The sequence below is a fragment of the Candidatus Competibacter denitrificans Run_A_D11 genome, from assembly GCF_001051235.1.
Taxonomy (GTDB): Bacteria; Pseudomonadota; Gammaproteobacteria; order Competibacterales; family Competibacteraceae; genus Competibacter_A; species Competibacter_A denitrificans.
In genome coordinates, this window is record NZ_CBTJ020000076.1 from 1 (window position 1) to 57671 (window position 57671).

The window sequence follows — 57671 nt, forward strand, 5'->3', positions numbered from 1 at the left end:
CATAAATGGGCACAAGCCAAAGCGATCCGTAAGCAAACCCATTGCTCCATTGAAGACCTCTTCCGCTCCCATCAAATATGATCATTGTTATTTTGTTTTGCTATAAACCGTGTTCCACAATACAATGGCGGCCACCACGAGGTTGAGGCCGCTGGCGCGATAGCGCTGGTTCTCGAAGCTCCGGTCGCGTATTTCCCCGAGCCGGTTCAGAAACACGGCGCGGGCCAGCGCGTTTTTGGCCTCGCCCTTGTTCAGACCGATCTGCACGCGGCGGCGCAGTTCGACGTTCTGCATCCAGTCCAGCGCGAACAGCGTGCGCTCGATGCGGCCGAGTTCGCGGAGCGCGACCGCCAGACCGTTCTGGCGGGGATAGCTGCCGAGCTTGCGCAGCATCAGCGAGGCGGGTGCCCTGCTGGATCGACGCCGTTAGCCGCAGGATGTCGTCCCAATGGGCGCGGATGTGCTTCACGTTGATGCTGCCGCCGATCAGTTCGGTGGCGGGCACAATCGGTTTCTACCGCGAGCCCAAGCCCCTGTTGGGCGTGCTGCGCCGCGAAGCGCTGTGGTGGCAGCAGATAGTCCTCGAAGTCTTTGAACTGGCGTGAGCCCTGTACCCAGATATCACCCGAGCGCAGCGCGTTTTTCAACTCGGTCAACACGCACAGCTCATAGAATCGGCGATCCAGTCCGTCAGGCGTCCAGACCAGGTTTTCCCAGCGCTTGCGCACGAATGAGGTAGGTGCATCGTCCGGCACCTGGCGCACCTGGCGAGCGTTCATGTCCTTGAGCACGTCGATACCCGCCAGCAGGTCGAGTGCGGCCGGCGCTGCTTTCATGGACAGCGCCGCCAGCATGGTTGGCGTATAGCGCCGAAGCTGGTTGAAGCTGTCACCGATCAGGGACAAAAAGTCGAAGTTTTCAGGCCGGACCCACTGCTCCGCCTCGGCGATGCTCTGGCTGAACACATCCCAGGACATGATGGCCTCAATGGCTGCAAAGGGATCGCCACCCGACTGTTTGGCATCAAGCAGGGCGCGGCCAATACGCGAGTAAAGGCGCACCTTGTCGTTGATCGCCTTGCCGGACTGCTGGAATTGGTCGGCATGATTGCGCTTGGCCTTGCTGAACACGGAGCCCATGTATCGGTCGTGCAGGTCGATGATGTCGTCGATCAGGGTGGCGCGGGTATCGAGGAGCAACGCTATCAACGCGGCATAGCGCCGAGCCGGCTCCAGGTCGCGAAGATGCTGGGCTGTCATTTGCCCGCCCTCACGGGCGAGTTTCAGCAGGCGGTTCTGGTGGATGGCCTGTTCCAGCCCCGGCGGGAGACTCAGCTCATCAATGGCTTTCAGGCGTTCCAGATGGACCAGCACATGCCTTGGTTTTGGGGCAATGGGTGGCTGGCGTAGCCAAACCAGCCCGCTGTTTTTGGTGCCCTCACGGACTGTCAGCAGCGGGTCTAAGGCCTGCCGGTGCTGAGCCGACAGCGGCGCGATCAGCACCTCGTGCACTTGGCGCGTGCCGCGTGCCAAGGCCTCGCTACACAGGCGGTCAATGACGTCCGCCGTTGGCAGGATGATGCGCTGTTGCCGTAGCCAGTCAACCATGGCCACCGCAAGTACGGGGCCACGATCAGTTTGCCTGGCCAGCTCAGCAAGTGGGTGGGCAAGGCGTCGATAATCAGCAGCGGAAAATACCGTCAGCTGCAACCAAGCCTGCAACTCCACTAGGTGCTCTCGGCGGGTCTGGGCCCGTTGGGCGTATTGCGGCCAAACCGAAGGGCTGATTTGTAATTGCTGGCCGACGATGGCCAGCAACGAAAAGGGAGGCTCCGCGCTAGGCGCCAGGATGAAGCCGGGATAACGCAGGCAACACAGCAGCACGGCGAAACCGAGACGGTTGTGATCGCCACGCCGCCGCCGGATCACAGACAAGTCCAGCGTCGACAACGTGTAGCGCCTAATAATCTCGCCTTCATCTCCCGGGAAGGCAAACAGCTCGGCACGTTCTGCCGGAGTCAGCACACTGCGACGAGGCATGATCGGCACTCTTTGCTTTGTCTATGCGCCGATGGCGGCTGGCTATCACTGGGGCGTGGGCCAGTGATCGTGGAACAAGGGGGCGCTAAACCCTCTCAATAGAATTGTTCTTGCATTTTGATTGTATTACTATCGAAATGTCTATAATTCATGTGATAGAAATGATCATCGGCTACGCGCGCACTTCAACGATTGAGCAGGTCGCCGGGTTTGAGGCCCAGCTAAAGGAGCTCGAAACCGCCCATTGCGAGAAAATCTTCCGCGAACAGGTCTCATCGGTCGCCCATCGCGCCCAGCTTCAGGCCGCACTCGAGTTTGTTCGGCAAGGCGACCTATTGGTGGCGACCAAACTCGACCGGCTGGCTCGCTCGGTAGCAGACCTCATGGCCATCATCCAGGCTTTGGATTCCAAGCAGGTGGGCTTGCGTGTGCTCAACCTGGGCATGGACACGCAAACGCCAACGGGCAAGCTGATGTTGGCGGTGCTGGGTGGGGTTGCTCAGTTTGAGCGGGAAATGATGCTGGAGCGGCAGCGAGAAGGCATCGCCAAGGCTAAAGCTGAGGGGAAGTATCGGGGACGTAAACCAGTTTCTACCGACAAACGCGACCGTGTGCTGCAATTGGCAACCAGCGGCATGACCAAGGTCCAGATGGCGCGTGAGCTACAGATTGGACAAGCAACGGTGTACCGGATTCTGGCAAACACAGCACCAAAACCACGGCAAAACCCTTAGCGTGCTTTAATTTCCGTTTCGTGAGCTGACCCCTTGTTGATGACGCGGTTTTCGTGGTGCACCTTGATGACCAGACCGTCTAAATACAGGATCGGATAGACCGCCTCTAGCGGCCGGCTTTGCCAGGCTTGCACCGTCTCCCACACCGCATCCGTGACCTTCGCCACCAGCGTCGCAGAGACCTCCGCCCCATAGATGTCCTGCAAGGTATCCGCGATGTCGCGGGTCGTCATCCCTTTGGCGTAGAAGGGGTTTGGATGGGAACCTCACCTAAGTCCCCTTTGAGCGTTTTGCCCGAATAGCCATTGCGGCTGTTGCCGCTCCCTCGGCCCACCGCCGCGTGCCGTTCATACCCCAAATGCGCGTCCAGCTCTGCCTTCAGCGCACTCTCTACCGTCAGCTTCAACAACTGCCGACTCAGCGCCGTTAAATCTTGTTCCGTCTTGATGTGCCGGGCGACCTCTACCGCCAGCTTCTTTAACTCCGGTGAAAAGTCCTGGTCTACTTTGCTTAATGGTGTCGTCATCGTCAATGCTCCTGACACGTCAGTGTCCTCGTTTCCTACAGTGGAGCATTTACACAATCGAATTTACAGTCTCCCTCGCAAACCTCTACTCCCCCGCCACCGTCATCCGTTCCAACAGAAGGGAACCGCATTGAATGGCGCCGCGTGAATCCACATCGTTGCCGACGGCGACGATGGTTTGGAACATGCGGTCGAGATTGCCAGCGATGGTGATCTGCTGGACCGGATATTGCGGTTCCCCGTTCTCGACCCAAAAACCCGAAGCACCGCGCGAATAATCGCCAGTTACCAGATTGATGCCGTGACCGAGCAATTCCATCACCCACAGACCCGTTCCCAACTGCCGCAGCAGATCGGCTTGGCCGAACGCGCCAGCTTCGACGATCAGATTATGGACGCCACCGGCATTGCCGGTCGTCACCATCCCCAAGCGGCGCGCGGCATAGCTATCCAGTAGATAACCGCGCAGTTCTCCTTGCGCCACCAGGTCGCGTTCCACGGTGGCCACACCCTCACCATCGAAGGGCGCGCTGGCCAACCCTCTGGGCAGGTGCGGTCGCTCCCGAAGGGTCATGAAATCTGGAAAAACCGCCGTCCCCAGACGATCCAACAGAAACGACGCTTTGCGGTATAACGCGCCACCCCGAATCGCAGCGGTAAAATGTCCGATCAACCCCCGCGCCAATTCTGGAGCGAACAACACCGGTAGCTGTCGGGTATCGATCCGCCGACTCCCCAGCCGGCGCAATGCCCGCTGTGCAGCGGTTCGCCCGACCGTTACCGGCGCTTCCAAGTCATTCTGGGCACGGGCGACCGTGTACCAATGATTACGCTGCATCTCGGCGCCTTCCTGGGCGATCACCGAGCAGCTCAATGAATGGCGACTGGTCGGATAGCCACCACAAAAACCGTGCGAGTTGCCGTAGATCACCAAGCCGACATGGGTGGTTACGCTAGCGCCTTCAGAATTGCGGATGCGTGGATCGTGCGCCAGCGCCGCCGCCTCGCACTCCCCGGCCAACGCGATGGCGTCTTCGGCAGTCAGCGGCCACGGATGATAAAGGTCGAGAGCGGGAACCTGCCGCGCCAACCGCTCTGGATCGGCCAGCCCGGCAAACGGATCGGCGGCGGTGTGATGGGCGATGGCGCAGGCATGACGCACTGTCTCCCGAATCGCTGACGGTCGCCAGTCGGCGGTACTGGCCGACCCGCGACTTTGCCCACGATAAACCGTCACCCCCAAGCCGCGCTGGCGATGATGCTCCAGCGTTTCGACCTCACCCAGGCGAACCGTGACCGACAAGGCAGCACCGAAGTTAACGGCCGCTTCGGCGGCATCGGCACCTTGGGCTTGCGCTTCTGCGAGGATGTCAGCGACCAAGACTTCCAGACTTTCCCGGGCAGGTAACGGGGCAGCAGTGCGAGCGGTGGCTACGGACATAGAGAGGCTACTTTTTTCGGCTGGCCAGCGAATGGAAACGATTGCTCAAGCGTGCGTTCCGCCAACGGTCAAGGCGTCAACCCGCAAGGTCGGTTGGCCGACGCCGACCGGCACGCTTTGGCCGTCCTTACCACAGGTGCCGACCCCGGCATCCAGCCGCAGATCGTTGCCGACCATCGACACCTGAGTCAACACCTCGGGGCCGTTACCAATCAAGGTTGCGCCTTTGACCGGTCGGGTCACGCGGCCATTTTCGATCAGATACGCCTCGCTGGCGGAGAAAACGAATTTGCCCGAGGTAATATCGACCTGACCGCCGCCGAAATTGACCGCATAGAGACCCTTCGCCACCGAAGCGATAATCTCCCCCGGCTCGCTCGCGCCGGCCAACAGGTAGGTATTGGTCATGCGCGGTAGCGGTAGATGGGCATAGGATTCGCGCCGGCCGTTGCCGGTCGAGGCGGTTTTCATCAAGCGGCCGTTGAGCTTGTCCTGCAAATAACCCTTGAGCACGCCGCCCTCGATCAAGGTCGTGCAGCGGGTCGGAGTCCCTTCGTCGTCGATGTTGAGAGAACCACGCCGGTCGGCCAGGGTCCCGTCGTCCACCACGGTGCAGAGCGGTGAGGCCACCCGCTCGCCCATCCGCCCGCTGAAGGCTGAAGTGCCTTTGCGGTTGAAATCCCCTTCCAGACCATGGCCGATGGCTTCGTGCAGGAGGATGCCGGGCCAGCCTGGCCCCAGTACCACGGTCATCGTACCGGCGGGTGCAGGAGCAGCTTCCAGATTAACCAACGCCAGGCGTACCGCTTCCCGCGCATAGCCGAGCGCGCGCTCCTCATCGAGAAACCAGCCATACGCCACCCGGCCACCGCCCCCGGCGCTGCCCTGTTCACGTCGGCCCTGGGCTTCGACGATCACGGTGACGTTCAACCGGACCAGTGGCCGCACATCGCCCGCCAACGTGCCATCACTCCCGGCCACCAGAATCGTATCCTGCGTCCCCGTTAGGCTGACTATAACTTGCGCCACCCGCGCATCCTGGTGGCGGGCTTCGGCATCCACCTGAGCCAGCAGGCGAATTTTCGCTTCAGCGCCCCAGCTTCCCAGCGGATCGAGCGGTTGATAACGCTTGATCCGCTCCGCCGAGCGCCAAACCGACAACTGCCCATCACCACCCTGGCGGGCGATGGCGCGAGCGGCAGTGGCCGCGTCCAGCAAGGCTGCCGGCACGATTTCGTCGGAATAGGCGAAACCGGTTTTTTCGCCGCTTACGGCCCGCACCCCGACGCCTTGATGAATGGCGTGACCGGCCTGTTTGACCTCGCCATCTTCCAGTGACCAGGATTCGGCTTGCCGGAGCTGAAAATACAGATCACCGCTATCGATGGCGTGACCCAGCAGACAACCCAGGGTTTTCTGTAAATCGTCCTCCCCCAAACCGGTGGGCGCGAGCAACTGTTGACGAGCGAGCGCGAGCGTAGCGGCGGCGGTCATGTCAACCTCACGTCGGTCACCCGATGTTCCAGGACCGGAAACTGGCGGCGAATCTGCTTTAGGCGTTCCGCATCAAATTCGCCCAGCACCACGCCCGGTCCCTGCGGCAGGCGACCGAGGATGTCTCCCCAAGGGTCGATGATGAGGCTATCGCCATAAGTCTCCCGGCCATTTGCGTGGCTGCCGCCTTGCGCCGCCGCCACCACATAGCACTGATTTTCGATAGCTCGCGCCCGCAGCAGTGTCTCCCAATGGGCCTTGCCGGTCGCAGCGGTAAAGGCGGCTGGCAGCGCCAAGACCGTCATCCCACCCACCGCCAACGCACGAAATTGCTCCGGGAAACGCACGTCGTAGCACACCGCCAAGCCGAGCGGCCCCAGTGGGGTATCGGCCACCACATACCGTTCACCCGGTTCAATGGTCGCCGATTCGGCGTAACGCTCGGCACTGCCCACCACCTGTACATCAAACAAATGCACTTTGTCGTAGCGGGCAACGGGCCGGCCTGTCGTGTCGAATAAGAGGCAAGCGGCCCGTACCCGATGATCACCACCCACCGCGTGCAGTGGAATCGTGCCGCCGACCAGCCATATGCGGTGCTTGGCGGCTTGTTCGGCCAGAAATGTTTGCAGCGGACCATCCCCAGCCCGTTCGCGCACGGCGACTTTATCGTCTTCACTGCGCCCCATCAGGGTAAAATTTTCTGGGAGAACCGCCAATTGCGCCCCGGCGTCGGCTGCTTGTGCCAACAGCATAGCGGCAGTCGCCAAATTCTCCGCCACGCTGGGACTAGAAACCATTTGAATGGCAGCCATCATCGGCATCGCATGACCTCCTCAATTCTCGCGGGTGACGCCGCCGCCATGCGAGATGAGCGGTTCCGGCAAGTAGTCCAGGACCGGCTGATCCCAAGAGCCTTTCAGGGCATAACGATAGCGGGTGGCTCGCTCAAGTCCCTTTTGCAGCACTCGCTCGGCAACAAACACCGCCGCACCGACCACTGGCCCCCCAGCGATGACGCCCGCGACGGGCAGCGCGGCACCATATCGGGGAACCACTGTGATGATCTGGTCATAGTCACGCGCGCGCAATCCCGCTCGGCCGTGCATTTCGATCCGTGCTGCCGGAGCTTCGATTGAGAGGTTATCGGTATGTGCTTGACTGGCCTGCAAGGTAAAATCGCCGGTGATCCGATCAAACGCCATGCCCGGCTGGAATACATCGCTGAAATCGAAATTGAGCCGTCGGGTCAAGTTCTGGACGTCCAACATCCCGATCATCCGCCCCAGTCCCGGATTGATATCGCGCAGTTGGCCGGGGCCGACAGTCAACTTCAGCGTACCAGCCACCCGATCCAGACTGAAATCAGCGATCTCTCCCTGCCAGGTGAGCGCTAATTCGGCGTGAGTTTCTCCACGGCTGACACCGTTCTCGGCATAGCCGAAGGTTGCCAGGACATCCCCCAGCGCGCGGCTTTCCAAAGTGGCGGCCAATCGGGCGAATTGGCTGCCGCCAACCCAGCGCCATTCGCCGCTGGCGTCGATCTGCTGACTCTCGCCCTTCAAGGCAACTTCGCTGAGCTTAATGCCCCCTACCATCGGCGTAGCGACTAATTTGAATTGGCCGAGCGGCACTTTATCGGTGCGAAAATCCGCCACGGTCAACGTCAGTGGGGGTACGCGACGTGGGTCCGCATCGCTGAAGGGTGCTTTGTCTGCCGTAGAGGCCGCTTTAGGGCCAATATATAATCGCTCCAGAGCGATCCGCACGGGCTGTTCCGGTGTCGGCTCATTCGGTAGCGTTACACTCCCAGCCAACGCCTCACTGTCACAATCGATCCGCATTCCGCCTTCTTGGGGGCTTGCCTGCACATGCACCGCCGCAAAAGAACGCCCACCGATCAGCAATTCATCGATTCGGACATCGACACTGTGCAAGAACTCCCAACCAGTCGTCTCTGCTCGGTTCTTACCCGCTGTCAGCGGCCGTGGTTTGTTGCGTGAACCCGTTGTTTCTTTGAGCGATGACAGGCCGGCGAACGCCAAATTCCAGTGCGGCAAATGCGCAATCACCGATAAACCGGGTCGTTCGGGTAATTTCGCCACACCGGTGTTGATGCGCAATTCGCCACGCTCGAAGCGCGGCTGACGTGGAAAATTGTCAAGCGCCAACAAAGCGCGCGCCGCTGGGCCATACTCCAGCGCCAAGTGAGCGCTTTTCCCTGACGCGACAGGGAACAACCGGGCTTTGAAGGGGCGAGTTTCGGCGGCGGCCTTGCCCAAAGGGGCCGGTAAGCGAACGGCAACGCCGCGCAAATCCGATGTAACTTCCAGGGTGAAGGGTGAACCGCTACGACCCTCACGTTGGGTAGGGACCGCTAGCGCGACCGTCAAGGCAGCCTTGCCGCTGATAGATGGCTCCAGGGCTGCGCCCGCCTCTCCCAGCAGATCTCGCAGCCCTAGACGACCTTGCAATCGCGTGCGCAGTTCGCGGCGCCCTTCCCGGCCGGTCGCCAGCTCCAGGCCGAACCGAATCGGTTCACCACGCCATAACGCCTGCACATTCTCGGCAACCAGGTCATTGTCAGTAAACTTCACGTCGCCGCGCACCCCATCGAAGCCGATATCCCAGGCCGGCAGGCGCACCTTATTGCCCACTAATCCGACAGTGCCATTAATCCGATTGGGGCGCGGGTCCAACGGAATGGCGAGATCCAGGTTAAGCGTGGTGGTGCCGTCAATCTGTAGATCCGGCAACTGCTCGGCCAGGGTGCGGCCCGCTGGGCTGTTCTCAAACGCCTGCCACATGGTGGCCCCCGGCCCCTTGGCGCGGCCTTCAACGGTCACGATGGCATCCGCCAGATCGTCGATCCGTACCACGAGATTTTCCACCACGCTATCGAGCAAGCGTCCCGCTTCCGTCTCTATCCGTAATGCCCGATTTCGGAAGGTGACCGCCAGTTTCCCATCTTCCAGTCGCGGCCAACCCGGTGTGTAATCGACCACTGCATTATCAACGCGAAACCGCGCCTCAAACAGTCCATTCCCGTCATCGAAGGGAAAGCGGGCCGGTACACCGCGCAACACCACATCCCCGGTTATCGAACCGGCGAGCAGTGCCTGATCCAGCCAAGCGACCGCACGGGTGGGCATCAACGCCGCCGGTAGATAGCGCCGCACGCGGGCCACCTGCAAATCCCCATAGCGACCTTTCACTTCAAGCGACGGCTCACCACTCGGCGGAATCGTCACGCTGCCGGTAAAGCGTGCGTTAAAATCTGCGTTGCTCAGCGCCAGACCATCACTCTCCAGACGCAGCTCACTACCGGAGCGGCGCCAAGTCACGGCACCGGCCAGCGTATCAAGCGTCACCGGCCCGCGCAGAACTTTCTCGGTATCGACCCGCAGCCGACGACTATCCAGCTCAAGGCGACCCCCCGTCGGCTCTATCGTCAGCGTACCGCCCACATTATCCAAGCCGGGTAAATCCCGAATCGGTCGCCAACTAAGACCCTTAAAGCGCGTGGTTACGGTGTAATCGGCCGCGTCCGAGCCAGCCTGAAAAGTGATCTCCGGCAGTTCGCCCCGTGGCTCAAGCGGAACCCACCAGGAGCGGGCGGCTTCGTCTAACCAGGGCGCCGCCCAGGCCCATAGATCCTGCACACGCAGCCCGCGCACGTTACCCTGCCAGCCTTGGTCGGTCCTCGCTAACTCGAATGTCGGCCCGGTAACTGCTTGCCCCTTCCCCTCCTTGATCTGGGCATTACCGCGCAATTGCCAGCCATTTTCCGTCTGTTGCCAGCCGAACTGGGCCTCAGTCTGCGGCGACCGCGCCAACGATGCTTTCAACGAAGCAGAACCCGGCTCGGTCGCCATCCTTGCCTCGTCCCATCGCAACGTACCGGTGAATCGGATCGGCTGCCAATCCCGCCAATCACCGCTGAGATCCAAGCTCGCTCGACCGCTAGGCAAGGCGACAGGCCATGGCCACCACGCCAGATTCATCCCGTCCGCTCGCAATTCAAAGGTCCCCCGCTCCCGTTGCGACGCCTCAGCGGCTTCCTCGCGCTCCACCACCAGTCGGAAGCGTTCCCCCAGCGCCGCCGGGAACGCCGCTGTAAAAGCAAAGCGGCGACCGCGTTCCGTCTGTTGCAGATCAAGATAAGGATCAAGGATTTCGAGAGAAGGACCATCAAGCCGGCGCACCGCCAGGCGTTCGCCAACGATTTCCAGTTGCGGCAGAGCGAACAGCCAGCGGGCCATATCGGGTAAATTTTTGGTGCTACCGGTGCCATCACCCTCCCCGAACAGGCGCAAAGCGCCGTCTGGCCCAGTTTCCAGGGTCAACCGCACGCCCTCTAACCGAACGCGACCGAGTACCGGCCGCTGTTGCCATAGGGAGTGCCATAAATCCAAGGCGATGATGGCTTGAGAAAAATGCGCTAGCACCGCATCGCGCTCTGGATCACACAGGCTGATACCCCGGAGTCGCAGGCCCAGCCGCCAACCGTCCCACAGCGCGCTCACGCTATCGATGCGCACCGGCAGGTGTAGATACTCACTGAGCGTTTGCCCCAGCGTATCCCGATAAGTGTCTAAGCGAGGCAGCCACCACCACTGGGCCAGCGCAGCCAGCGACAAAACCAGCAAGATGCAAGCTAAGGTCAACCAACGCAGCCAGCGCAGCAGCCGACGCGGTATGCTTTGCGAATGCCAGATCACATCAGCACCACATCATATTGCTCGCGGGTATAAAGCGTTTCCGCCTGAAATTTGATCGGCAGTCCGATGAACGCTTCGAGTTGCGCCACGCTATTCGACTCCTGGTCTAACATGGCATCGACGACCTCTGGCGCAGCCAGCACCACGAAACGGCGCGGTGCATACTGACGGGCTTCCCGTAACAGCTCGCGAAAGATTTCGTAACAGACTGTTTCAGCGGTCTTGATCGAACCCCGGCCATCGCACAACGGACAAGGTTCGCACAAAATTTGCTCCAAACTTTCGCGGGTGCGCTTGCGGGTCATTTCCACCAAGCCCAGCGGCGAAACCTGGGAAATGTGGCTCTTGGCCCGATCCTTCTCCAGATGCTTCTCCAAGGCTTTCAACACCGCCTGTTGATGCTCCTCGCTAACCATGTCGATGAAATCGAGAATAATGATGCCGCCCAGATTGCGCAGCCGGAGCTGTCGAGCGATGGCCGAGGCAGCCTCCAGATTGGTCTTGAAAATCGTCTCTTCCAGATTGCGATGGCCGACATAGGCGCCGGTATTGACATCAATCGTGGTCATCGCTTCAGTTTGATCGACGATCAGATAACCACCGGATTTGAGAGGAACTTTCTTACCCAGCGCCCGCTGGATTTCCTCCTCAATCCCGTACAGCTCAAAAACCGGTCGCTCACCCGGATAGTGCTCTAAACGTGGAACCATTTCCGGCACGAATTTATCGGCAAATTCCAGCATCCGCTGGCAGGTCTCCCGCGAATCGATACGGACTTTTTCCACACTGTCGCCGACGAAATCGCGCAAGACCCGCAACACCAGCGGCAAATCCTCGTACAAGGTGGCCACCCCGCTGACTTGCGTAATCCGTTCCTGGATAGAACCCCACAGCCGCAGCAAAAACTGCATATCAGCCCGCAACGCCCACGCTTCGATACCCTCGGCGGCGGTGCGCACGATGTAGCCACCGCCGAACTCGGTGCGGAAGAGATTCACCACTTCCTTCAGGCGCTGACGCTCGCGCTCACCATCGATTTTCACCGATACACCAGCGACTTCAGAATCGGCCAGAAACACGAGAAAGCGGGAGGGCAGCGTAATGTGAGTGGTGAGCCTCGCCCCCTTGGTGCCGATGGGGTCTTTGATCACCTGCACCACGACCTCCTGGTTCTCTCGCACCAGGTCGGTAATGGCCGAGGCCCGCTCACCGGTCTCGGTGATACTGTTTTGCCCCAGGATTTCGAGCCGGATATCCGACACATGCAGGAAAGCGGCTCGATCCAAGCCGATATCCACGAAGGCGGCTTCCATACCGGGCAAGACGCGCGCGATACGACCTTTATAAATATTGCCCACCAGGCCGCGCTTACCGGCCCGCTCAATCAGAATTTCCTGCAAAACGCCGTTTTCGACCACAGCCACCCGCGTCTCGCGCGGCGTGGCATTGATCAAAATTTCGTCGCCGGTGCCGCCTTCGGCGCGCGTGCTCATGCGATCCCTATCCCTGCTGGAAGGTTGATGGAGGCCAAAGGAGAATACCGAACTCCTGTAGCAATTCGACGGTTTCAAACAGCGGCAGCCCCATGACGCCCGAATAGCTGCCACGCAACTCCGCGATGAAGGCGGCCGCCCGCCCCTGAATGCCGTAACCGCCGGCTTTATCGGCCGGTTCGCCGCTATCCCAATAGGCCGCTCGTTCCGCCAAGGAGACTTCACGAAACCGGACCTGGCTTGCTTGGACCTTAAACGCATGACGCGTCGGCGTTGCCAGCGCCACCGCGCTCAGCACCGTGTGTTCGCGGCCGGATAACAAAGCCAGCATCGCCAGCCCTTCGTCCCGATCACGGGGCTTGCCGAGTACCGCATTATCCACGACCACCGCCGTATCAGCACCTAACACCGGCCAAAGTGTGCGCCGACCATGCACCTTCGCCACGCCGGCTTGTGCCTTGGCGAGCGCCAGACGCGCGACATAGGCCACCGGGGGTTCCGCAGATAACCCGCTTTCGTCAACCGTAACCGGCAGTACTCGATAGCAGACCTTGATCTGACGGAGCAGTTCGCGGCGACGGGGAGATGCGGAGGCGAGATAAACGCAAGCAGCCGACATATCAGGCGCGATGATACGGGTGGTTATGCAACAAACTCCATGCCCGATACAACTGTTCGGCAATCAGCACCCGCACTAAGGGGTGCGGCAGGGTGAGCCGCGACAGCGACCAATGCCGTTCCGCGCGAGCACGGCAGGGTGCGTCCAAGCCATCGGGACCGCCCACCAACAAGCTCACATCACGGCCGTCCCGTAACCAGCCGGTTAACTGCGCCGCCAGTTCCAGCGTGCTCCATTGCTGGCCGCGTTCGTCCAACGCAACCGGGCAAGAACCGCCCGGAATTGCTGCCAGCAGGCGTTCACCTTCTTCACGAACCGCGCGGCTGATATCAGCCTTCGGTCCCCGCTTGCCGGTAGAAATTTCGACCAAATGCAACGCACACTCAGGCGGCAAGCGTTCTGCGTACTCGGTGTAACCTGCCTTGATCCAGCCCGGCATTCGAGTGCCGACTGCGAGCAAATGAACTTTCATTGGTCCGCGACCCTGCGTCAGCCGCTCGCTCCATGACTGACGTTCGTGCGCTCGCGCAGCGACCAGAGCTTTTCCAGATTGTAGAAATCGCGGGTCTGCGGCAGCATGACGTGAACGATGATATCGTTCAAATCCACCAACACCCATTCGGCTTCGCGCTCGCCCTCGACGCCCAGTGGCTTATTGCCGGTTTGGCTGGCTTTTTCGACCACCTTATCAGCAATCGCTTTGACGTGGCGGGTGGAGGTACCGCTGGCCACCACCATCAGATCGGTGAAGCTGGCGACACCCCGTACATCCATGATTTTGATGTCCTGGGCTTTGATTTCTTCGAGCGCATCAACGACGAGTTTCTGTAAAGCTTCGAGTTGCATGGAATCTGATTTTTCCTCATTGGGGAGTAGGATTAGAAACAACAGGTGACCGGTAGAGTGCGTGGTTGTGGATATGCGTGAGCACCGCTTCCGGCAAGAGATAACGAGCCGATTGGCCGCGCGCCAGCAAAGTACGCACTTGCGTGGCGGAAATCGCTAATTGCGTGACCGGCTGCAACAGGATCGAGCCAGCCGACCGTTCATGCAATGCAAGAGAGTCGTCCAACAGACGTGGCGCTACGAATGCTTCCAACTCGGATGGCAAAACCAGGGACGCACCCGGTCGCTGCATCACCACCAGATGGGCAAGGTCGGTCAACTCCCGCCAGCGGCGCCAAGTGGTCAGTTCCCGAAATGCGTCACTGCCGAGGATCAGGCACAGCGGGACGGTCGTGCCGATTTCCTCGCGTAGCGAAGCCAACGTGTCCACCATGTAAGATGGCCCCGGCCGGCGCAATTCTCGGTCATCCGCCACAAAACCTGCCTGTCCGACCGTCGCCAGCCGCACGAGTTCCAGACGTTGTTCAGCCGTAATCGATGGGGTATCGCGATGGACTGGAATCCGACAGGGAATGAAACGGACCTCGCTCAGCTCTAGCGTTTCCAACAATTCCAGCGCCGGTCGCAAATGGCCGTAATGAATGGGATCGAAAGTGCCTCCGAAAACGCCGACCGGGCGCAACGCTGGAGGCATCAAGTCCACCTGTGAACCGGTGAAAAGCGGATCGCTGGCACGGCAGCGATTTCAGCAACGCAAATGGCCATCACCCAGCACTACGAATTTCAGAGTGGTCAATCCCTCAATCCCGACCGGTCCCCGCGCGTGCAGCTTATCGGTGCTGATGCCGATTTCTGCACCGAGACCATATTCACCGCCATCGGCGAAACGAGTCGAGGCATTGACCATCACCGAACTGGAATCGACTTCGCGCAGAAAGCGCCGCGCTCGACTGTAATCCTCGGTCATGATGGTATCGGTATGCGCAGAGCCGTAGAGCGCAATATGATCTATCGCCGCATTCATATCCTCGACGACTCGGATTGCCAGAATCGGCGCGAGATATTCGACGTACCAATCGTCCTCGGTCGCAACATTCACGTCGGGGATAAGATCGCGGGTCCGTGCGCAGCCGCGCAACTCCACACCAGCCTCCTGATACATCCGGCACAGGACAGGTAAGACGCGCTCGGCGATTCCTTCCGCCACCAGCAGGGTTTCCATCGTGTTGCAGGTGCCGTAGCGCTGGGTTTTGGCGTTAAAAGCCACCGCGATGGCTTTTTCAAGGTTGGCGCGGTCGTCGATATAGACGTGACAGACCCCATCCAGATGCTTGATGACCGGTACTCGCGCCTCACGGCTGATCCGCTCGATCAAGCCTTTGCCGCCGCGCGGCACGATGACATCGACATACTCGGCCATGCGGATCAATTCACCGACGGCGGCACGGTCAGCCGTATCAATCACTTGCACCGCATCAGCCGGTAGCCCGGCGGCGGCCAGGCCCTGCTGGATACAGGCCGCAATCGCACGATTGGAATTGAGCGCCTCAGAACCGCCACGCAGAATGGCGGCATTGCCCGCTTTCAGGCACAACGCGGCAGCATCGGCGGTGACATTCGGCCGCGATTCGTAAATGATACCGATAACGCCCAGCGGCACCCGCATCCGGCCGACCTGGATACCGGACGGCCGGTATTTGAGATCGGTGATTTCACCCACCGGATCGGCCTGAGCAGCGACCTCGCGCAAGCCTTGCGCCATAGCGCGAATGCCTTTGGGCGTCAGTTCCAACCGGTCGAGTAACGCTGGCTCTAAACCGGCCGACCGCCCGGCGCCCATATCCAGTTGATTGGCGGCACGCAAGCTTGCCTCCGCCGCTTCCAACGCATCCGCGATGGCGTGCAAGGCCGTGTCTTTACTGCGCGTTTCGGCACGGCCGACGCTGCGTGCGGCGGCGCGGGCGCGCTGGCCAACCTCAGTCATGTAGCGCGTGATAGCGCTGGAAGTATCCACGTTCGTATTCATCGTTAGGTAACCCAATGGCCGACCCGGCCTACCGCATCGGCGATGATTGCTCAATCTGTTCGGTCAATAACTCCAAACCCGCCAGCCGCAAACCGTTCGTTAGCAACTCACCCCAAGCTGAACCCGGTTTAATACCCTTGATAACCTGGTCGGTTCGGGCGCAATCGCGCAGCAACTGCCGACAATCAGCCAAAGTCAACCGCTGCATGGCTTGCCGAAGCAACGGCTTGCGCTTTTCCCAGATTTTCTGCTCGGCCAGCCCCGCCTCCAACGCCTGCCCTTGGCTGCGCGCGAACGCCATCGTCGCCAACCGACGGACTTCCTGATGCAGCGCCCAGTTGACCAGCACCGGTTCGACCCCTTCCTCGCGCAACCCGTTCAGAATCCGCGTCACCCGGTCGGCCTGTCCGAGCAGGCCAGCATCTACAAAATCATAGATGCTATAGCGGGCGCTGTCGTCAACCGCCGCCAATACGGCTGGTAACGTCAATTGACGATCCTCAGTGAGGAGCAGCAGTTTTTCGATGTCCTGCGCGGCAGCGAGCAGGTTGCCCTCGACTCGTTCGGCCAGCAGCGTGACGGCATCGGCGGTAGGATTCAGACCACGATCCCGCAGCCGCCGCTCGATCCAACCGGGTAATTGCCGTGAATCCAAGGGCATAGCGGCGATAACCACGCCGGCTTGATCCAACGCCGTGAACCAGCGACTTTTCTGGGTATTCCAGTCCAGTTTACCGGCTGTCACCAGCAAGACGGCATCCTCGGCTAGACGGGCGGCATAATCGGCCAAAGCTTTGGCACCCGCATCGCCTGTTTTAGCGTTATCCAGCCGCAATTCCAGCAAGCGCCGGTCGGTGAACAACGAAGGACTAGCGGCCAGGCGAGCTAACACGCCCCACTCGAAGCCGGTTTCCACCGTTAAGCATTGCCGCTCAGCATAGCCCCGCTCGCGCGCGGCAAGGCGAATGGCATCAGCGGCCTCCAGTACCTGCAATGGCTCTTCACCAAACACCAAATACAAGGGCGCCAGGTTTTTGCGCAGATGCCCAGCCAACTGGTCGGGGCGTAACCTCAAGGCTTGACCGCCTGCAAGCGCCGGACGATCTGCCAAGCCAGATCATCAACCATCGTGTCCACCATGGATTCCTGCGCATTTTCGAAGCCAAGTACACGGTTTTCGTCGAACAGCAACATGCGGTTAGCGCTGATACCTTCGGTCGGAATCAGCACCTTGCCATTGACGAGCTTCAACTCGTAAGCGGCGCTATAAGCGACGAAATGCTCACGCTTGATATCGAGCCTATCCGCTGCCACCGTGCGCCGGCCACTACCTTCGTTCAGGATGGTGAGGATAGCCGTCGCCTGGGTGGGATCGGGCGTGATGGTGACACCGCTGCCCGCTAGCGCGAGACGGAGTTTGCGGTTCAGGGCACCCGGTGGCATCCCGATACCCTGCTGGCTCTGGACATAGATCGCACGCAACTCCGGCGGCCATTCCACCTGACCACGCAAGTGGAACCCACAACCTACAACCAACAGAACCGTTACGGTCAAAGCCACTGCCATGAACCGACTCATCACCGTACCCTCAACACACCAGGTTGACCAGCTTGCCGGGGACAATGACGATCTTCCGCACTGGCCGCCCTTCAACGAAACGCTGCACGTTAGGCTCATCTTGCGCGGCTTGTTCGATGGCGGTACGGTCCGCATCGACCGGTACGTCGATCTGGCCGCGCAGCTTGCCGTTGACCTGGACGACCAAGCTGACCAACGAGCGGGCGAGCGCCGTTTCCTCCGGCTTTGGCCACGCGGCGCTCAAGACATCAGCGCCATAGCCTAATTCGCGCCACAAGGTGTGGGTGATGTGCGGGACAATGGGCGATAACAACCGCAATAAGAGGCTCATCCCCTCGCGGCGCACCGTGTTGGCTACTGCCCCATTGCCGTCGATCCGTGCTAGCGCATTCAGCATCTTCATGCCGCCGGACACCACGGTATTGAACTGATGGCGCCCGAAGTCGAACAACGCTTGCCGCAGCGCTTCGTGAATTTCGCGCCGTGCAGTTCGCAGCGATTCATCCAGTACGACGGCATCGACCACACCAGCGGCGCGGATAGCCTCCTGCTGCTCAGCGGCATAGACCCATAGCCGTCGCAAGAAACGGTAGGCACCCGCCACACCGGTATCAGACCATTCCAGCGCCTGTTCCGGCGGGGCAGCAAACATCATGAATAACCGAGCGGTATCCGCGCCGTATTGTTCGATCAAGGTCTGCGGGTCCACGCCGTTCTTGCGGGATTTAGACATGGTGCCGATGCCGCCGTATTCGACCGGCTGGCCATCGGCAACCGCCGTAACCTTCGTCACCCGACCCTGATCGTCGCGGCTCATTTCTACATCGGCAGGCGGATAGTAAGTAATACCGCCTTTTTCACCTTTGCGGAAAAAGATGTGGTTGAGCACCATGCCCTGGGTCAGCAGATTGGCGAATGGCTCGGAAACCCTGGTTAACCCCAGATCACGCATGACCTTGGTCCAGAACCGGGAATACAGCAGATGCAGGATGGCGTGCTCAATCCCACCGATGTATTGGTCCACCGGCATCCAGTAATCGGCCCGCGCGTCCACCATGGCATCAGCGCCGGGTGTCCCGTAACGGAAGAAGTACCAGGATGAATCCACGAAGGTATCCATGGTATCGGTCTCACGCCGGGCCGGCTGGCCGCATTGCGGACAGGCACAGTTGAGAAATTCGGGATATTTGTTAAGCGGGTTGCCGGACCCATCCGGGACCAGATGTTCTGGCAACACCACCGGCAACTGCTCCTCCGGCACCGGCACCGCGCCGCACGCCGCGCAGTGAATGATCGGAATGGGTGTTCCCCAATAGCGCTGCCGAGAAATGCCCCAATCGCGCAACCGCCAAGTGACTTTCTTCTCACCCAAATCGAAGACGTTCAAATCGGACGCGATGGCATCGACGGCTTCATCGAAAACAAGACCGTCGTATTTGCCGGAATTGATACAGACGCCATGCTCGGCGTAGGCATCGCGCCACGGTTCAGGCGTCTCAGCACCGGCGCTGGTGTGGATGACCGGCTTGATCGGCAAGCCGAATTGATGGGCAAAGGCGAAATCGCGTTCGTCGTGGGCGGGAACTGCCATCACCGCACCCTCGCCGTAGCCCATCAGCACGTAATTGGCAACCCACAGCGGCAAGGATTCGTCGGTGAGCGGATGAGTAACGGTCAAACCCGTGGGCATCCCCTTTTTTTCCTGGGTTGCCAGTTCGGCCTCGGTAACGCCGCCGCGTCGGCATTCCTCAATGAAAGCGGCGAGTTCGGGATTGCTTTGCGCGGCGTGTAGCGCCAGCGGATGTTCCGCTGCGACGGCGACATAAGTCGCGCCGAGCAGAGTATCCGCGCGCGTGGTGAACACCCAAAGAATGCCGGATTCGCCCTCATCCCCGGCCTCTTTCCCGGAGGGCGAGGAGGATAACCGGTACGGGAAGCCGATGCGCACTCCGTAGCTCTTACCGATCCAGTTTTTCTGCATCAGCTTGACCTGTTCCGGCCAGCCGGGCAGCTTGTCGAGTTCGGTCAGCAATTCCTCGGCATAGCGGGTGATCGCCATGTAATACATTGGAATCTCGCGTTTCTCGACCAGCGCACCAGTGCGCCAGCCGCGCCCGTCGATCACCTGCTCATTGGCGAGCACGGTCTGATCCACTGGGTCCCAATTCACCACGCCGGTTTTCAGATAGACGACACCTTGTTCCAGCATCCGCAGAAACAGCCATTGATTCCAGCGGTAGTAGTCCGGCTGGCAAGTCGCCAGTTCACGATCCCAGTCCAGGGCGAAACCCAGCGACTGGAGCTGTTTTTTCATGTAGGCGATGTTGTCGTAGGTCCATTGCGCCGGGGCGACGCCGCCCGCCATCGCAGCGTTTTCAGCGGGCAGGCCGAACGCATCCCACCCCATCGGCTGCAACACATTCTTACCCAGCATTCGTTGATAGCGGGTAATGACATCACCGATTGTATAATTGCGAACATGCCCCATGTGGAGCCGTCCACTGGGATAGGGGAACATGCACAGGCAGTAGTATTTCTCGCGCCCTGGCTCTTCGCGCACGGCGAAGGCCCGGTGGTCGTCCCAATAGCGCTGCGCTTCCGCTTCAATAACTTGCGGATTGTAAGACTCGGTGATCACGGCGATTCCCTGGCTTCAAAACGAAGTTTGCTAAGATAACACAACTTGCTTTAGGCTTATCGCAGATTCTGGGCGGTTGCAATGAGCAGGCTCTAACCGGAGTAGTAAGCAACATGGAAGGCACATCGTGTTGACACCGCCTATTTATAATTACCGTATTACCGTGTTGAATGGTCGGACAGCAAAAACCTGAAAATGGACTCTAAAAAATCTTGAGAATTGATATTTCTTCTTTGCCAAAAAATAAGCTTTTATGCTAAAAAGAAAGATTTGGTTCATTCTAGTTGGCGGATCTGCCGCTCTGCTTTACTTAGTTCTTGCTACTCTATTATTTGAATTCCTTAATTTACCAGAATGGTTGGCTAGCGCTATTGCATGGACTCTCTGTATTATTCCTGCTTATTATGGACAAAAAACACTAACTTTCAATTCGCAATCCGATCATAGAACTGCTTTTCCACGATATTTGATTTCCCAAATTATCGCAATAATATTATCTGCTATTCTATCTTTTATCCTAAGCCATTTAACAACTACCCATCATATAGTAATATTCATCACAGTTGTTTTGCTAGTGACTAGTACTAGCTATCTATTTCAATACTTTTGGGTTTTTAATCACGACAAAACATAATCCCATCATTATAATTTATTATCCTTAGACTCACCTGCTATTTAAGGATCAACCTTTTGAGTAACATTTACTCATCGAAAAACATCAAACATAGTGATTCTTTTGCAAACCAAATCTAGTTTATGAGGGAGCACTTCCAAGTGGCTAAAAGAGACTTTTCATACCATATCCAATCTCTAGTTTTTGATTGAATTTCACATTAAAAATCTTTTAATTTTATTGGATATCAAAACTCTCTTAGAGCAATCATTCTTTACACTTTAGATACCACTTTCATACTGAGGAAGATAATTCAGATAATGGTTCAATATGACTTAAAGGCTATAGCTCAAAGATTATTATTACTTAACTCACCTATACTTATATAGGGTTTTTGGGTAGAAAAGCAATCTAACCAATACTTTTTGGGAGTCGGCAAGAAGCCGAAGCAAATAACCATGAATAAAATTGAGCTTTCTATCATTATGCCTTGCCTGAATGAGGCAGAAACAATTGGGCGTTGCATTGAAAAAGCCAAGCACTGGCTTGAACAATCGGGTGTTATAGGAGAAATCATTATTGGTGATAATGGTTCAACCGATGGTTCTCAGGACATTGCAGTGAGTTACGGCGCACGAATTATTGATATTCCACAACGTGGTTATGGTGCTGCGCTTTTTGGCGCAACGATGGCGGCGCAGGGTAAATACATCATTATGGGCGATTCCGATGATAGTTATGATTTCAGCAATCTTTCGCCGTTCCTGGAAAAGCTACAAAGCGGCTATGACCTAGTAATGGGTAATCGCTTCAAAGGTGGTATTCAAGCTGAAGCAATGCCATGGAAAAACCGCTATATCGGCAACCCATTACTAACCGGGATTGGCCGGTTATTATTTAACTCTCAAATAGGCGATTTTCACTGCGGCTTACGCGGGTTTTCTAAGGTTGCTTTTATGCGTATGGATCTACATACGACTGGGATGGAGTATGCCTCAGAAATGGTAATTAAAGCTGCTCTATTAGGGATGCAGATTGCTGAAGTTCCTACCACCTTAAGCAAGGATGGGCGTTCGCGTCCCCCACATCTTCGCCCGTGGCGCGATGGATGGCGTCACTTACGATTTATGCTGCTATTCAGCCCACGTTGGCTGTTTATCTATCCGGGTATAGCTATTTCTTTGCTCGGATTAGTGTTATTTATTTTGTTGCTTAAGGGACCTATTCAGATTAACAAAGTTTATTTTGATATTCATACCATGGTCTTTGCTGGCATAACGACATTAATTGGATATATGTTACTGGTATTTGGTTCAATTACCCGGATTATTGGCATTAGCTTGGGCTTGCTACCACCTAAGCGCATACTGGATTATCTATCAGGAAAACCTATTCTTGAGATAGGTAGCCTACTGGGTGTTATTTCTATGTTAACTGGTTTTTTTTATGGGATAACAGCGATTATCGAGTGGGGCAGCACCCACTTTGGTACGCTTGATCCAACAATAACTATGAGAACGGTCTTGCTTTCAGCCATGAGTATATTATTTGGATTTATTACATTGATTTTCTCAATTATCTTCGGATTTATCACCATACCGACAGATCATGGGAATCCTCCCAACAGAAATAATAATCAGGGCGATTGAATAACTCAGGATAGCTTATAGGTACCATATGAAACGCATAGCCTCGCCCTATCCAATAGTTATAATTTTATTTATCTTAACCAAACTATGGCTAGTTTCAGATCAAGGTTTGGTAGCATTCGCTCATGCAGCCCATGATGACTTACTCTTTGTTCGTTTAGCTAATTACCTAATACAATTAGAGTGGCTAGGGCCTTATGATAATCTTACCTTAATTAAGGGGCCTTTCTATCCTCTGTGGATAGCAACCACCTTCTTAATTGGAATACCTTTGCTGCTATCACAGCATCTGCTTTATATTGCAGCCTGCCTCATCACTGAGCGTGCTTTACAATCCCTTTTTATCGAAAAACCCTGGCGTATTATTATCTTTATTTTCTTGCTGTTTAATCCAGTAACTTTTACTTGGGAAATGACCCGTGTTTTACGGGAAAGTCTTTATCCAGGACTTACTTTATTAATAGTTGCGTCTACTATCCTTCTTTTCACACATCGACATAGACCGACCTCTCAGTCAGCAGGTTGGGCATTGGTCTGTGGCTTGTCGATAGCTGCCTTTTGGCTAACTCGAGAAGAAGGGATCTGGATTCTACCCTTTCTGGTTCCTATCATCCTCTGGATTATAACCGCTCTATTCACGAAGCCCCGAAACTGGTGCACAATTCTCATTGTGGCTATACCGGTCTTAATGCCCTTACTTGCAATCCAAGCTGTTTCTATGATAAATCTGGTACATTATGGGATCTTCACCACGGTGGAACTAAAAACACCAGAACTTAAAGCAGCATATGGGGCACTGACCCGGGTGCGGCCAGTAGAACACAAATCTCAAGTTCCTGTAACCAAAGAGACCCGATTGCGTATTTATCAAGTCAGCCCAGCTTTTTCTGAATTACGTCCTTACTTTGAAAAAGAGGGTTTCTGGACTGTTGAAACCATATTAAAGGATAACAACCCCTCATACTCCAAAGAAATTAAAGGGGGATGGTTTATATGGGCACTACGAGACGCAGTAGCTGAGGCTGGATATTTTAAATCAGGTGCCCAAGCCGCTCAGTTTTTCCAACGATTGGCTGATGAAGTCAATGCCGCTTGCCAAGCACAAAAACTTGATTGTTTGGCTGAACGTGCCAGCTTGATGCCACCCTGGCAATTTGAATACCTGGCGCCCACTATTCAAAACTTCATTTCTGGCCTCCGTATGCTGATAACGTTTTCGGAGATACCCGTAGAACCTTTTATTAGCATGGGACCCAATGATAATTTATTGATGTTCCAAGATTTGACTCGGGAGCACCTATCTACATGGCCTCTAAAAGTTAAAGGCTGGGTAGTTCACGCATCAGATAAAAAATTGACCGTCACAATGGTTGAGCCATCTTATAATGCCACAACCTCTTCAGCACAGCTTGAGGCCAGCCCCGATGTCTATCAGCATTTTCTACGTGAAAATCGAGAGATCCCAAGTGCCAATAATGCACGTTTCGAAGTTTCAGGTTATTGTATTGATACCTGTCTACTCCGAATTTTTGACGGCAACAAACAACTCGCTGAAGTTCCGTTAAAAAAAGGACAAACCACATGGTTTGCTGATCCTTTATGGATTTTTATCGATAAAATCTCAAGCTACTCTGTGTTACCACGGCAAGCTCAGCTTGAAAAAATCAAGCTCTCATTACGCAAAAAAATCGCCACAACCTATCAGCTAACTATACCCATCTTTGCTCTGATAACAATTATCATATTCAGTATTTGGTCATTTCATTCGATCAAGACTCGAACATTAACAGCAATGGGGTTTATCGCACTAAGTATTGCTGCTGCAATCTGTACACGTCTCCTAATACTGGCTATTATTGAATCCACTTCATTTACAGGAATAACGCCCCGTTATTTAGCCCCCCTTTATCCTATGACATTGCTCTGCGCTAGCCTGTTCATTATTGATGCGCTACACGAGATAGAAATCCTAAATCTCTATCGCCACTTGAGATCATGGCTTAAAATCGAATAGTTGTAGCTGGGTGATTAAACCCTAACTGTAATAGAATTAATATTAATAGCTCCGTTTATCTGTCATACTGTGTATGGAATTGGATATTCTGTTTTGATTTACTACCCTCTTTTCTTTCCGCTTTTCCGTTAGTGCCAATGCAAATCATACGCGAGGCTATCCACCTGTGAACGAGCAGCCCCCACAACGCCCTACTCTCAGCTATCGCGACGCCGGCGTCGATATCGACGCCGGCAACCAATTGGTGGATCGTATCAAACCGCACGCCCGCCGCACGATGCGACCCGGCGTACTGGGAGGATTGGGTGGCTTTGGTGCGCTGTTTGAACTGCCGCTGGATCGCTACCGCCAACCGATACTGGTGTCCGGTACCGATGGGGTCGGCACCAAACTGAAACTGGCGCTGGAATTAGACCGACACGACACCATCGGCATTGATCTGGTAGCAATGTGCGTCAACGACGTGCTGGTGGTCGGCGCCGAACCTTTATTCTTTCTGGATTATTACGCCACCGGCAAATTGGATGTCGAGGTCGCGGCGACTGTCATCAAGGGCATCGCCGATGGCTGTGAGCAGGCGGGCGCAGCGCTGGTCGGTGGGGAAACTGCCGAAATGCCAGGGATGTATCAGGCGGGCGATTACGATTTGGCCGGTTTCTGTGTCGGGGTGGTCGAGAAAGCGAAGATCATCGATCCTCGCCGGGTCCAAGTCGGTGATGTACTACTCGGCCTGGCTTCTTCTGGGCCGCATTCCAACGGTTATTCGCTGATCCGCAAAATTCTGGCGGTCAGCGGCGCGGATCTCAGCCAGCCGTTTGCCGACTCCACCCTCGGTACGGCTTTGCTCGCACCAACCCGCATTTACGTCAAACCGATCTTGCAATTACTGACAGAGATTAAGGTCCACGCTATCGCCCACATCACCGGTGGCGGCTTGACCGAGAATCTACCGCGCGTGCTGCCAGCAGATACCAAGGCCGTCATCAATACCGCCAGTTGGCAGCGGCCAGCCGTCTTTCAATGGCTGCAACAGCACGGCAATGTAGCCGCTACGGAAATGTGGCGCACGTTCAATTGTGGGGTGGGGTTGGTGGTGTGCATCGCGCCCGATGCAGTTGATAGAACACTGGCTTTATTGCGCGGTGCGGGTGAAACCGCTTGGCAGCTAGGCAAAATCGTAGCGGATCAAGGTGCGCCGGTTGTGGAGTTCGAACCGTGAGTGAAATCCGCAAAATCCGGCTAGTGGTGTTGATTTCCGGTCGGGGCAGCAACTTGCAAGCGATTTTGGATCAAGCGGCCAGCGGTGCATTGCCGGTGGAAATCGCTGTCGTCATCAGCAACCGACCCGGCGTTCAAGGGCTGGAACGCGCACGGCAAGCCGGCATTGCGGCGCTGGCGTTGGATCACAAATTATTTCCCGACCGACCGGCATTTGAAGCAGCCTTGATCGATTTGATCGACGGCCATCAGCCAGATTTGGTGATCCTAGCGGGCTTCATGCGGGTACTGACCGCCGGCTTTACTGAACATTATCGGGGCCGGTTGCTCAATATCCATCCGTCGCTGTTGCCGAAATTCCGGGGATTGCACACCCACGAACGCGCCATCGCCGCTGGTGAAACCGAACATGGTGCCAGTATCCATTTTGTCACCGCTGAACTGGATGGCGGTCCAGTCATCGTCCAGGCGCGCGTACCGGTGCTGCCAGACGACGATCCCGACACGCTGGCGGCGCGGGTGTTGGCACAGGAACATCATCTGTACTCGCAAGCGATTCACTGGTTTGCCGAAGGACGGCTGCGCTTGAGTGGTGAGCAGGTTTGGTTTGATGGCAAACCGCTGGATCAACCGTTGCGGTTAGAAAATGCCCATACGCTGGATTAAGGCCCTTTATCCAACGGCCCATCACCGCCGATCCGGCTCGGTGTCGGGCCGCTTTGATGCTTGTATTTGGCGTCTTGGCGTTTGGAATAAGGACGCATTGCCGGACCAGTTAACGTTTCGAAGCTGATGGCGCAAATCGCCATCCCAGGGCGCAAGGCCAAGGGTAATTTGCCGCTGTTATAGCACTCCAGCACGATAGCTCCGCTCCAGCCAGGGTCGATGCGATGGGCAGTAACATGCACCATTAATCCCAAACGCGCCAGACTGGAGCGGCCATCCAGCCAGCCGACCAGATCATCTGGCACAGTGATGGTTTCGGCGGTGGCGGCGAGAGCTAGTTCACCGGGGTGGATGAAAAACGCTTCATCGGGAGCAATTTTAATCTCCTTGCTCATGATCCGGTTGATCGCCTGATCGACCTCCTCACGCGGCCCGCTAAGATCAATGTAGGGTGCGGCATGGTCGTTGAAGACTCGGAAGCGGTTGCCAAGGTGTAAATCCACGCTCACTCCGTTGATTCGACCAGGCACAGGTCGCGGCTCAATACGGATTTTGCCCTCATCCAGATGGCGTTCGATATCACGGTCGCACAAGCGCACAAGTACCCTCCCCTAAAAATGCGAGACGCGGCCTAAAGCCGCGCCCCAATTCAACTGCATCGACAAGGCTATTCAATCATCATACCAAGGCTGGGGGCGCGGAGGCCAAGGCCCAAAAGCCGGTCGTGGCTCCGGCCGATGGGAATACCAGGGCCGCTGCGGTGGTGGTGGCGGAAAGTCTCGATAAGCGTACCGTTGCAAGCGATAAACAGGCCGCATGGTCGTGCATACCCGCTTAACCGTGCGACCGTTGATGGTCGTGACATTGCATTTGGTCAGTGCCCACGTTTCTTCAACCGGCAGCGCAAACAACCCTGCGACGGCCAATGTCATTAATCCAGCTTTGAGTATTTTCATAGTAACCTCGACTTGCGTGATATGAAGATTTACCAACTTCACAGTCACAATAAGCCAGGCAACCTTTACACATTCTGAACCATTTTCTGGAAAATTTGTGTTTGTAATCTATTCAGGCTGAGCTTCGTTATTCGTTCAATGGACAGATTCAGCTTGTACCGTTAAAAAAAAGCGCGGCCGAAGCCGCGCCTAGTAATTGCTAACGAAGGGTATTACCAACGCCCTCTGGCGGGTCGGCAATTGCGGTATCTGGCGCCATCGCGCCAATAGGTCCTGCAAACAACCCGATGGTCATAACCCCGATAGCCATAACCCCGATAGCCATAACCCCGATAGCCATAGCGGCGAGAATCCGGTCGATAATCGTTGTCACGATAGGCTGGCCGAGTAGTGCAAATCCGCTTGTGAACACCATGGGTGTAAACGTCCCGGCAGCGAGTCACCGCTTCAGCCTCATTCACCGGCAAAGCAGCGCCGCCGACAAATAATGCCAGCAAGCCAGCGGTCGTAATGGCTTTCATCAATTTCATTGCGATTCCTCCAGATGACATCAGAAAAATGCCGATTGACGCAATCAAGGCGGATCAAAATACGACAGCAAAGCTTTACGTATTCTGAATGACAATATTAGGAAACTTATGGCTGTAATTCTTGGCCTGACGTGACAACCAGGCTGCGGCACGCCGGGCGATCTCTCGATACAGGCCCGCGATGCGGCTATCCGGTTCCGCGATCACCGTCGGTTGGCCACAGTCAGTTTCGGCGCGAATCCGGATATCCAATGGCAAAGAGCCGAGAAACGGGACTTTGTATTGCTCCGCCATCCGCTGCCCGCCGCCCTCGCCGAAGATATGTTCCTCATGGCCACACTGCGAGCAGATATGGGTGCTCATATTTTCGACGATACCCAATACCGGCACTTCCACCTTTTCAAACATTTTCAAGCCACGCCGGGCATCCAACAGCGCGATATCTTGGGGGGTCGTCACAATGATCGCCCCGCTGACTGGCACTTTTTGCGAAAGGGTTAGCTGAGTGTCGCCGGTACCAGGCGGCAGATCGATGACCAAATAATCCAGTTCCTGCCAGCGCGTGTCACGGAGCAATTGCTCCAGGGCCTGGGTCACCATCGGCCCACGCCATACCATCGGCGTATCCTCTTCAATCAAATAACCAATCGACATCGATTGAATACCGTGACTTACCACCGGGTTGAGCGACTTGCCATCCGGGGATTGCGGGCGGGCGGTGGCGCCTAACATGCGCGGCTGGCTAGGGCCGTAAATATCGGCATCCAGCAAACCGACCACAGCCCCTTCGGCCTGGAGCGCCAGGGCCAGGTTAACCGCCGTGGTGGATTTGCCGACCCCACCCTTGCCGGAAGCGACGGCGATGATGTTCTTGACACCCGGCAACGGTTTCAAACCCTTTTGCACCTCGTGGGACACAATCTTGCTGTCGATCTTGATCGCCGAGTCGGTAATGCCAGGCAATGCCACCAGCCGCTCGCGCAGAGTCACAATCAGCGTGTCCCGATAGCCGGCCGCCGGAAAACCCAGTTCGAGATCCACCTCAACGCGAGTTCCCTCAATTCGGATACCCTTGACGCACTTGGCAGCGATCAAATCCTGTTCTAGATAAGGATCTACGTAGCCCTTGAGGGCGGTTTCCACATCGGCGCGCGTTACCGCGGTCATAGTCAATTCCTCGTTGCTTGGCAAATGGTGTGTTTTGGAATCTGGCTATCGCGTAGCGAGCGTCAAGATGACAGCGATACCGGAATGCTGCTAACGTAGCGACCTTTCCGAGCGACCGCAACCGTCCGTGCCATGAGCGACCCCAGCATCCGCCGTATCCTTGTCACCAGTGCCCTACCCTACGCCAACGGCCCCATTCATATCGGTCATCTGGTCGAATACATTCAGACCGACATCTGGGTTCGCTTCCAGAAACTGCGTGGCCATGAATGTTATTACGTCTGCGCCGATGATGCTCACGGTACCCCGATCATGTTGCGCGCCGAACAAGACGGCCTCAGCCCGCAACAACTCATCGACCGGATCTGGCAGGAGCACCGCGCCGACTTCGCCGATTTCCTGATCGAATTTGACAACTATTATTCGACACATTCACCGGAAAATCGCCATTACGCTGAATTGATTTATCGTCGGCTGGATCAAGCTGGCCACATCACTCGACGGGTGATCACCCAAGCCTATGATCCAGAAAAACAAATGTTCCTGCCGGATCGCTTCATCAAGGGTGAATGCCCGCGCTGCGGTACGGCTGATCAATACGGCGACAGTTGCGAACAGTGCGGTGCCACGTATTCCCCGACCGATCTGAAAAACCCGCGTTCGGTCATTTCCGGCGCCACACCGACCCTCAAGGAGTCCTTGCATTTCTTTTTCAAGCTCGCCGATTTTGAGACGATGCTGAAAGAATGGATCAGCAGCGGCACCATCCAACCACAGATGGTCAACAAACTCAACGAGTGGTTTACCGCCGGCCTACAGGAATGGGACATCTCCCGCGATGCGCCGTACTGGGGCTTCGAGATCCCCGATGCGCCCGGTAAATATTTCTACGTCTGGCTGGACGCGCCCATCGGCTATATGGCCAGTTTCCAAAACTATTGCGACCGCGTTGGGCTGCACTTCGACGATTTTTGGCGGCCTGACAGCACCGCTGAGGTCTATCACTTCATCGGTAAGGATATTGCCTATTTCCATATCCTGTTCTGGCCAGCGGAGTTGACTGGGGCTGGCTTCCGTAAGCCGACTGCGGTGAATTGTCACGGTTTCCTGACCGTGGACGGGCAAAAGATGTCGAAATCGCGCGGCACGTTCATCAAAGCCCGCACCTTTCTCAACCATCTCAGACCAGAAGTCCTGCGCTATTACTTCGCCAGCAAGCTGAACGACGGCATTGATGATCTTGACTTGAATTTTGAGGACTTCGTGCAGCGGGTCAACAGCGATCTGGTCGGTAAACTGGTCAACATCGCCAGCCGGTGTGCCGGTTTCATCACTCGGCGCTTCGACGGTCGGTTAGCCGATACCTTGGCAGAGCCGGGGCTTTATGCCGAATTCACCGCCGCCGGTGAATCCATCGCCCAGGCTTACGAAGGACGGGAATTCGGCCGAGCCATGCGCGAGATCATGGCGTTGGCCGACCGCGCCAATCAATACATTGATGAAAAGAAGCCGTGGGTCTTGGCAAAGCAACCGGCAGCGGCAACTGAAGTTCAGGCGGTATGCAGCATGGGCCTCAATCTGTTCCGGCTGTTGATGCTCTATCTCAAGCCGGTATTGCCGGGCATCGCCGGCCAGGTTGAAGGATTCTTGCAAATCGCTCCGCTACGCTGGGCCGATCTGAACACGCCACTGCTGGGCCATGCTATCGCTGAATTCAAGCCGTTGCTACAACGGGTTGAGATGGCACAGATCACCGCCATGGTCGAAGAATCGAAGGAAGGCCACTTGATAGCCACTGCCCCATCGGCCACACCAGGGCCACTCGCCATCGATCCGCTCAGCCCAACGATCACCATCGACGAGTTCGCAAAAATCGATCTGCGGGTAGCCCGCATCGTCAAGGCGGAAGCGGTCGCCAACGCCGACAAGCTGGTTCGGCTTGAGCTTGATCTGGGGGGCGAAACCCGCCAGGTGTTCGCTGGCATCAAAGCGGCTTATCGACCTGAAGAGCTGGAGGGCCGGTTAACCGTGATGGTGGCTAACCTAGCCCCGCGCAAGATGCGCTTTGGCCTTTCCGAAGGCATGGTACTTGCAGCGGCCGGTGGCACCGGCATCTACCTGCTCGCCCCCGACAGCGGCGCGGAGCCGGGAATGCGGGTCAAATAAATTCGCGACCGGCGCTTTCTAGTGGGCGCCCTTGCCCCAAAAGACGGTATGCACTGTTTGCAGCATAATCACCGAATCGAAAAACAGGCTGTAGTTCTTGATGTAATAGAGATCGTACTCTAGCTTTTCACGGGCATCTTCTTCCGAGGCGCCGTAAGGAAAACAGATCTGCGCCCAGCCAGTGATCCCCGGCTTGACCATATGGCGCATGGTATAAAAAGGGATTTTCTTGGCCAAATCCGCCACAAACTGCGGGCGCTCGGGTCGGGGACCGACAAAGCTCATATCGCCACGCAGTACATTGTACAACTGTGGTAATTCGTCGATTCGGGTATCCCGGATTACAGCGCCTACCCGCGTGACGCGTGGATCACCCTTGACAGCCCACACCGCTTTACCGCCCTTTTCTGCATCGACCCGCATACTGCGAAACTTGACAACTTCGAAAGGCTCTCCGTTAAAACCGACCCGAGTCTGCCAGTAGAGAATCGGCCCACGACCCCCAGACTCCAACCAGATCGCCAGTACCGTCAGCAGCATGATCGGCGATGCCAACAGCAGCAAAATTGAGCTGGTGGCCAGATCGAAGAACCGCTTGATCACTGCATTCAGCATAGCCAGTTGGAAACCATCGGCAAAAATCAGATTGCTCGGCCGCAAAGCATCAAGCTGAATTTTTCCCGAGTGCCTCTCAAAAAAAGCCAGAAAATTGCTGATCCGAATACCGTCGAGTTTGCACTGCAACACTTCGCTCATGGGAAAACCTTTGCGCCGGTCATCCATGGCTACCACGATCTCATCAATCACCAACTCCTCTGCCAGATCACTGAGATTGGTTGTCACTTGGAGCATCCGCTCGGCTTCTATGTTTAGTACTTCATCTTCGTGGACCTGGATATAGCCTAAAACGGAAAATCCGCTGGTTTTAACCTGCTGCAATTCTTCGAGCCGAGCAGCTTGCTGACCCACTCCCAAGACCAGTAAGCGCCGCTTCAGATTAGCGTTATCCGAAACTCGAAAGAAAATCAGCCGCAATATCACTACGCCCACAAAGGCGATCCCAATCGCCAAGCTGAATGCGCCACGGGGTAAATACAAATCCAGAACGAGATAATAGATCGCCATCACCAAAAATAGCCCCAGCATAAAGCTGACGGCGACCCGCAACAACATATCGCTCTTGCCATTCCAGAAATTACGCTCGTACAAACCCATGGCGGTCATGATCAAGCACATCACGACCATCAATACGGTTGCACTGGGTGCTATTTCCCTAATGGAAGGCCAGGATTCCGCAGCATTCGGCACTCCATATAAGGCTTGGCCCCAATAAATCGACCAAAACAAATGCAAAGACTCAGCTATTAATAGCGTTAATAGCGAGCGCGTAATATAGTGCCTTAACACATGCAACATATCAGCGGATTTCCGAGCCGTGTTTAGTTGAATTTGGAAAAGTGATTAATGACCTCTATAAATAGAGGCTTGCTTCGCTGAATAACTCATCACCCTCTACTCAAGCTCAAAAGCCATTCTGATCAATCGCTATTTTCAATAACAACGAGACCATTTCCGCAAATCAATTCATCTGCTTATAAGCCATTATCCCTCGATAAAATATATTTCATAATGTTACCCTCCAGCCTTTATCCTATCTACCTTCAAGTTAATACCTTAATAGCCTTAATAATTTACACTACACAATAAGCCCAGTCTGCCACCAGACGGAAATTCAATGTACCATACGGCTTTACAATACCCTCTCCATCAACGCTATCTTAGGCTTATCGCGCGGAGCCGCTCAACCAATGGTTAATCTTGCCAACGCTCACATCGGCATTGTCGGTCTCGGCTATGTAGGACTTCCCCTCGCCGTCGAATTCGGCAAGCATTTTCCTACAGTCGGTCTTGATATCAACGAAAATCGCATTCAGGAGCTTCTCGCCGGAACCGACAGCACGCTGGAAGTTACGGCAGAGGAACTACGTCAAGCCGGCCAGTTACATTACACCAGCCGGCCTGATGAATTAGCCACTTGCAATGTCTACATCATCACCGTCCCTACCCCGGTCGATGATTACAGACGGCCTGATTTCCGCCCGTTAATCGGTGCTAGCACGACCGTGGGTCGCTTGCTCAAGACAGGCGACGTAGCCATCTACGAATCCACGGTCTACCCTGGCGCCACCGAAGAAGTCTGTGTGCCGATCTTAGAGCGAGAATCGGGCCTCAAATTCAATCGAGATTTTTTTGCCGGTTATAGTCCAGAGCGAATTAACCCTGGTGACAAGGAACACCGGGTCACCACCATCCGCAAAGTGACTTCCGGCTCCACCCCGGAAATTGCTGATTTCGTCGATCAGCTCTACCAGCGCGTCATCGCCGCCGGCACCCATAAAGCGTCCAGCATCAAGGTGGCGGAAGCGGCCAAGGTGATCGAAAACACCCAACGCGATGTCAATATCGCGCTGATCAATGAATTGGCCTTGCTATTCGACCGGCTGGGCATCGACACTGAAGAAGTGCTGCTGGCGGCTGGCTCCAAATGGAATTTTTTACCGTTCCGGCCCGGCTTGGTCGGCGGCCACTGTATCGGGGTTGATCCGTATTATTTAACGCATAAAGCTCAGGAAATCGGCTATCACCCGGAAATGATTCTAGCCGGCCGACGGATCAACGATGGTATGGGCGCCTACGTGGTTCAGCGGGTAGTGAAGCTAATGAACCAGCGGCGGATCGCCGTGATGGATGCCAATATTTTGGTCCTTGGGCTGACGTTCAAGGAGAATTGCCCTGATTTACGCAACACGCGGGTGGTCGATATCGTTCGTGAATTTCGCGATTACAACGCTTGTGTTGATGTCTACGATCCATGGGTGGACTCTGCCGAAGCCAAGCATGAGTATGACATTGAGCCGGTACAAGACCCGTTACCCGGCCATTATGATGCGATCATTCTAGCGGTCGCCCACCGGCAATTTCGTGAGATGGGCATTGAGCGTATCCGCCAACTGGGCAAACCCAACTCGGTGTTATTCGACGTAAAATATATCCTGCCGGCCACGGCGGTCGATGGTCGGCTGTAAAATCAGGATCAAGGAGATTCCATGAAAGTCTTAGTGACAGGCAGCGCGGGATTTATCGGCTCAGCGCTGGCGCTGCGCTTGCTGGAGCGAGGGGATAACGTCGTCGGCCTTGATAATTTGAACGATTATTACGATGTCAATCTAAAAAAAGCCCGGCTGGAACGCCTGCGACCGCATCGCGGTTTCACCGATATCCGCGCCAGCCTTGAAGATACCTCCGCCCTCACCGAGACTTTCGTGAAACATCGCCCCGAGCGGGTGGTAAATTTAGCGGCGCAAGCTGGGGTTCGTTACTCTATTCAGAATCCACGCGCCTACATCGACTCCAATCTGGTTGGCTTCATCAACATCCTGGAAGCGTGTCGCCATTACGGCGTCGAGCACCTGGTCTATGCCTCGTCCAGCTCAGTGTATGGGGCCAACACCAAAATGCCATTTTCGGTGCATGATAATGTCGATCATCCGGTGAGCCTCTACGCCGCCACTAAAAAGGCTAACGAGTTGATGGCGCACACCTACAGCCATTTATATGGTCTGCCGACGACCGGCTTGCGCTTCTTCACCGTCTACGGCCCGTGGGGTCGGCCGGATATGGCGCTGTTCCTGTTCACCCGCAACATTCTGGCGGGTGAACCGATTGACGTGTTCAACTACGGCCATCACCGCCGAGACTTCACCTATATTGATGATATCGTCGAAGGGATCCTTCGCGTACTCGATCATGTGGCCGAACCGAATCCAGACTGGTCAAGCGATACACCGGACTCTGCCACCAGTCGCGCGCCTTACCGGCTGTACAACATTGGCAGCCATCGGCCCATCGAATTGATGCGTTATATTGATGTGCTGGAACAATGCCTCGGCCGTAAAGCGATCAAGAATCTGTTACCGATGCAGCCCGGCGATGTGCCGGATACCTATGCGGATGTCGATGCGTTGATCCGCCATGTCGGCTACCGGCCCGATACGCCCATCGAAGAAGGGGTAGCACGGTTTGTGGCGTGGTATCGGGATCATTATCGGGTTTAGGGCGCCTCCACCTGTTTCCAAACACAGTGCCCGCCGCTGCTTTGATCTAAAAAATCCAAATAGCGGGTATGGGCTTCGGCTTCCTCAGCGCCGGCTCGTAACACCAAAAGCGCTGGGCGGTTGCAGGCCACTCGTGTTTCCCGAACCTCACCGCCTTGGCCTAGCGCCCGTGCGTCGCCGTGCTCGCGCTCGAACATGGAGCTTTGCTGGCGGGTCATCGCCAAATAAACATCGGCGAGAATTTCCGCATCCAGCAAAGCACCGTGCAAGATCCGCTGTGCGTTGTCGATGTTATAACGCTTGCATAGCGCATCCAGGCTATTGCGCTGGCCGGGATGGCGCTGGCGAGCGAGTAGTAGGGTATCTTCAACCGCACACATCTGTTCAATGACGATTTCGGCGCGCCCGCACAACCGCAGCTCGTGGTTGAGGAATCCCAAATCGAAGGGGGCGTTGTGGATGATCAATTCGGCACCGCGCACGAAATCAAGAAATTGCTCGGCGATCTCGGCAAAGCGTGGCTCGCGGGCCAGGCGTTCGTTGGTGATGCCGTGGACTCGAATCGCTTCGGCATCAATCCGCCGATCTGGCTGTAAATACGTATGAAATCGTCGTTCGGTAAGCCGGCGATTGACCAGTTCGACACAACCGATCTCAATGAGCCGGTGTCCTTGTGCCGGATCAAGGCCGGTGGTTTCGGTATCAAGGACGATCTGGCGTGCGGACATGTTGGCTTACCTTGCAAGACATCATTGGATCAGTTTAGCGGATCGCCGCGCGCGCGAGCTGATCCACCCGTTCGTTGTCGGGGTGACCGCTGTGGCCGCGCACCCATTCCCATTCGATTTCGTGAGGCGTCAGCGCCGCTTCCAAGCGCTGCCAAAGATCGATGTTTTTGACCGGTTGGCGGCCGGCGGTTCGCCAACCCCGCTGCTTCCACCCGACAAGCCATTCCGTCATTCCCTTCATCACATACTGGCTATCGGTTACGATCCGCACTCGAACCGGCCGCTTCAACGCTTCCAAGCCATGGATCACAGCCAATAGTTCCATGCGGTTATTGGTCGTCTCCGGTTCACCGCCGGACAATTCTTTTTCCTGATCCCGATAACGCAGCAAGGCACCCCAACCTCCGGGACCGGGATTGCCGGAACAGGCACCGTCGGTGAATAACAGCACCCAACCTTCGGCGTCGGTCATGTCAGATGGCGACCTCGCCATCGCTGAGCGTTTCCAGATTCAAGGCGGCGGCCAACAACGCTTGAGTATACGGATGCTGTGGCGCTGCGAACAGCGCTTGGGCAGGACCCGCTTCGACCACCCGACCATTTTTCATCACCAAAAGATGGTTGGCCAACGCTTTTACCACCCGCAAATCGTGACTGATGAACAGATAAGCCAGCCGATAGCGGCTTTGTAAATCGCGCAGCAGATCGACGATTTGCGCCTGCACTGACACATCCAGCGCGCTGGTCGGCTCATCCAGCACCAGCAAGCGCGGTTGGAGCGCCAGGGCACGGGCGATAGCGATGCGCTGACGCTGACCACCGGAAAACTCGTGAGGATAACGGTCTTGGGTAGCCGGGTCCAGGCCAACCTCGGTCAAGGCTTGGCCGATGCGAATACGTCGGGTTGTACGATCCCCGGCCAGACCGTGCACCAGTAAGCCTTCCTCGACGATTTCACCGACCGATAAGCGGGGGCTAAGCGAACCGAATGGGTCTTGAAACACGATTTGCATCCCCTTACGCAGTGGCCGCAAGGTCGTGGCCGGTAAACCGTCGATGCGCTGCCCCTCAAAGCGGATCACGCCTTGACTGGCCAGCAGGCGCAGGAGCGCCAAGCCCAGCGTGGTCTTGCCGGACCCGCTCTCCCCCACCACGCCGAGTGTTTGCCCTTCCCGCAGGCTGACATCAACACCATCGACCGCCTTCACGTAGTCTGTCACGCGCCCGAACAGGCTGCGTTTTAATGGAAACCAGACTTTCAAAGCCTCGCCAGCCATGATTTCCGGCGCATTGGCCGCAACCGGTGGGGGTTCGCCTTTCGGCTCAGCGGCCAACAATTGACGGGTGTAAGGGTGGCGAGGATTGGCAAAAATCTCAGCGACAGATCCCGTTTCCACCACTTCGCCCGCCCGCAACACACAAACGCGATCCGCGATCCTGCGCACGATACCGAGATCATGCGTGATGAACAGGATCGCCATGCCTAGCTTGGCTTGCAGTTCTTCAAGGAGCTTTAGAATTTGCGCCTGGATCGTTACGTCCAGGGCGGTGGTTGGTTCATCAGCAATCAAGATATCGGGGTCGTTGGCCAGGGCCATTGCGATCATCACCCGCTGCCGCTGGCCACCGGATAGCTCATGCGGCAAGGCATTCAGGCGCTGGCCAGCATCAGGCAAGCCCACCAGCGCCAATAATTCCAAAATCCGGGCGCGCAGTGCCGCACCGCGCAAGCCTTTATGCAATTCCAGGGTCTCCCCGATCTGCTGCTCAATGGAATGCAGCGGATTGAGCGAGGTCATCGGTTCCTGAAATACCATGGCGATCTGATCACCACGAATTTGCCGCATGGTCTCTGGCGCAGCGCCGATTATTTCCTGGCCGCGCAGGCGGATACTACCGGCGGGATGATGGGCGTGCGGATACGGCAATAGCTGCATGATCGATAATGCCGACACCGACTTGCCGGAGCCGCTTTCCCCAACCAGCGCCAGTGTCTCGCCGCGATTTAAGCGAAACGAAACCTGCTTAACCGCCGAGTGCGCTCCAAAGGAAACCGCCAAGTCGCTGATTTCCAGCAGCGGGACAGTTGTAGGGGCTTCAATGGGCATAATGTCTCCTGTCAATAACAGCTACCTCTTCTTCCGCTTGCTCAGTTTTCAAGACACGATGTGCCGTAGACACGGACAAAGCCCCCAAGCGCGCAGCCCGCTCCACGGCTGACAACTGACCCAAAGCCTCGACGGCTCGATAAAATGCCGGAAAGTCCTGATTTTGCTGTTGATACAAGGCAAAAAAAGCCGGCACCCAACGATAATAGGTGCTGTTACCGGCCAACTTGGCGTTATTGAGATCGTGCGCGAACCAGCGATCATAGCCGGCATAACCGTTCCAGTGCTGCTTCAATCGCTGATAATCCTCACGCAAATTCGTCAAGATGGTCTTTTTTTCCACCTGCTTCATCGTATCCGTCCGAGACGACGCATATACGACCTGTAAACGCTCACGAGCGGCTCCTGTCAGCGCCAAAAAGTCACCGCGCCGCTGACAATCAGCCTGGTATTCGGCCCGTTCGCGCGCGGTGCCGTGCTGCTTCAGCCACCGTTCCGCCCCCAAACGGCCGACAGCGGTCGCAAAGGCTTCATTGAAACCCGTGTCGTCGGCGATATAAAGCCGCTGATGAGCCAACTCATGGAACATCAACTCCGCCAACCGTCCCACCGGCCACAAGGTAAAGGTGTTCAGCAAAGGATCATCAAGCCACCCCAGCGTCGAATAGGCCGGTATCTCAGCGACGTACACATCATCACCGGCAACGCGCAGATGGGTAGCCAACTCGCGGGCGGCTTCAGCATCGAAATAGCCTCGGTAGCTCAAACAGCCGACCGTCAAATAACACCACTGGCGCGGTTCCAGGGAAAGCGCAGGTGCGGCGAATACATTCTGAACCGCATAAGGTCGTCCCAGATCGGCATAATGCCGATAGCTGCCATTGTCGGGCAATGCCAGATCGGTGCTGGCAAAGGCCCGTAACGCTTGTGTTTGTTGTAGCCGCTGCTGCAATGCCGGTGGCGTCGCCGGATCAGCCAGCACGTCAACGACTGGCCGCGCCGCGTGCAACAACGCCAGTTGTCCCGCTACCGCTTGCCGGTAATAGCTCAAGTCGGCGCAACCGACCAGCGCCAACCCACCAACAACGCCAAATAACAACAGACCAAAAGCACGCCACATCGTCTAAAAACGTCTAAGGTTTATCAACCGGCGGCATCTTCCGCCTAAAATCAGCCCATCACGAAACCAACCCATAGCCATGAAACGATGACCCCGAATCCATTGGAAATTTATCTGGTCGGCGGCGCGGTGCGCGACGAGCTGCTCGGCCTGCCGGTCAAGGAACGCGACTGGGTTGTCATCGGCGCGACTCCCGACGATTTGCTGGCGCGCGGCTTTCAGCCGGTTGGCAAGGATTTCCCAGTCTTCCTACACCCGCAAACTCGTGAGGAATACGCACTCGCCCGCACCGAACGCAAAACGGCGCCAGGCTATTACGGTTTCGATATCCAAGCCGGGGCCGAGGTCACGCTCGAAGAGGATCTGCGCCGCCGCGATCTCACGATCAACGCCATCGCCCGCGACACCACCGGTCGCCTGATCGACCCTTACCAAGGGCGCCGCGACCTGGAAGCACGCCGGCTACGGCATGTCTCACCAGCTTTTGCCGAAGACCCGGTACGCATTTTGCGACTGGCCCGTTTCACTGCCCGCTACGCCGAACTCGGCTTCCAGGTAGCCCCCGAAACGATGGCGCTGATGCGTGCCATGGTCGCTGACGGTGAGGTCGATACCCTGGTACCGGAGCGGGTTTGGGCCGAAACCGTGCGCGCCCTCAGTGAACCCCGACCGGAGCTGTTTTTCGAAACCTTGCGCGCGTGCGGAGCGCTAGCGGTGATCTTTCCAGAAATCAACCGCCTGTTCGGCGTACCGCAACCGGCCGCGCACCATCCCGAAATCGACACCGGTGTCCATACGCTGATGGCCTTGGCGCAAGCGGTTCGTTCGCAAGCGGATGTCGTGACTCGCTTCGCGGTGTTGGTGCATGATCTCGGTAAGGGCACCACACCACCGGAGGAATGGCCACGGCACATCGGCCACGAACAGCGCGGCGCCGATTTGGTACGCGGCCTGTGTCACCGGTTGCGGGTTCCCAACATGTTTCGGGAATTGGGTGTACTGACTGCCCGCTATCACACGCACTGCCATCGCGCGCTAGAACTGCGCCCCAAGACCCTGCTCAAGATTTTGCAAGCCATGGACGCCTTCCGCAAACCGCAACGCTTCGCTCATTTCCTGCTGGCCTGCGAGGCCGATGCGCGTGGTCGGCTCGGTCTGACAGAGCGCGCTTATCCCCAGGCGACGTTGCTGGCGTGCGTGCAACGCGCGGCGACGGCCGTCAGCGCCCGTCCTCTGGCGGCACGCGGCCTGACCGGCCTGGCGCTGGCGGCCGTGCTGCAAGAGCAACGGCTAGTGGCCATCACCGAAGCCAAGCGAGTCTTCGAGGGTAGCGTCACTGCTTAGGTATTGATCTTGTGCAACGCACGCCCGTGAACCGACAAAGCCGCCTCGTGGATCGCCTCATACAGGCTGGGGTGTCCGTGGATGGTGCGAGCTAAATCCTCGCTGCTGGCCCGAAAATCCATCGCCAAGACGGCTTCCTGGACCAGCTCGGAAGCAAACGGCCCGATGATATGGCAACCCAGCAGGGTATCGGTCTCGGCGTGAGCCAGCATCTTGACCATACCGCTGGCGGCTTCCATTGCCTTGGCGCGCCCGTTAGCGCTAAAGGGGAACGTACCGATTTTGTAAGGCACCCCTTCCGCTTTAAGCGCCTGCTCCGTTTTACCGGCCCAAGCAATTTCGGGGCTGGTGTAAATCACCCAGGGAATGGAATCGTAGTTGAGATGCCCGTGTTGGCCGGCGATGTTTTCGGCCACCATGATGCCCTCCTCCGAACCCTTGTGCGCCAGCATCGGCCCACGTACCACGTCGCCAATCGCGTATACACCCGGCAAATTGGTCTCACACAGATCGTTGACGTGGATATTGCCGCGTTCGTCAAGGAGCAGCCCGGCTTCAGGGGCTGCAAGATTAGCCGTGTTGGGCAAGCGTCCTACCGACACCAAGAGCTTTTCCACGACGAGTTCATGGTCGCCGGTCTTATCCCGAAACTGCACCTTGACCCCGGCCTCGGTTTTCTCCGTTCCCATCACCCGCGTGCCGAGGTAGATATCCAAGCCCTGCTTCTTGAACTGGCGGAGCGCCTCGCGCGCGATCTGCTGATCGGCCAGAGCCAGAAAATCCTCGACCGCTTCCAACATCACTACCTTGGCGCCGAGACGGCTCCACACGCTGCCCAGCTCTAAGCCAATCACGCCAGCGCCGATCACCCCCAAGGTCTTTGGCACGGTACGGAAATCCAGCGCACCGGTCGAATCGACAATCACCCCTTCGGCGTTATCCACCACAGCCGCCCCGATATGAATCGGTTTGGAACCGGTGGCAATGATCACATGGTCGGCGTTAACTACCTCGGTGGTGCCATCGCGGGCTGTGATCTCAACTTGGCGATCAACCAAAAGCCTGCCATGGCCCTGCAACCACTCGACGCCATTGGCCTTGAACAAGGCACTGATCCCGTCGGTCAACTGCAGGACGATTTCTTCTTTGCGTGCCATCATCTTATCGAGATCAAGGCGGATGCCATCGACCTGAATGCCGTGCCGATCAAGGCCGTGCCGCAAGCGATGGTATTGCTCGGAAGATTCGAGCAGCGTCTTGGACGGAATACAGCCGACGTTGAGGCAAGTGCCGCCAAGAGCCGGATTCCCCTTAAAATTGATCCATTGTTCCACGCAGGCGGTTTCTAAACCGAGTTGGGCGCAGCGGATTGCCGCCACATACCCGGCGGGGCCACCACCAATGACAACCACGTCGTAAGTCTTAGCCATTCTTGTACCTTTAAATACCATGCCTAGACCCCAATTCCCCGCAGGGAATGGGGCGGTCAGCAAAAGAGAGTCTCAACGGATTGAGCCGGCGGCGTTGCCAAATCCCGCAGCGCCAAGCCAACCCGCTCAGACATTCAAAATAAGCCGTGCCGGGTCTTCGATGCATTCCTTGACCGTCACCAGGAAGGTCACCGCTTCGCGGCCATCAATGATGCGATGATCATAGGAGTGCGCCACATACATCATCGGCCGAATCACGACCTGACCGTTTTCCGCGACCGGGCGGTCTTTGGTCGCGTGCATCCCCAAAATACCGCTTTGCGGAGGATTGAGGATCGGGGTTGACATCAGCGAACCGAATACCCCACCGTTGGTGATCGTGAACGTGCCGCCGGTCATTTCCTCGACCGTCAATGTGCCATCTTTGGCTTTCTGGCCAAACTCACCGATGGCCTTTTCAATATCAGCCAGGCTCATCCGATCCACATCGCGCAGAATCGGCACCACCAGCCCGCGTGGTGAGGAGACCGCAATGCCGATGTCATAGTAACCGTGATAGATGATGTCATTACCGTCGATGGAGCCATTCACCGCCGGATAGCGCTTGAGCGCCTCGACCACCGCCTTGACGAAAAAGCCCATGAAGCCAAGTCGCACCCCGTGTTTCTTCTCGAAGTCGTCCTTATAGCGATTGCGCAGATCCATGACCGGCTTCATGTTGATTTCATTGAACGTCGTCAACATGGCCGTGCTGTTTTTGGCCATCAACAGCCGCTCGGCGATGCGGGCGCGCAGCCGCGTCATCGGCACCCGCTGCTCCAACCGGCCGAGACTATCGGGCGGCAGCGGGGCACCGGCGGGCGCCACGACCGGAGCCGGCCTGGGCGCTGCTGATGCAGCCATCACCGGGATCGGCGCCGACACCGGCTTGGCTTGTTGGCGCCCTTCGAGAAACGCCAGCACATCGGCCTTGGTCACACGCCCGCCGCGCCCGCTGCCAGGCACCTTCGACATATCCAGGCCATGCTCGGCCGCAAGCCGACGGACTGCCGGACTTAGCCCCTCCAGATCGACTTCGGTCGCAGGCGCAGTGGGTGACGGCGTGCTCGCCGCTGCCACGGGGGGCGTGGCCGGCGGCATCGCCTCAGAACCTGCGCTTTCCTCCAGCGTGCCGATCACCTCACCGGTGGTAACGACTTCCCCTTCTTGTCGCACGATTTGGCTGAGCACCCCATCAGCCGGCGCCGGGATATCGAGCACGACTTTATCGGTCTCTAAATCCACCAGGTTTTCGCCCCGCTTGACCGTATCTCCCGGTTTTTTCTTCCAGTTGACGAGCGTGCCGTCGGTGACGGATTCGGGCAAGGAAGGGACTTTCACTTCGATGGTCATTGTCTTTGTTCCCTCGGTTTCTGGGCGATGGGTTGCATCTGGGCGGCGGAATGCCTACTCGCCCAGGGCATCGTTAACCAGCTTTTGTTGCTGTTCGACATGGACGCTGTGATAACCGACTGCCGGTGAAGCGGAATGGGGGCGGCCGGCATAGCGGATCTTAAGCTGCGGCGGCAACTCTCGATCCAGATGGTGGAGCGATTCGAACCAAGCCCCCTGATTTTGCGGCTCTTCCTGGCACCAGACCAGATCGGTGAGGTTGGGGTAGCGATTCACCTGGGCGCTGTAAAGCGCTTGGGGAAATGGATAAAGCTGTTCGATGCGGATGATGGCGACATGTGCCAGCTTGCGCTCGCGGCGGGCTTCCAGCAAATCGTAGAATACTTTGCCGCCGCACGCGACCAGCCGGGTGATCTGGGCCGGATCATGCGGATCGATCTCAGGAATCACCTCCTGAAAGTGGCCTTCGGTCAGATCTTCCAGGCTGTTCACCGCCAGCCGGTGCCGTAACAGGCTCTTCGGACTCATTACGATCAAGGGTTTACGGAAAGCGCGGCGCATCTGCCGGCGCAGCATGTGGAAGCATTGCGCCGGAGTGGACGGCACCACCACCTGCATGTTTTGCTCGGCGCATAGCTGAAGATAGCGCTCCAACCGCGCTGAGGAGTGCTCCGGCCCTTGCCCTTCAAAGCCGTGCGGCAAGAGCATCACCAAGCCGCACATCCGCCCCCACTTGGTCTGACCGGAGGAAATAAACTGGTCGATGACCACCTGTGCGCCGTTGGCGAAATCGCCAAATTGAGCTTCCCAGATAATCAGACCATTCGACTCGGCCGTCGCATAGCCGTACTCGAAAGCCAGTACCGCTTCCTCGGACAGGATCGAATCGATAACAATGAAGTTCGGCTGGCTGGGGTAGAGATTCATCAACGGCACGTAACTGGTGCCATCTTTTTGATTGTGCAGCACCGCATGCCGATGGAAGAAGGTACCACGCCCGCAATCCTGGCCGGAAATGCGGACCTGATAGCCTTCTTGCAGCAAGCTGGCGTAAGCCAGGTTTTCGGAAAAACCCCAATCCAGGGGCAACGCGCCGGCCGCCATCTTGCGCCGGTCGTCCATCAGCTTGGCAACGCGCGGATGCATTTCAAAACCTTCCGGCAATTTGAGTAACCGCTCGGACAGGTCGCGGATGGTTTCCACCGAAATGGCGGTGATGACTGGTTGACTCCAGTCCTCCACCCCGAATGGGGACCAGTCGATGGAATAAGGTCCCTTGACATGGGGTAGCGTGGGGCGCGAGACCTGCCGCCCGGCATCCAGATCCGCCCGGTATTTTTCCTGCATTTCCCGGAAATCGGCCTCGGTCAGCAAGCCTTCGCTCGTAAGCTTTTCAGCGTACAGCACCGCCGTAGTTTTACGCGCCCGGATCTTGCGATACATCATGGGTTGTGTCGCCGCCGGCTCGTCGGCTTCGTTATGACCGAGGCGCCGGTAGCAAATCATGTCGATGACCACATCCTTATTGAAGGTCATCCGATATTCCACTGCCAGGCGGGTGACGAACAGTACCGCTTCGGGATCATCGCCGTTGACGTGAAAAATCGGGGCTTGCACCATCTTGGCCACGTCGGTGCAATAGAGCGCCGAACGGGTGTCAAGCGGGTTGCTGGTGGTGAAACCGATCTGGTTGTTGATGACGATATGGATGGTGCCGCCGGTGCGATAGCCGCGCACCTGCGAAAACTGCAAGGTTTCCATGTTAACGCCTTGGCCGGCAAAGGCGGCATCGCCATGGATCAGTAGCGGCATTACCGAATTGAACGGTGGGGTTTCCGCGCCGGATTCACGCCGCCGCTCCATGCGAGCGCGCACGGAACCTTCGACCACTGGATTGGCAATCTCCAGATGCGAGGGGTTGAACGCGAGCGCCAGATGCAAAGCGCCACCGGGGGTCTGCACGTCCGAGGAGAAGCCAAGATGGTACTTCACATCCCCGGTACTGCCGACTCGGCGCTTACCCTCAAACTCGTCGAACAGCTCAGCGGGGGATTTGCCGATGATGTTCACCAGCACATTCAACCGGCCGCGATGGGCCATGCCGATGATGATTTCCTGAATACCCTGGCCGCCGGCCTGCTGGATCATCTCGTCCATCATCGGGATCAAGCTCTCGCCACCTTCCAGCGAAAACCGCTTCTGCCCCACGTAACGGGTGTGCAGGTAACGCTCCAGACCCTCGGCCGCCACCAGCCAGTGCAGCAACTCCATGCGCTGCTCAGTGCTCAGATCGAGTCGAGCGCGCTGGCCTTCCAACCGTTTCTGAATCCAGCGCTTCTCGGCGGTCTCGTTGATGTGCATGTACTCGGAACCAATCGGGCCGATGTACACATCGCGCAGGAGACCCATGATGTCGCGCAGCGTCCATTGCGAGGGCGCCACCAGCGAGCCGGTGTTGAACGAGATCGCCATATCGGCCTCGTTCAACCCGTGATAGCCAGGGTCCAGCTCCGGGACTGGCGGGCGGTTGCGCAATTTCAGGGGATCGAGATCGGCCGCTTTATGGCCTCGGGTCCGATAGGCGTTGATGATGCGCAAGACCGCCGCCTGCTTTTCTGCCGTCTGGGGGCTGAGTCCTTGGCTGCGCTCCATGCCAGCTTGAGGCTGCAAAGCCAAACGGGCGAACGAGTCACGAATCGGGCCGTGGGCGATATCGCGGGCGCCCTGAGTCTGCGCCTCCATATTCCGGAAATACTGCCGCCAATTATCGTTGACCGATTCCGGATCGGTGAGAAAGCTTTCATAGAGTTCTTCTATGAACGCGGCGTTGCCGCCGAACAGGGGCGAACTTTGGCGAAACTGCTCGATGAGCGTACTCATTCGATTGAGATCTCCTCGGTGGTGGCGGATGTTCGCACCCAATGGCTAGGGCGCGATCAACGCAAGGCGGCATTGGGGCCTGGCTCCCAGCCGGACCCCTGGGCATCTGGCGGAAACTCGGTCTCCGGTCAGCTTTCTACAGACACCGGAGCATGGAGGTGCTAACCCCAGCCGACCAAACGCCGCGTCGGCCAAGGGCTAGAGGCCATTAAGCTAGGCATTGAAAGGATTATAGCGGTGCAGCGGATAGGGATAAACCCACAGCACCCGTCCAAGCCGTTGGTCGGGTTCCCGCCTAAATTTTTGCCATCGTAAATGCTCTGCGGTACATTCTTTCACGATGGCATCTTGCTGTTCGATGTCAGCACAGCGGATGGATTGCCGGCTGGTTCCACCGCTTGGTTTGTTCCATTTAGGAGGGAATCGCTATGGTTGCCACCAACCCCCTCGCGCACGGAGCGCACGGACACCACCCCAGTGACAGCGAACCCTACATGAGCGATGCGCAGCTCGCTCAATTTCGTAAGGTTCTGATCGACTGGAAAGACAGCCTTCTAGATGATGTGGGCCGTACCGTCACCCACATGAAGGATGAATCGGGATCTTTCCCCGACCCGAATGATCGGGCTACCCAAGAAGAGGAATTTAGCATCGAATTACGCACGCGGGACCGGGAACGCAAACTGCTTAAAAAAATCAATGAATCCATTGCGTTGATCGAGAGCGGCGATTACGGTTACTGCGAAGGCTGTGGCATCGAAATTGGGCTGGCGCGTATGTTGGCCCGGCCGACTGCCACCCTATGCATTGATTGCAAAACATTGGAAGAAATCCGAGAAAAACAAGGTAACTGATCGCCACATTCACTCTATCCCCGCTACCCGATATTTGCACGCCTAACCCTGGCTGAGCGCCTGTCGGGCTTGCCTTTTCCTGCGGTGCAGGACATGGTTCGAGGTCGTTTTGCGCCCTCGCCTACGGGGCCGTTGCACTTCGGCTCACTGGTCGCGGCGGTGGGTAGTTTTCTGGAAGCGCGCCGCCACGGTGGCGAATGGCTGGTCCGCATCGAAGATGTGGATGGACCTCGCGCCCGACCGGGGGCGGCCGATCTTATCCTGCGCACGTTGGAGCGCTATGCCTTGCTGTGGGATGGGCCGGTGCTGTACCAAAGCCAGCGGGGTGAAATCTATCGTGCCGCGTTGGAACGCTTGGTGGGTGCCGGTCTCGCCTATCCCTGTACCTGCACCCGACGAGAATTAGCCGCCTATCCACGCAGCAGGGATGGCAGCCCAATTTATCCCGGCCATTGCCGCAACAGCCCTCAGCCATCAGCGCGCCCGCCTGCGATTCGGCTGCGGGTCAATGACACGCCGGTATCATTTTACGACGCAGTGCAAGGCAGCCATCGACAGTGCCTGGAACGGGACATCGGCGACTTTGTAATCCGCCGAGCCGACGGCTGTTTCGCCTATCAACTGGCGGTGGTGGTAGACGACGACGCCCAAGGCATCACCCAGGTCGTGCGCGGCAGCGATCTGCTGGATTCAACCCCCCGACAAATCTACCTGCAAAGATTACTGGGGCTACCGTTACCCACCTACGCTCATCTGCCGGTCGTTGCCGATAACACGGGCCAAAAGCTGAGTAAGCAAACCGGCGCACCGCCGCTTGATCTTGAGCAGCCGACTGCGATGCTATGGGCTGCGCTGGACTTCCTGGGCCAAGCGCCGCCCTCGGCCTTGTGGCGGGCATCACCCAAAACGCTATTGGCCTGGGCGTGTTGCCAATGGCGTTTAGAACACGTCCCTATCGCATCGTCCCGGCCATGGCCAGCAGCTTTCTTGAGCGGCAACCTTTCGAGTCGTCATGAATAGCGGCGGTGGACTGTAGACAAGACCGAGAGCTTGAACTAGAAAATAAGAACCGTGCCCGATGCGAGCGCGGCTTTGTGGTGCTCGCTCCGAACAAATCTTATACACCAACCCCTATCACCAAAGGAGAGCTACGGTAATGTCCGATGTCAAGGTCTATCCCGTACCCGCTGAAACCGCTGCTCACGCCTGGATCAACAATGATCAATACTTGGCGATGTACCAACGCTCGGTCGATGACCCCGAAGGCTTTTGGGCCGAGCAGGCTGATCAATTCATTACCTGGTCCAAGCGCTGGAACAAGGTTTTGGATTGGGACTTCACCAAAGGCCACATCCGCTGGTTTGAAGGCGGCAAGCTGAATGTCAGTGAAAACTGTCTGGACCGGCATCTGGCCACCCGTGGCGATCAGGTCGCCATCATCTGGGAAGGCGACAATCCTTCCGAAGACAAGAAAATCACCTACCGGCAACTGCATCAGGATGTTTGCAAATTCGCCAATGCGCTGAAAAGTCTCGGCGTCAAGAAGGGCGACCGGGTGTGCATTTACATGCCGATGATCCCGGAAACCGCCGTCGCCATGCTGGCCTGCACCCGCATCGGCGCGGTCCATTCCATCGTGTTTGGCGGCTTCTCGCCCGATTCGCTGAAAGACCGCATCATTGACGCCGAATGCAACGTGGTCGTCACTTCTGACGAAGGGATGCGCGGTGGCCGCAAGGTGCCGATGAAGGCCAACGCCGACAAGGCCCTGCAAAGCACCCCCAGCGTCAAGAAGATGGTGGTGGTCAAGCGCACTGGCGGCAACATCGCCTGGGACGATGGCCGCGACGTGTGGTATCACGATGTCATGGCCACAGCCAGCGCCGACTGCCCGCCCGAACCGATGGATGCCGAGGACCCGCTGTTTATCCTGTATACCTCCGGCTCAACCGGCAAGCCCAAGGGCGTGCTGCACACCACCGGCGGCTATCTGCTGCACGCGGCCATCACCCACAAGTACATCTTCGACTATCACGAGGGCGATATTTACTGGTGTACCGCCGATGTGGGCTGGGTCACAGGGCATACCTACATCGTCTACGGCCCGCTGGCCAACGGTGCCATCTCCATCATGTTTGAAGGCATCCCCACCTACCCGAACGTCAGCCGATTCTGGGAAGTGGTCGATAAACACCAGGTCAACATCTTCTATACCGCACCGACCGCGATCCGCTCGCTGATGCGGGAAGGTGAAGAACCGGTGAAGCGCACCTCCCGCAAGAGCCTGCGGATTCTCGGTTCGGTGGGTGAGCCGATCAATCCCGAAGCCTGGGAGTGGTATTACAACAATGTCGGTGACGGCCGTTGCCCGATTGTCGATACCTGGTGGCAAACCGAAACCGGCGGTATTTTAATCACCCCGCTGCCCGGTGCCACGCCGTTGAAGCCCGGTTCCGCCACCCGGCCATTCTTCGGCGTCTGTCCGGCGCTGGTGGATGCTGAGGGTCAATTCCTGGAAGGCGCCACCGACGGCAATCTGGTCATCACCCGCCCCTGGCCGGGGATGATGCGCACCGTGTACGGCGATCACCCGCGCTTTATCGAGACCTATTTCTCGATGTACAAAGGGCTGTACTTTACCGGTGACGGTGCCCGCCGTGATGAAGATGGCTATTACTGGATCACTGGCCGGGTGGATGACGTGATCAACGTGTCGGGCCACCGCATGGGCACCGCCGAAGTCGAATCGGCCCTGGTGCTGCATCCGGCGGTTGCCGAAGCGGCCGTGGTCGGCTTCCCGCACGACATCAAGGGCCAGGGCATCTACGCCTATGTGACTTTGAAAGTCGGGATTGAACCGACCGAAGCACTGCGCAAGGAACTCATCGCCCACGTCCGCAAGGAAATCGGCCCGATTGCCTCGCCGGATGTCCTGCAATGGGCACCGGGTCTTCCCAAGACCCGTTCCGGTAAAATCATGCGCCGCATCCTGCGCAAGATCGCCGCCAACGAAGTCGATCAGTTGGGCGATACTTCGACCCTGGCCGATCCGAACGTCGTCACCGACCTGGTGGATAATCGCGCCGTCAAGTAAGTGGCTCTTATAACAAAAATTGATAATATCCACTTAACCCGGCCTTCTCCCCCAAGGCCGGGTTTTTATTTTTCTACAATGCCATCATGGACACCTGCTTCATCAATCCAGCGACTGACCAAGTGAGCGGGCGTGACTTCAAAATAGACGTTTCTGATCTTTACCTTCGGCCAATCCGGCACACCCAGTTCGGTGCTTGCCATCTCTTCCAAATCGGGTACTGGCTCATCAGCCCTCCAGCGCTTGAAACGCTCACAGCAAACATAAAACGGTACGCCATACTCGTGTGCCGCTAGCGCCAGCAAATGCGTTCCCACTTTGTTAACCACCGCACCATCCGCTAGCAGGCTATCGGCCCCGACCAGCACCGCATCGGCCTTGGCGACGAATAAGGCCATTTGCGCCTCTGTGATATAGGTCGTCGGCACGGCCCAGGCCGAAAGCTGCTCCGCCAACCGCCGTCCCTCTTCCAAGGGCCGCGATTCGGTGACGATCATCTGCAACCCTGTATCCTGCAACAGCCGACACGTTTTCAGAACGGTCGAGCTGAAACTGTGGGTCATCACCCGCCGGCCAGGTCCTAGCAACCGGGCAGCCTGAGCGGCGCAGTCACTCACCGCTTGGCGCGAGTGCGCGATCAGTCGTTCCGCCGCCTCGGCAGCTAACCGGCGCGCGGTCGGTAAATCGCTCACTACGTCCAATGCCACACTGGCACTCCAAGCATCGACCAGATTTTTGATCGGCGCCATGCTGGGCCGGATCACAGCCAACTCCCTAGCCAGCCGTAATAACAGCGCCCGCCATGGCGTTATCTCCTCAGCGGGCACTTCACAGGCCGCCTGCGCCAGCACGGCCAGACAGCAGCGCGCCAGCTCACTGGCTCCGCGAACCCGATCATCACGAATTTCCCTGGCTTTACGGTTGAATTCTGTGAGGTTCATTGCTCAAAATAAAAACAGCGCAAAAACCGCTTTTTTGTATCCGACCGCCGCTTCCATTATTCAGGAGACCGTCATGAGTGACGTTGATCCCATCATCGGCAACTGGTATCGCAACGAAGAAACCGGAGATGATTTCGAGGTAGTTGCCATCGACGAAGATGCCCAGACCATTGAGATCCAATACTTTGAAGGTGAGTTGGAAGAGTTGGATCTGGATGCCTGGTACGAGTTGCCTATCGAAGCCATCGAAGCGCCCGAAGATTGGTCTGGCCCCTATGATGAGATGGAAGCCGATGATCTGGGTTTCGAAGACGATGATGAGGATGAATTCGACGACGATGATGACCCTGAAAGGGGTGAAGATTCAGTCTGATTCAGCAGAGGCGGCTGGCGTGGATTACCAGCCCCTTTTACCCTCATCGCTCGCGCCGTGCCCTGGCAAAAGCATCCGCCAGGGCGCTGGGTGTGGCCGGAGGATTCACCGCTTCTCGTGGCTGATTTCGCCGATCTGGTCGTTCGGGCGCTGATTTTCCACCGTCTCCCGCGCCAGCGGGCTGTGGTGCTGAGGATGACCGCGTCGATAAACCGCCGTTAGCTGGCTCCGCTAACCGCAGCGTCAGCGCGATGCGTTTTCGTGGCAGATCCACGTCCAACACCTTGACCTTGACGACCTGCCCCACCTTGACCACATCGCGCGGATCTTTAACAAAACGGTCGGCTAGCGCCGAAACATGCACCAGCCCATCCTGATGGACGCCGATGTCCACAAAGGCGCCGAAGTTGGCGACGTTGGTCACTACCCCTTCCAACACCATCCCAGGCCGCAGATCGGCCAAAGTCTCTACCCCTTCCTTGAACGCTGCGGTTTCGAACGCGGGTCGTGGATCGCGGCCCGGCTTCTCCAGTTCCAGCAAGATATCGCGCACGGTCGGCAATCCGAAACGCGAATCGGTAAAGCGCGCCGGCTCCAGTGTTTGCAGGAACGCGGCATTACCCAGAATCTCGTGCAACCCGCGCCCGCTGGCGGCCAGGATGCGTTCGACGACCGGATACGCCTCTGGGTGAACGGCCGAGCGGTCCAGGGGACTGTCACCGCCAATGATGCGCAAAAAACCGGCCGCCTGCTCGAAGGTCTTGTCCCCCAAACGCGGAACCTTCAACAACTGCCCCCGTCGCCGGAATGCGCCATTGGCATCACGAAATTCGACGATGTTGCGAGCCAGTGTCGCGTTTAAGCCAGCAACTCGCGCCAGAAGCGGCGCGGAAGCGGTGTTGACGTCAACCCCGACCGCATTCACGCAATCCTCGACCACGGCATCCAGCGCCCGCGCCAGCCGACTTTGGCCGACATCGTGCTGATATTGGCCGACGCCGATGGCCTTGGGTTCGATCTTCACCAGTTCCGCCAGCGGGTCTTGCAGCCGGCGCGCAATGGACACCGCCCCGCGCAACGACACATCGACCTCCGGGAATTCCCGCGCTGCCAACTCGGATGCGGAATACACCGAAGCACCCGCCTCTGATACCACCAGCTTTTGCAACCGCAATTCGGGATGGCGCTTCATCAGATCATTCGCCAACCGGTCGGTTTCTCGTGATGCGGTGCCGTTGCCGATACTGAGCAGTTCCACGCGATGGTGGCGGCATAATTCGGCCAGCGTCTGTAAGCTTTCATCCCACTGGTTGCGCGGTGCGTGCGGGTAAATCGTCGCGGTGGCGATCAGCTTGCCGGTGCTGTCCACCACCGCCACTTTAACGCCGGTGCGCAATCCGGGGTCCAATCCCAACGTTGGCCGCGCACCGGCCGGAGCAGCCAGCAGCAAATCGCGCAAATTGCCGGCGAAGACCCGAATGGCCTCCACCTCGGCTAGCTCGCGCAAGCGCTGCTTCAACTCGGTATCGAGATGCGGCAGCAGTTTGACCTTCCAGGCCCAGCGCGCAGTTTCCCGCAACCAGCCATCGGCCGGCCGACCCGCGTCGCGCAATTGATAGTGCGCGACCACGGAACGCTCACCGAGATCGGGTTCAGGTGAGGCCGGATCACCCACTTCCAGTTCAAGCTGTAATACCCCTTCATTACGCCCGCGAAACAAAGCCAAAGCCCGATGCGAGGGAATTTTATGAACGGCTTCCCGATAATCGAAATAATCCCGGAATTTCGCCCCCTCCTCCGCCTTACCCTCGACCAGTTGCGAATGCAGCGTCGCCTTATCCCACAGCAAGTCGCGCAACTGGGCCAGTAGTTCGGCGTTTTCGGCGAATTCTTCCATCAGGATTTGCCGCGCACCTTCCAATGCTGCCTTGGCATCGGCGACCCCGCGCTCCGCATCAATAAATGCAGCCGCCAGTTGTTCCGGCGTTTGGGTCGGGTCGGCCAGCAACCCGTGCGCGAGCGGCGCCAAACCCGCTTCACGGGCGATCTGCGCCTTGGTGCGCCGCTTGGGTTTGTAGGGCAGATACAGATCTTCGAGCCGGGTTTTGGTGTCGGCGGCCAGCAAGGCTGCTTCCAACTCGGTGGTCAATTGGCCCTGCTCACGGATGCTGGCGAGGATGACACCGCGCCGTTCGTCCAGTTCGCGCAGGTAAGTCAACCGCTCCTCCAATAGACGAAGCTGGGTATCGTCCAACCCACCGGTTGCTTCCTTGCGATAGCGAGCGATGAACGGCACGGTGGCCCCATCGTCCATCAAGGTGACGGCGGCTTCAATCTGGCGTTGCTGAACGGCGAGTTCACGAGCAAGGGTTTGGATCAGGTTCATCAACTTTCAGGCCATCAGGGTGAGGGAAAGCGCTATGCTAGTTTGGTTGCTCTAATCCATTTCTTGAAGGACATCAAAATGCCCCGCAAACCACAATCCAAAGGCAAGTGCGTCTATTGCGGCTATGAAACCACGAAAGGCAGTATGACGAAACATCTCTCCACCTGCTCTCAACGCCGGAGCACCATTGAGCAGTCCGATAGCACTCAAGGCGCGAGCGAGCCAGTTTATCATTTGCGTGTTCAATCGCTGGATGTAAGCGATTTTTGGCTGCATCTGGAAATACGGGGCAGCGCTCCATTAAAAGAACTGGATCGTTATCTGCGCGCCATCTGGCTGGAGTGTTGCGGCCATTTGAGCCAATTCGGTAGAGGCGGAGGCTGGGACAACAAGGTTGCCAAAACTCGTCAGATTCAGGCGGTTTTCACGCCGGAAGTCGAGCTGGTGCATATCTATGATTTTGGAACCACCTCGGAAACATCGATCAAAATGGCCGGGCTACGACAGGGCAAACCGACCACGAAACATCCTATTGCACTCATGGCGCGTAATCTCATGCCAGAGGCGCAATGCACCCAGTGCGGTAAACCTGCGGTATGGCTTTGCATAGAATGTCTGATCGAGCATGAGGTATGGGGCACGCTATGCGACGAACATATCAAACAGCATCCCCATAACAACTACGGAGAACCGATAGAGATTGTCAACTCTCCGCGATTAGGCTTATGCGGGTACACCGGCCCGGCAGACCCGCCCTACTAAGTCAGTTGGGCTTAGCGAACCAGGGGAAAATCGTCTTCCCCTGGCTCGCCGCAGTACCGTTTAGAGCAGCGGTTTTTCCGAGACGATCAAGCCATCCTCGTCGCCATAAAGATAATGCCCAGGAATGAAATTGACCCCGGCAAAGCGCACCGGAACGTCCCGTTCACCGACTCCGCGCTTGACGCTTTTGAGCGGATGCACTCCCAACGCCTTGACGCCGATGCCCAGTTCAGCAATGGCGGCGGAATCGCGGATACAGCCGTTGACCACCACGCCGGCCCAGTCATTTTCCTCAGCCAGCTCCGCCAGTTGATCACCCAGCAACGCGCAGCGCAGTGAGCCGCCACCGTCCACCACCAACACCCGTCCTTGACCTGGCTGCTCCAGCGCGGTTCGCACCAGTGAATTGTCCTCGAACACTTTCAAGGTCACGATGACGCCGCAAAAAACGGTTTCTCCGCCATAATCGGCAAACAGAGGCTCGGCGATTTGCAAGCGGTCGGAAAATTCGTCGCACAGGTCGGTCGTCTTGAATTCCATAGCAGCTACCCTTGCGGAAGTGAAAAGAGGAATGTCAGCAGTTTAACACAAGCGACTCGTGCCCTAGCGGCTGGTGATCTTCAGCTCAATCCGACGGTTACGTCGGTAGGCTTCTGGAGTATCCGCCGCATCGATAGGGTGATATTCCCCCATCCCGACCGCTGCCAGCCGCTGTGGCGCTACCCCCTGCTGAATCAGGTAATTCACGACTTGTTGCGCGCGCGCCGTCGATAATTCCCAGTTGGAAGGGAACCGGCTGTTGCGAATCGGCGTGCGGTCGGTATGACCTTGCACTTCGATGATGACCGGCAAATCCGGCGGCAAGCGCGCGGCCAGTTGCTGATAGACCATGGCGAATTTATCCAGATCGCCGCTGCCGGATGCCGAAAGCGCGGCATCGCCAGGCGGAAACAGCACCTCCGACTGAAATACGAAGCGATCACCCACGACCTTGATATCTGGATTGCCGGCGAACACCTCGCGCAAGCGGCCGAAAAATTCGCTGGCGTATTTTTCCAGCTCCTGGACTCGCTCCTGCAATTTCTTTTTGAGTGCGCTATCCAGGGCATCAATCTTGTCCTTTTGCGCGACGATCACCGCGTCCTTTTGCGTCAAATCCTGTTGATTGGCAGCCAGCGCCTGATTCAGCCGCGCCAGTTCCAAGGCCAGGCGGTCGGCACGGGCGCTGAGCAACGCCGCTTGCTCCTGGACACTGGTCACGGTTTCTTCCGCCTTGGTTTTGTCGGCGTTCAAGGTCGCCTGCGCCGCCCGCGCTGCCGCCAGTTCGTCGCGCAATTGCGCCATCAGCCGATCCCGCTCACCGGCGGTCGATTCCAGCCCTTGCACCCGTCCCCGCAACCGCACCGCTTCCTTTTCGGCATCCCCGGCCAAGCCCTCCAGATGATCGACGATCCGTTGCAATTGGCCGATAGCGCTGTCCTTGCCCATCATTTCGCGGCCGATCAACACTTCGGTGATCACGAACACCGTAATCAGGAACACCAGAACCATCACCAACCCGCTAAGGGCATCGGTAAAGGCCGGCCAGATATTGAATTCGCTGAGCGGATCACGTCGGCGGGGCATGACGCTCCCCATCGGCCGCTTGGCTTGGTTCGCGTGCCAAAAGCCGGGCAATGGTCCGCAATTCGTTCCGTAAATCGGCGGTGCGATCATTTTCGATATTTTGCAAAGTCGCCCGCAGCGATTCGATCCGTTCGCTGAGATTGGCGACTTGCTCGGCAACTCGCGTCACGCCTTCGCCGCGATTAGCCATGTACTCAGTCGTCGCAGCGACTCGTTCCAAGCGGTCGGTGGTCGCTTGCAGCAACGCAGCCAGATGGCGCGGTGAAATGGTTTCGGTCTGTGCGGTCACGGTCACCACTGGCTGCCACAGCGGGATCAGATCGCTCACAACCAGGGCCTCCAATTGAGCATGATGGTCATTCTGAGCGTGAAATAGTTGCAGCTCTAAAAAACCCAATGCCAGAGCACCCAGCAACCCAAACAGCGAGGCCGAAAATGAGGTGCCCATCCCCCCCAGCGGCGCGGCCAGCCGGTCTTTGAAGCTGGCGATCAAGGCCATGGTGTCCGCCGCTTTTTCGACCGATAACCCACTGATCACATCGCGCACCCCAGCGATGGTCAATAAAAGTCCGTAAAAGGTGCCGATCAAACCTAGCAGGACCAGCGCCCCGACCAGATAGCGCACCAGCGCCCGCTGATCGTCGCCACGGCTGGCCAGCGAATCCAGCAAATAGGGCAAACTGGTACCGGCATCACCATGCCCGACGACCCGATGGACCTTCTGCAAAAAATCACTGACATTGCGCCGCCAGCCCTCGCCTAACAAGGTCTCGTCAGCCTGACGCGGCGGCAATTCACGTCGGCGGGCCTTCAATGCGACGGCAGCCACCCGGTCGGTGGCGCGACCATCCAGCAACGTGCCGGTCAACGCCTTGAGGGTGTAGAGCACCCCGAACAGGAAAGCGGCCAAAATCGTCCCGTTCAGGTAGGGGTTGGTGAGAAAAGCGGCGGTCAGCGGTTTCTGAAAAAATACGCTCAGCGCAGCCACCAATGTAGCCAAAAAAATCAGGGATCGCAGTAAGTAACGGCTGGCGCTCCGGGTGGAGCGTCGCTCGGCAACGGTTATCGGCATGAGTTATCCATTTTCTCCGGCACACGGGCGGGCCACTTTAACAGGATTAGTGCAAGCGATGGGTACGACACCCCACCGCCGAAACAGTTGCTAGGGTTTGAAGGCCGCCCCCCAATTTCCAGAAAAAACGATTTTATCCAGCGGCTTGCGCTCACGCGGCCCGACTTCTTTTTGGCGGAGATCCTCCGGCAAACTATCGATGGCCCCCGGATGACCGACCGCAATCATCGCCATGCACGCATGATCGGCGGGAATGCCAAAACGGCTTTTGGCTTGCTCGGCATCGAAGCCGCCCATCTGATGGGCAACCAA

The 57671-nt window shown here is 57.2% G+C and carries 46 protein-coding genes and 2 pseudogenes (1 of these 48 running past the window's edge); 15 read left to right on the plus strand and 33 right to left on the minus strand.

Going from position 1 to position 57671, the window contains the following annotated elements; genetic code table 11:
• Positions 1-102: 102 nt before the first annotated feature.
• Positions 103-2039 (minus strand): annotated as a pseudogene (locus BN873_RS14030) (DUF4158 domain-containing protein); the annotation flags it as partial.
• A 161-nt stretch (positions 2040-2200) separates the two neighbouring features.
• On the opposite strand from BN873_RS14030, the gene BN873_RS14035 reads away from it, so the two are divergent.
• Positions 2201-2773 (plus strand): recombinase family protein, encoded by a 573-nt coding sequence (locus BN873_RS14035; RefSeq protein WP_048674874.1) that lies wholly within the window; start codon positions 2201-2203, stop codon positions 2771-2773.
• A 59-nt stretch (positions 2774-2832) separates the two neighbouring features.
• Here the strand turns inward: BN873_RS14035 and BN873_RS21010 are convergent.
• The 14 genes and pseudogenes from BN873_RS21010 to leuS form a co-directional block, all read right to left on the minus strand.
• Positions 2833-3299 (minus strand): annotated as a pseudogene (locus BN873_RS21010) (transposase); the annotation flags it as partial.
• Positions 3300-3384: 85 nt separating this feature from the next.
• Complete coding sequence (gene pmbA, locus BN873_RS14050; protein WP_171820487.1) at positions 3385-4740, minus strand: metalloprotease PmbA; 1356 nt, start codon at positions 4738-4740, stop codon at positions 3385-3387.
• Between the two features lie 45 nt (positions 4741-4785).
• Positions 4786-6234: a metalloprotease TldD gene (tldD, locus tag BN873_RS14055; RefSeq protein WP_048674882.1), complete on the minus strand. Its 1449-nt coding sequence runs from the start codon at positions 6232-6234 to the stop codon at positions 4786-4788.
• Positions 6231-7058 carry a carbon-nitrogen hydrolase family protein gene (locus BN873_RS14060; RefSeq protein WP_048674886.1) on the minus strand — a complete coding sequence of 276 codons (828 nt, stop codon included), beginning with the start codon at positions 7056-7058 and terminating at the stop codon, positions 6231-6233. Before BN873_RS14060 ends, tldD begins: the two co-directional genes overlap by 4 nt.
• Positions 7059-7070: 12 nt before the next feature.
• Complete coding sequence (locus BN873_RS14065; protein ID WP_048674891.1) at positions 7071-10955, minus strand: YhdP family protein; 3885 nt, start codon at positions 10953-10955, stop codon at positions 7071-7073.
• Positions 10952-12448 carry a ribonuclease G gene (rng, locus tag BN873_RS14070; protein ID WP_048674896.1) on the minus strand — a complete coding sequence of 499 codons (1497 nt, stop codon included), beginning with the start codon at positions 12446-12448 and terminating at the stop codon, positions 10952-10954. The genes BN873_RS14065 and rng overlap by 4 nt, the downstream gene beginning before the upstream one ends.
• Positions 12449-12455: 7 nt before the next feature.
• Positions 12456-13067, minus strand: coding sequence for a Maf family protein (locus tag BN873_RS14075; protein WP_048674901.1), 612 nt, complete (start codon positions 13065-13067; stop codon positions 12456-12458).
• Between the two features lies 1 nt (position 13068).
• Positions 13069-13539, minus strand: coding sequence for a 23S rRNA (pseudouridine(1915)-N(3))-methyltransferase RlmH (rlmH, locus tag BN873_RS14080; RefSeq protein WP_048674904.1), 471 nt, complete (start codon positions 13537-13539; stop codon positions 13069-13071).
• A 17-nt stretch (positions 13540-13556) separates the two neighbouring features.
• The gene (gene rsfS / locus BN873_RS14085; protein WP_048674906.1) at positions 13557-13913 is read right to left on the minus strand and encodes a ribosome silencing factor; all 357 of its coding nucleotides are present in this window, start codon (positions 13911-13913) and stop codon (positions 13557-13559) included.
• A 16-nt stretch (positions 13914-13929) separates the two neighbouring features.
• Complete coding sequence (gene nadD / locus BN873_RS14090; protein ID WP_048674908.1) at positions 13930-14607, minus strand: nicotinate-nucleotide adenylyltransferase; 678 nt, start codon at positions 14605-14607, stop codon at positions 13930-13932.
• A gap of 51 nt (positions 14608-14658) precedes the next feature.
• Positions 14659-15939 (minus strand): glutamate-5-semialdehyde dehydrogenase, encoded by a 1281-nt coding sequence (locus tag BN873_RS14095; protein ID WP_048674910.1) that lies wholly within the window; start codon positions 15937-15939, stop codon positions 14659-14661.
• A 28-nt stretch (positions 15940-15967) separates the two neighbouring features.
• A complete protein-coding gene (holA, locus tag BN873_RS14100; RefSeq protein WP_242434443.1) occupies positions 15968-17050 on the minus strand; it encodes a DNA polymerase III subunit delta in 1083 nt (360 codons plus the stop codon).
• Positions 17011-17517, minus strand: a complete 507-nt coding sequence (locus tag BN873_RS14105; RefSeq protein WP_048674916.1) for an LPS-assembly lipoprotein LptE — start codon at positions 17515-17517, stop codon at positions 17011-17013. The genes holA and BN873_RS14105 overlap by 40 nt, the downstream gene beginning before the upstream one ends.
• A 10-nt stretch (positions 17518-17527) precedes the next feature.
• Positions 17528-20152 carry a leucine--tRNA ligase gene (gene leuS, locus BN873_RS14110; protein WP_048675084.1) on the minus strand — a complete coding sequence of 875 codons (2625 nt, stop codon included), beginning with the start codon at positions 20150-20152 and terminating at the stop codon, positions 17528-17530.
• Positions 20153-20408: 256 nt separating this feature from the next.
• On the opposite strand from leuS, the gene BN873_RS21385 reads away from it, so the two are divergent.
• The 5 genes from BN873_RS21385 (at position 20409) to purN (ending at position 26315) form a co-directional block, all read left to right on the plus strand.
• Positions 20409-20789: a GtrA family protein gene (locus BN873_RS21385; protein ID WP_082161304.1), complete on the plus strand. Its 381-nt coding sequence runs from the start codon at positions 20409-20411 to the stop codon at positions 20787-20789.
• A gap of 437 nt (positions 20790-21226) precedes the next feature.
• Positions 21227-22417 carry a glycosyltransferase family 2 protein gene (locus tag BN873_RS14115; protein WP_071244276.1) on the plus strand — a complete coding sequence of 397 codons (1191 nt, stop codon included), beginning with the start codon at positions 21227-21229 and terminating at the stop codon, positions 22415-22417.
• 28 nt (positions 22418-22445) lie between these two features.
• A complete protein-coding gene (locus BN873_RS14120; protein ID WP_048674919.1) occupies positions 22446-24431 on the plus strand; it encodes a hypothetical protein in 1986 nt (661 codons plus the stop codon).
• 166 nt (positions 24432-24597) lie between these two features.
• Positions 24598-25650 (plus strand): phosphoribosylformylglycinamidine cyclo-ligase, encoded by a 1053-nt coding sequence (gene purM, locus BN873_RS14125; protein WP_048674922.1) that lies wholly within the window; start codon positions 24598-24600, stop codon positions 25648-25650.
• Complete coding sequence (gene purN / locus BN873_RS14130) at positions 25647-26315, plus strand: phosphoribosylglycinamide formyltransferase (protein ID WP_048674925.1); 669 nt, start codon at positions 25647-25649, stop codon at positions 26313-26315. The genes purM and purN overlap by 4 nt, the downstream gene beginning before the upstream one ends.
• Here purN and dcd read toward each other — a convergent pair.
• From dcd to apbC, 4 genes are all read right to left on the minus strand, one after another.
• A complete protein-coding gene (gene dcd / locus BN873_RS14135) occupies positions 26312-26914 on the minus strand; it encodes a dCTP deaminase (protein WP_048674928.1) in 603 nt (200 codons plus the stop codon). The two genes, purN and dcd, sit on opposite strands and share 4 nt — an antisense overlap.
• Before the next feature lie 72 nt (positions 26915-26986).
• On the minus strand, positions 26987-27271 hold the full coding sequence (locus BN873_RS14140; protein WP_139031734.1) for a hypothetical protein: 285 nt from the start codon (positions 27269-27271) through the stop codon (positions 26987-26989).
• A 212-nt stretch (positions 27272-27483) separates the two neighbouring features.
• Positions 27484-27801 carry a hypothetical protein gene (locus tag BN873_RS14145; protein WP_048674936.1) on the minus strand — a complete coding sequence of 106 codons (318 nt, stop codon included), beginning with the start codon at positions 27799-27801 and terminating at the stop codon, positions 27484-27486.
• Between the two features lie 75 nt (positions 27802-27876).
• Positions 27877-28968 (minus strand): iron-sulfur cluster carrier protein ApbC, encoded by a 1092-nt coding sequence (apbC, locus tag BN873_RS14150; RefSeq protein WP_048674939.1) that lies wholly within the window; start codon positions 28966-28968, stop codon positions 27877-27879.
• A gap of 132 nt (positions 28969-29100) precedes the next feature.
• Here apbC and metG point away from each other — a divergent pair, with 132 nt between their 5' ends.
• Positions 29101-31134: a methionine--tRNA ligase gene (gene metG / locus BN873_RS14155; protein WP_048674942.1), complete on the plus strand. Its 2034-nt coding sequence runs from the start codon at positions 29101-29103 to the stop codon at positions 31132-31134.
• Between the two features lie 18 nt (positions 31135-31152).
• On the opposite strand, the gene BN873_RS14160 is transcribed toward metG, so the two are convergent.
• The gene (locus BN873_RS14160) at positions 31153-32550 is read right to left on the minus strand and encodes a TIGR03013 family XrtA/PEP-CTERM system glycosyltransferase (RefSeq protein ID WP_071244279.1); all 1398 of its coding nucleotides are present in this window, start codon (positions 32548-32550) and stop codon (positions 31153-31155) included.
• A gap of 392 nt (positions 32551-32942) precedes the next feature.
• On the opposite strand from BN873_RS14160, the gene tviB reads away from it, so the two are divergent.
• Together tviB and BN873_RS14170 are read left to right on the plus strand one after the other, a co-directional pair.
• The gene (gene tviB / locus BN873_RS14165) at positions 32943-34220 is read left to right on the plus strand and encodes a Vi polysaccharide biosynthesis UDP-N-acetylglucosamine C-6 dehydrogenase TviB (RefSeq protein WP_048674948.1); all 1278 of its coding nucleotides are present in this window, start codon (positions 32943-32945) and stop codon (positions 34218-34220) included.
• A gap of 21 nt (positions 34221-34241) precedes the next feature.
• Positions 34242-35249, plus strand: a complete 1008-nt coding sequence (locus BN873_RS14170; RefSeq protein WP_048674952.1) for an NAD-dependent epimerase — start codon at positions 34242-34244, stop codon at positions 35247-35249.
• On the opposite strand, the gene dnaQ is transcribed toward BN873_RS14170, so the two are convergent.
• From dnaQ to BN873_RS14190, 4 genes are read right to left on the minus strand one after another with little or no spacing between them, the layout of a single operon-like run.
• Complete coding sequence (gene dnaQ / locus BN873_RS14175; RefSeq protein WP_048674956.1) at positions 35246-35977, minus strand: DNA polymerase III subunit epsilon; 732 nt, start codon at positions 35975-35977, stop codon at positions 35246-35248. The two genes, BN873_RS14170 and dnaQ, sit on opposite strands and share 4 nt — an antisense overlap.
• A gap of 34 nt (positions 35978-36011) precedes the next feature.
• Entirely contained in the window at positions 36012-36449 is a 438-nt protein-coding gene (gene rnhA, locus BN873_RS14180; RefSeq protein WP_048674960.1) for a ribonuclease HI, read from the minus strand.
• Between the two features lies 1 nt (position 36450).
• The gene (locus BN873_RS14185) at positions 36451-38085 is read right to left on the minus strand and encodes an ABC transporter ATP-binding protein (protein ID WP_048674963.1); all 1635 of its coding nucleotides are present in this window, start codon (positions 38083-38085) and stop codon (positions 36451-36453) included.
• Positions 38075-39205: an aminopeptidase gene (locus tag BN873_RS14190; RefSeq protein ID WP_071244283.1), complete on the minus strand. Its 1131-nt coding sequence runs from the start codon at positions 39203-39205 to the stop codon at positions 38075-38077. Before BN873_RS14190 ends, BN873_RS14185 begins: the two co-directional genes overlap by 11 nt.
• A gap of 102 nt (positions 39206-39307) precedes the next feature.
• Between BN873_RS14190 and BN873_RS14195 the strand changes: the two genes are divergently transcribed.
• Positions 39308-40549 (plus strand): multifunctional CCA addition/repair protein, encoded by a 1242-nt coding sequence (locus tag BN873_RS14195; protein WP_048675092.1) that lies wholly within the window; start codon positions 39308-39310, stop codon positions 40547-40549.
• Here BN873_RS14195 and lpdA read toward each other — a convergent pair.
• The 3 genes from lpdA to BN873_RS14210 all read right to left on the minus strand — a co-directional run bounded on the left by lpdA (position 40546) and on the right by BN873_RS14210 (position 46251).
• Entirely contained in the window at positions 40546-41979 is a 1434-nt protein-coding gene (gene lpdA, locus BN873_RS14200) for a dihydrolipoyl dehydrogenase (RefSeq protein ID WP_048674965.1), read from the minus strand. The two genes, BN873_RS14195 and lpdA, sit on opposite strands and share 4 nt — an antisense overlap.
• A gap of 126 nt (positions 41980-42105) precedes the next feature.
• Positions 42106-43371, minus strand: coding sequence for a 2-oxoglutarate dehydrogenase complex dihydrolipoyllysine-residue succinyltransferase (odhB, locus tag BN873_RS14205; protein ID WP_048674968.1), 1266 nt, complete (start codon positions 43369-43371; stop codon positions 42106-42108).
• A 54-nt stretch (positions 43372-43425) separates the two neighbouring features.
• Entirely contained in the window at positions 43426-46251 is a 2826-nt protein-coding gene (locus tag BN873_RS14210; protein WP_048674971.1) for a 2-oxoglutarate dehydrogenase E1 component, read from the minus strand.
• Between the two features lie 428 nt (positions 46252-46679).
• Here BN873_RS14210 and dksA point away from each other — a divergent pair, with 428 nt between their 5' ends.
• The 3 genes from dksA (at position 46680) to acs (ending at position 50199) form a co-directional block, all read left to right on the plus strand.
• Complete coding sequence (gene dksA, locus BN873_RS14215; protein WP_048674974.1) at positions 46680-47105, plus strand: RNA polymerase-binding protein DksA; 426 nt, start codon at positions 46680-46682, stop codon at positions 47103-47105.
• Between the two features lie 93 nt (positions 47106-47198).
• Positions 47199-48125: a tRNA glutamyl-Q(34) synthetase GluQRS gene (gene gluQRS, locus BN873_RS14220; RefSeq protein ID WP_048674978.1), complete on the plus strand. Its 927-nt coding sequence runs from the start codon at positions 47199-47201 to the stop codon at positions 48123-48125.
• A gap of 136 nt (positions 48126-48261) precedes the next feature.
• Positions 48262-50199 carry an acetate--CoA ligase gene (gene acs / locus BN873_RS14225; protein WP_048674979.1) on the plus strand — a complete coding sequence of 646 codons (1938 nt, stop codon included), beginning with the start codon at positions 48262-48264 and terminating at the stop codon, positions 50197-50199.
• Between the two features lie 65 nt (positions 50200-50264).
• Here the strand turns inward: acs and BN873_RS14230 are convergent, their stop codons facing one another.
• Complete coding sequence (locus BN873_RS14230) at positions 50265-51140, minus strand: eIF2B alpha/beta/delta subunit family protein (RefSeq protein ID WP_048674985.1); 876 nt, start codon at positions 51138-51140, stop codon at positions 50265-50267.
• A 73-nt stretch (positions 51141-51213) separates the two neighbouring features.
• Between BN873_RS14230 and BN873_RS14235 the strand changes: the two genes are divergently transcribed.
• Positions 51214-51513 (plus strand): DUF6763 family protein, encoded by a 300-nt coding sequence (locus BN873_RS14235; RefSeq protein ID WP_048675095.1) that lies wholly within the window; start codon positions 51214-51216, stop codon positions 51511-51513.
• Between the two features lie 43 nt (positions 51514-51556).
• On the opposite strand, the gene BN873_RS14240 is transcribed toward BN873_RS14235, so the two are convergent.
• Positions 51557-53899 (minus strand): Tex family protein, encoded by a 2343-nt coding sequence (locus BN873_RS14240; RefSeq protein WP_048674988.1) that lies wholly within the window; start codon positions 53897-53899, stop codon positions 51557-51559.
• Between BN873_RS14240 and BN873_RS14245 the strand changes: the two genes are divergently transcribed.
• Positions 53885-54661 carry a hypothetical protein gene (locus BN873_RS14245; RefSeq protein ID WP_048674991.1) on the plus strand — a complete coding sequence of 259 codons (777 nt, stop codon included), beginning with the start codon at positions 53885-53887 and terminating at the stop codon, positions 54659-54661. The two genes, BN873_RS14240 and BN873_RS14245, sit on opposite strands and share 15 nt — an antisense overlap.
• A gap of 60 nt (positions 54662-54721) precedes the next feature.
• Here BN873_RS14245 and rraA read toward each other — a convergent pair whose 3' ends face one another.
• From rraA to BN873_RS14265, 4 genes are all read right to left on the minus strand, one after another.
• Positions 54722-55201 carry a ribonuclease E activity regulator RraA gene (gene rraA / locus BN873_RS14250; protein WP_048674994.1) on the minus strand — a complete coding sequence of 160 codons (480 nt, stop codon included), beginning with the start codon at positions 55199-55201 and terminating at the stop codon, positions 54722-54724.
• 63 nt (positions 55202-55264) lie between these two features.
• Positions 55265-56287: a peptidoglycan -binding protein gene (locus BN873_RS14255; protein WP_048674998.1), complete on the minus strand. Its 1023-nt coding sequence runs from the start codon at positions 56285-56287 to the stop codon at positions 55265-55267.
• Positions 56271-57359 carry a hypothetical protein gene (locus BN873_RS14260; protein ID WP_048675001.1) on the minus strand — a complete coding sequence of 363 codons (1089 nt, stop codon included), beginning with the start codon at positions 57357-57359 and terminating at the stop codon, positions 56271-56273. The genes BN873_RS14255 and BN873_RS14260 overlap by 17 nt, the downstream gene beginning before the upstream one ends.
• A gap of 90 nt (positions 57360-57449) precedes the next feature.
• Positions 57450-57671: the 3' end of a nitroreductase family protein gene (locus BN873_RS14265; protein WP_048675004.1), read on the minus strand. The gene runs 384 nt beyond the window's last position; 222 of the gene's 606 nt are visible here — the last part of the coding sequence; its start codon lies beyond the right edge, outside the window — the gene reads right to left on this strand; its stop codon occupies positions 57450-57452.

What these genes read in the sequence shown, in the direction of transcription:
- BN873_RS14035 (WP_048674874.1), top strand. Translation starts at nt 2,201, where the DNA reads ATGATCATCGGCTACGCGCGCACTTCAACGATTGAGCAGGTCGCCGGG.
- pmbA (WP_171820487.1), bottom strand. Translation starts at nt 4,740, where the DNA reads ATGTCCGTAGCCACCGCTCGCACTGCTGCCCCGTTACCTGCCCGGGAA.
- tldD (WP_048674882.1), bottom strand. Translation starts at nt 6,234, where the DNA reads ATGACCGCCGCCGCTACGCTCGCGCTCGCTCGTCAACAGTTGCTCGCG.
- BN873_RS14060 (WP_048674886.1), bottom strand. Translation starts at nt 7,058, where the DNA reads ATGCCGATGATGGCTGCCATTCAAATGGTTTCTAGTCCCAGCGTGGCG.
- rng (WP_048674896.1), bottom strand. Translation starts at nt 12,448, where the DNA reads ATGAGCACGCGCGCCGAAGGCGGCACCGGCGACGAAATTTTGATCAAT.
- BN873_RS14075 (WP_048674901.1), bottom strand. Translation starts at nt 13,067, where the DNA reads ATGTCGGCTGCTTGCGTTTATCTCGCCTCCGCATCTCCCCGTCGCCGC.
- rlmH (WP_048674904.1), bottom strand. Translation starts at nt 13,539, where the DNA reads ATGAAAGTTCATTTGCTCGCAGTCGGCACTCGAATGCCGGGCTGGATC.
- rsfS (WP_048674906.1), bottom strand. Translation starts at nt 13,913, where the DNA reads ATGCAACTCGAAGCTTTACAGAAACTCGTCGTTGATGCGCTCGAAGAA.
- nadD (WP_048674908.1), bottom strand. Translation starts at nt 14,607, where the DNA reads ATGCCTCCAGCGTTGCGCCCGGTCGGCGTTTTCGGAGGCACTTTCGAT.
- BN873_RS14095 (WP_048674910.1), bottom strand. Translation starts at nt 15,939, where the DNA reads ATGAATACGAACGTGGATACTTCCAGCGCTATCACGCGCTACATGACT.
- BN873_RS14105 (WP_048674916.1), bottom strand. Translation starts at nt 17,517, where the DNA reads ATGAGTCGGTTCATGGCAGTGGCTTTGACCGTAACGGTTCTGTTGGTT.
- BN873_RS21385 (WP_082161304.1), top strand. Translation starts at nt 20,409, where the DNA reads ATGCTAAAAAGAAAGATTTGGTTCATTCTAGTTGGCGGATCTGCCGCT.
- BN873_RS14115 (WP_071244276.1), top strand. Translation starts at nt 21,227, where the DNA reads ATGAATAAAATTGAGCTTTCTATCATTATGCCTTGCCTGAATGAGGCA.
- BN873_RS14120 (WP_048674919.1), top strand. Translation starts at nt 22,446, where the DNA reads ATGAAACGCATAGCCTCGCCCTATCCAATAGTTATAATTTTATTTATC.
- BN873_RS14140 (WP_139031734.1), bottom strand. Translation starts at nt 27,271, where the DNA reads ATGAAAATACTCAAAGCTGGATTAATGACATTGGCCGTCGCAGGGTTG.
- BN873_RS14145 (WP_048674936.1), bottom strand. Translation starts at nt 27,801, where the DNA reads ATGAAATTGATGAAAGCCATTACGACCGCTGGCTTGCTGGCATTATTT.
- apbC (WP_048674939.1), bottom strand. Translation starts at nt 28,968, where the DNA reads ATGACCGCGGTAACGCGCGCCGATGTGGAAACCGCCCTCAAGGGCTAC.
- metG (WP_048674942.1), top strand. Translation starts at nt 29,101, where the DNA reads ATGAGCGACCCCAGCATCCGCCGTATCCTTGTCACCAGTGCCCTACCC.
- BN873_RS14160 (WP_071244279.1), bottom strand. Translation starts at nt 32,550, where the DNA reads ATGTTGCATGTGTTAAGGCACTATATTACGCGCTCGCTATTAACGCTA.
- tviB (WP_048674948.1), top strand. Translation starts at nt 32,943, where the DNA reads ATGGTTAATCTTGCCAACGCTCACATCGGCATTGTCGGTCTCGGCTAT.
- BN873_RS14170 (WP_048674952.1), top strand. Translation starts at nt 34,242, where the DNA reads ATGAAAGTCTTAGTGACAGGCAGCGCGGGATTTATCGGCTCAGCGCTG.
- dnaQ (WP_048674956.1), bottom strand. Translation starts at nt 35,977, where the DNA reads ATGTCCGCACGCCAGATCGTCCTTGATACCGAAACCACCGGCCTTGAT.
- rnhA (WP_048674960.1), bottom strand. Translation starts at nt 36,449, where the DNA reads ATGACCGACGCCGAAGGTTGGGTGCTGTTATTCACCGACGGTGCCTGT.
- BN873_RS14185 (WP_048674963.1), bottom strand. Translation starts at nt 38,085, where the DNA reads ATGCCCATTGAAGCCCCTACAACTGTCCCGCTGCTGGAAATCAGCGAC.
- BN873_RS14190 (WP_071244283.1), bottom strand. Translation starts at nt 39,205, where the DNA reads ATGTGGCGTGCTTTTGGTCTGTTGTTATTTGGCGTTGTTGGTGGGTTG.
- lpdA (WP_048674965.1), bottom strand. Translation starts at nt 41,979, where the DNA reads ATGGCTAAGACTTACGACGTGGTTGTCATTGGTGGTGGCCCCGCCGGG.
- odhB (WP_048674968.1), bottom strand. Translation starts at nt 43,371, where the DNA reads ATGACCATCGAAGTGAAAGTCCCTTCCTTGCCCGAATCCGTCACCGAC.
- BN873_RS14210 (WP_048674971.1), bottom strand. Translation starts at nt 46,251, where the DNA reads ATGAGTACGCTCATCGAGCAGTTTCGCCAAAGTTCGCCCCTGTTCGGC.
- dksA (WP_048674974.1), top strand. Translation starts at nt 46,680, where the DNA reads ATGGTTGCCACCAACCCCCTCGCGCACGGAGCGCACGGACACCACCCC.
- gluQRS (WP_048674978.1), top strand. Translation starts at nt 47,199, where the DNA reads ATGGTTCGAGGTCGTTTTGCGCCCTCGCCTACGGGGCCGTTGCACTTC.
- acs (WP_048674979.1), top strand. Translation starts at nt 48,262, where the DNA reads ATGTCCGATGTCAAGGTCTATCCCGTACCCGCTGAAACCGCTGCTCAC.
- BN873_RS14230 (WP_048674985.1), bottom strand. Translation starts at nt 51,140, where the DNA reads ATGAACCTCACAGAATTCAACCGTAAAGCCAGGGAAATTCGTGATGAT.
- BN873_RS14235 (WP_048675095.1), top strand. Translation starts at nt 51,214, where the DNA reads ATGAGTGACGTTGATCCCATCATCGGCAACTGGTATCGCAACGAAGAA.
- BN873_RS14240 (WP_048674988.1), bottom strand. Translation starts at nt 53,899, where the DNA reads ATGAACCTGATCCAAACCCTTGCTCGTGAACTCGCCGTTCAGCAACGC.
- rraA (WP_048674994.1), bottom strand. Translation starts at nt 55,201, where the DNA reads ATGGAATTCAAGACGACCGACCTGTGCGACGAATTTTCCGACCGCTTG.
- BN873_RS14255 (WP_048674998.1), bottom strand. Translation starts at nt 56,287, where the DNA reads ATGCCCCGCCGACGTGATCCGCTCAGCGAATTCAATATCTGGCCGGCC.
- BN873_RS14260 (WP_048675001.1), bottom strand. Translation starts at nt 57,359, where the DNA reads ATGCCGATAACCGTTGCCGAGCGACGCTCCACCCGGAGCGCCAGCCGT.